At 74.8% G+C, this 40754-nt stretch carries 48 protein-coding genes and 1 tRNA gene (1 of these 49 cut by a window edge); 22 read left to right on the top strand and 27 right to left on the bottom strand.

Annotated features, from left to right (window positions below):
* Positions 1–66: 66 nt before the first annotated feature.
* From VKZ81_RS00985 to VKZ81_RS00965, 5 genes are all read left to right on the top strand, one after another.
* Positions 67–139, top strand: a tRNA-Asn gene (locus VKZ81_RS00985).
* A gap of 80 nt (positions 140–219) precedes the next feature.
* The gene (locus tag VKZ81_RS00980; protein ID WP_324239434.1) at positions 220–516 is read left to right on the top strand and encodes a tyrosine-protein phosphatase; all 297 of its coding nucleotides are present in this window, start codon (positions 220–222) and stop codon (positions 514–516) included.
* Positions 513–995 (top strand): tyrosine-protein phosphatase, encoded by a 483-nt coding sequence (locus VKZ81_RS00975; RefSeq protein ID WP_324239433.1) that lies wholly within the window; start codon positions 513–515, stop codon positions 993–995. Before VKZ81_RS00980 ends, VKZ81_RS00975 begins: the two co-directional genes overlap by 4 nt.
* A gap of 156 nt (positions 996–1151) precedes the next feature.
* On the top strand, positions 1152–2015 hold the full coding sequence (locus VKZ81_RS00970; RefSeq protein WP_324239432.1) for a type II CAAX endopeptidase family protein: 864 nt from the start codon (positions 1152–1154) through the stop codon (positions 2013–2015).
* A gap of 78 nt (positions 2016–2093) precedes the next feature.
* Complete coding sequence (locus VKZ81_RS00965) at positions 2094–3065, top strand: ring-cleaving dioxygenase (RefSeq protein WP_324239431.1); 972 nt, start codon at positions 2094–2096, stop codon at positions 3063–3065.
* 154 nt (positions 3066–3219) lie between these two features.
* On the opposite strand, the gene VKZ81_RS00960 is transcribed toward VKZ81_RS00965, so the two are convergent.
* The gene (locus VKZ81_RS00960) at positions 3220–3867 is read right to left on the bottom strand and encodes a flavin reductase family protein (protein ID WP_324239430.1); all 648 of its coding nucleotides are present in this window, start codon (positions 3865–3867) and stop codon (positions 3220–3222) included.
* Positions 3868–3933: 66 nt separating this feature from the next.
* Between VKZ81_RS00960 and VKZ81_RS00955 the strand changes: the two genes are divergently transcribed.
* The 8 genes from VKZ81_RS00955 to VKZ81_RS00920 all read left to right on the top strand — a co-directional run bounded on the left by VKZ81_RS00955 (position 3934) and on the right by VKZ81_RS00920 (position 11115).
* Positions 3934–4614, top strand: a complete 681-nt coding sequence (locus VKZ81_RS00955; protein WP_324239429.1) for an ArsR/SmtB family transcription factor — start codon at positions 3934–3936, stop codon at positions 4612–4614.
* An 82-nt stretch (positions 4615–4696) separates the two neighbouring features.
* The gene (locus VKZ81_RS00950) at positions 4697–5167 is read left to right on the top strand and encodes an alpha/beta fold hydrolase (protein ID WP_324239428.1); all 471 of its coding nucleotides are present in this window, start codon (positions 4697–4699) and stop codon (positions 5165–5167) included.
* A gap of 337 nt (positions 5168–5504) precedes the next feature.
* Positions 5505–5885, top strand: a complete 381-nt coding sequence (locus tag VKZ81_RS00945) for a DUF6924 domain-containing protein (protein WP_324239427.1) — start codon at positions 5505–5507, stop codon at positions 5883–5885.
* A 30-nt stretch (positions 5886–5915) separates the two neighbouring features.
* A complete protein-coding gene (locus VKZ81_RS00940) occupies positions 5916–6392 on the top strand; it encodes a cupin domain-containing protein (RefSeq protein ID WP_324239426.1) in 477 nt (158 codons plus the stop codon).
* A gap of 63 nt (positions 6393–6455) precedes the next feature.
* Positions 6456–7958 (top strand): carboxylesterase/lipase family protein, encoded by a 1503-nt coding sequence (locus VKZ81_RS00935; protein ID WP_324239425.1) that lies wholly within the window; start codon positions 6456–6458, stop codon positions 7956–7958.
* A 96-nt stretch (positions 7959–8054) separates the two neighbouring features.
* A complete protein-coding gene (locus tag VKZ81_RS00930) occupies positions 8055–9215 on the top strand; it encodes a four-carbon acid sugar kinase family protein (RefSeq protein WP_324239424.1) in 1161 nt (386 codons plus the stop codon).
* Entirely contained in the window at positions 9212–10249 is a 1038-nt protein-coding gene (gene pdxA, locus VKZ81_RS00925; protein WP_324239423.1) for a 4-hydroxythreonine-4-phosphate dehydrogenase PdxA, read from the top strand. The genes VKZ81_RS00930 and pdxA overlap by 4 nt, the downstream gene beginning before the upstream one ends.
* A gap of 17 nt (positions 10250–10266) precedes the next feature.
* On the top strand, positions 10267–11115 hold the full coding sequence (locus VKZ81_RS00920; protein ID WP_324239422.1) for a DeoR/GlpR family DNA-binding transcription regulator: 849 nt from the start codon (positions 10267–10269) through the stop codon (positions 11113–11115).
* Here the strand turns inward: VKZ81_RS00920 and VKZ81_RS00915 are convergent.
* From VKZ81_RS00915 to VKZ81_RS00850, 14 genes are all read right to left on the bottom strand, one after another.
* Entirely contained in the window at positions 11060–11353 is a 294-nt protein-coding gene (locus VKZ81_RS00915; protein ID WP_324239421.1) for a gas vesicle protein K, read from the bottom strand. The genes VKZ81_RS00920 and VKZ81_RS00915 overlap by 56 nt on opposite strands.
* On the bottom strand, positions 11350–11520 hold the full coding sequence (locus VKZ81_RS00910; RefSeq protein ID WP_324239420.1) for a gas vesicle protein: 171 nt from the start codon (positions 11518–11520) through the stop codon (positions 11350–11352). The genes VKZ81_RS00915 and VKZ81_RS00910 overlap by 4 nt, the downstream gene beginning before the upstream one ends.
* Entirely contained in the window at positions 11517–12290 is a 774-nt protein-coding gene (locus VKZ81_RS00905; protein ID WP_324239419.1) for a GvpL/GvpF family gas vesicle protein, read from the bottom strand. The genes VKZ81_RS00910 and VKZ81_RS00905 overlap by 4 nt, the downstream gene beginning before the upstream one ends.
* Positions 12283–12624 (bottom strand): gas vesicle protein, encoded by a 342-nt coding sequence (locus VKZ81_RS00900; RefSeq protein WP_324239418.1) that lies wholly within the window; start codon positions 12622–12624, stop codon positions 12283–12285. Before VKZ81_RS00900 ends, VKZ81_RS00905 begins: the two co-directional genes overlap by 8 nt.
* A complete protein-coding gene (locus VKZ81_RS00895) occupies positions 12621–12989 on the bottom strand; it encodes a gas vesicle protein GvpO (protein WP_324239417.1) in 369 nt (122 codons plus the stop codon). The genes VKZ81_RS00900 and VKZ81_RS00895 overlap by 4 nt, the downstream gene beginning before the upstream one ends.
* Positions 12979–13239: a gas vesicle protein GvpG gene (locus VKZ81_RS00890; protein WP_324239416.1), complete on the bottom strand. Its 261-nt coding sequence runs from the start codon at positions 13237–13239 to the stop codon at positions 12979–12981. The genes VKZ81_RS00895 and VKZ81_RS00890 overlap by 11 nt, the downstream gene beginning before the upstream one ends.
* Position 13240: 1 nt before the next feature.
* Positions 13241–13972 carry a GvpL/GvpF family gas vesicle protein gene (locus tag VKZ81_RS00885; protein WP_324239415.1) on the bottom strand — a complete coding sequence of 244 codons (732 nt, stop codon included), beginning with the start codon at positions 13970–13972 and terminating at the stop codon, positions 13241–13243.
* A complete protein-coding gene (gene gvpJ, locus VKZ81_RS00880; protein WP_324239414.1) occupies positions 13969–14412 on the bottom strand; it encodes a gas vesicle protein GvpJ in 444 nt (147 codons plus the stop codon). Before gvpJ ends, VKZ81_RS00885 begins: the two co-directional genes overlap by 4 nt.
* Before the next feature lie 3 nt (positions 14413–14415).
* A complete protein-coding gene (locus VKZ81_RS00875) occupies positions 14416–15609 on the bottom strand; it encodes an SRPBCC family protein (protein ID WP_324239413.1) in 1194 nt (397 codons plus the stop codon).
* Positions 15602–16159, bottom strand: a complete 558-nt coding sequence (locus tag VKZ81_RS00870) for a hypothetical protein (RefSeq protein ID WP_324239412.1) — start codon at positions 16157–16159, stop codon at positions 15602–15604. Before VKZ81_RS00870 ends, VKZ81_RS00875 begins: the two co-directional genes overlap by 8 nt.
* Positions 16160–16440: 281 nt before the next feature.
* Entirely contained in the window at positions 16441–16800 is a 360-nt protein-coding gene (locus VKZ81_RS00865; protein WP_324239411.1) for a PadR family transcriptional regulator, read from the bottom strand.
* Between the two features lie 98 nt (positions 16801–16898).
* On the bottom strand, positions 16899–17849 hold the full coding sequence (locus VKZ81_RS00860; RefSeq protein ID WP_324239410.1) for a ParA family protein: 951 nt from the start codon (positions 17847–17849) through the stop codon (positions 16899–16901).
* 33 nt (positions 17850–17882) lie between these two features.
* A complete protein-coding gene (locus VKZ81_RS00855; protein WP_324239409.1) occupies positions 17883–18236 on the bottom strand; it encodes a hypothetical protein in 354 nt (117 codons plus the stop codon).
* A 138-nt stretch (positions 18237–18374) separates the two neighbouring features.
* Positions 18375–19184, bottom strand: a complete 810-nt coding sequence (locus VKZ81_RS00850; protein WP_324239408.1) for an MBL fold metallo-hydrolase — start codon at positions 19182–19184, stop codon at positions 18375–18377.
* An 80-nt stretch (positions 19185–19264) separates the two neighbouring features.
* Between VKZ81_RS00850 and VKZ81_RS00845 the strand changes: the two genes are divergently transcribed.
* Positions 19265–20302, top strand: coding sequence for a LacI family DNA-binding transcriptional regulator (locus VKZ81_RS00845; protein ID WP_324239407.1), 1038 nt, complete (start codon positions 19265–19267; stop codon positions 20300–20302).
* Here VKZ81_RS00845 and VKZ81_RS00840 read toward each other — a convergent pair.
* Positions 20293–21096, bottom strand: coding sequence for an alpha/beta fold hydrolase (locus VKZ81_RS00840; protein WP_324239406.1), 804 nt, complete (start codon positions 21094–21096; stop codon positions 20293–20295). The two genes, VKZ81_RS00845 and VKZ81_RS00840, sit on opposite strands and share 10 nt — an antisense overlap.
* Before the next feature lie 57 nt (positions 21097–21153).
* On the opposite strand from VKZ81_RS00840, the gene VKZ81_RS00835 reads away from it, so the two are divergent.
* Positions 21154–21822, top strand: a complete 669-nt coding sequence (locus tag VKZ81_RS00835; protein WP_324239405.1) for a TetR/AcrR family transcriptional regulator — start codon at positions 21154–21156, stop codon at positions 21820–21822.
* Here the strand turns inward: VKZ81_RS00835 and VKZ81_RS00830 are convergent, their stop codons facing one another.
* Both VKZ81_RS00830 and VKZ81_RS00825 read right to left on the bottom strand, forming a co-directional pair.
* Positions 21823–22497: a FadR/GntR family transcriptional regulator gene (locus VKZ81_RS00830; RefSeq protein ID WP_324239404.1), complete on the bottom strand. Its 675-nt coding sequence runs from the start codon at positions 22495–22497 to the stop codon at positions 21823–21825. It lies immediately after the preceding gene.
* Entirely contained in the window at positions 22497–23819 is a 1323-nt protein-coding gene (locus VKZ81_RS00825) for an alpha-L-fucosidase (protein ID WP_324239403.1), read from the bottom strand. Before VKZ81_RS00825 ends, VKZ81_RS00830 begins: the two co-directional genes overlap by 1 nt.
* A 376-nt stretch (positions 23820–24195) precedes the next feature.
* Between VKZ81_RS00825 and VKZ81_RS00820 the strand changes: the two genes are divergently transcribed.
* Positions 24196–24984, top strand: coding sequence for an AraC family transcriptional regulator (locus VKZ81_RS00820; protein WP_324239402.1), 789 nt, complete (start codon positions 24196–24198; stop codon positions 24982–24984).
* Here the strand turns inward: VKZ81_RS00820 and VKZ81_RS00815 are convergent.
* The gene (locus VKZ81_RS00815) at positions 24981–26054 is read right to left on the bottom strand and encodes an IS481 family transposase (protein ID WP_324239401.1); all 1074 of its coding nucleotides are present in this window, start codon (positions 26052–26054) and stop codon (positions 24981–24983) included. The two genes, VKZ81_RS00820 and VKZ81_RS00815, sit on opposite strands and share 4 nt — an antisense overlap.
* A gap of 139 nt (positions 26055–26193) precedes the next feature.
* The gene (locus VKZ81_RS00810) at positions 26194–26700 is read right to left on the bottom strand and encodes a cupin domain-containing protein (RefSeq protein WP_324239400.1); all 507 of its coding nucleotides are present in this window, start codon (positions 26698–26700) and stop codon (positions 26194–26196) included.
* Between the two features lie 506 nt (positions 26701–27206).
* Here VKZ81_RS00810 and VKZ81_RS00805 point away from each other — a divergent pair.
* Positions 27207–27455, top strand: coding sequence for a hypothetical protein (locus tag VKZ81_RS00805; protein WP_324239399.1), 249 nt, complete (start codon positions 27207–27209; stop codon positions 27453–27455).
* Positions 27456–27459: 4 nt separating this feature from the next.
* Here the strand turns inward: VKZ81_RS00805 and VKZ81_RS00800 are convergent, their stop codons facing one another.
* Positions 27460–28035 (bottom strand): TetR/AcrR family transcriptional regulator, encoded by a 576-nt coding sequence (locus VKZ81_RS00800; RefSeq protein ID WP_324239398.1) that lies wholly within the window; start codon positions 28033–28035, stop codon positions 27460–27462.
* Positions 28036–28111: 76 nt separating this feature from the next.
* Here VKZ81_RS00800 and VKZ81_RS00795 point away from each other — a divergent pair, with 76 nt between their 5' ends.
* Complete coding sequence (locus VKZ81_RS00795) at positions 28112–29869, top strand: ABC transporter ATP-binding protein (protein WP_324239397.1); 1758 nt, start codon at positions 28112–28114, stop codon at positions 29867–29869.
* Between the two features lie 12 nt (positions 29870–29881).
* Here VKZ81_RS00795 and VKZ81_RS00790 read toward each other — a convergent pair whose 3' ends face one another.
* Positions 29882–30565 carry a DUF6766 family protein gene (locus tag VKZ81_RS00790; protein ID WP_324239396.1) on the bottom strand — a complete coding sequence of 228 codons (684 nt, stop codon included), beginning with the start codon at positions 30563–30565 and terminating at the stop codon, positions 29882–29884.
* An 85-nt stretch (positions 30566–30650) separates the two neighbouring features.
* Complete coding sequence (locus VKZ81_RS00785) at positions 30651–31025, bottom strand: hypothetical protein (protein WP_324239395.1); 375 nt, start codon at positions 31023–31025, stop codon at positions 30651–30653.
* A gap of 316 nt (positions 31026–31341) precedes the next feature.
* Here VKZ81_RS00785 and VKZ81_RS00780 point away from each other — a divergent pair, with 316 nt between their 5' ends.
* Together VKZ81_RS00780 and VKZ81_RS00775 are read left to right on the top strand one after the other, a co-directional pair.
* Positions 31342–31830 (top strand): hypothetical protein, encoded by a 489-nt coding sequence (locus tag VKZ81_RS00780; protein ID WP_324239394.1) that lies wholly within the window; start codon positions 31342–31344, stop codon positions 31828–31830.
* A gap of 116 nt (positions 31831–31946) precedes the next feature.
* Complete coding sequence (locus VKZ81_RS00775) at positions 31947–32972, top strand: hypothetical protein (RefSeq protein ID WP_324239393.1); 1026 nt, start codon at positions 31947–31949, stop codon at positions 32970–32972.
* Positions 32973–32981: 9 nt separating this feature from the next.
* On the opposite strand, the gene VKZ81_RS00770 is transcribed toward VKZ81_RS00775, so the two are convergent.
* The 4 genes from VKZ81_RS00770 to VKZ81_RS00755 all read right to left on the bottom strand — a co-directional run bounded on the left by VKZ81_RS00770 (position 32982) and on the right by VKZ81_RS00755 (position 37943).
* Positions 32982–33917 carry a LysR family transcriptional regulator gene (locus tag VKZ81_RS00770; protein ID WP_324239392.1) on the bottom strand — a complete coding sequence of 312 codons (936 nt, stop codon included), beginning with the start codon at positions 33915–33917 and terminating at the stop codon, positions 32982–32984.
* Between the two features lie 254 nt (positions 33918–34171).
* Positions 34172–34330 carry a hypothetical protein gene (locus VKZ81_RS00765; RefSeq protein WP_324239391.1) on the bottom strand — a complete coding sequence of 53 codons (159 nt, stop codon included), beginning with the start codon at positions 34328–34330 and terminating at the stop codon, positions 34172–34174.
* Positions 34327–35313, bottom strand: a complete 987-nt coding sequence (ku, locus tag VKZ81_RS00760; protein WP_324239390.1) for a non-homologous end joining protein Ku — start codon at positions 35311–35313, stop codon at positions 34327–34329. Before ku ends, VKZ81_RS00765 begins: the two co-directional genes overlap by 4 nt.
* Before the next feature lie 29 nt (positions 35314–35342).
* Positions 35343–37943, bottom strand: a complete 2601-nt coding sequence (locus VKZ81_RS00755; RefSeq protein WP_324239389.1) for a PEP/pyruvate-binding domain-containing protein — start codon at positions 37941–37943, stop codon at positions 35343–35345.
* A gap of 124 nt (positions 37944–38067) precedes the next feature.
* Here VKZ81_RS00755 and VKZ81_RS00750 point away from each other — a divergent pair, with 124 nt between their 5' ends.
* Both VKZ81_RS00750 and hutH read left to right on the top strand, forming a co-directional pair.
* Positions 38068–40245, top strand: coding sequence for an MMPL family transporter (locus VKZ81_RS00750; protein WP_324239388.1), 2178 nt, complete (start codon positions 38068–38070; stop codon positions 40243–40245).
* 58 nt (positions 40246–40303) lie between these two features.
* On the top strand, positions 40304–40754 hold the beginning of the coding sequence (gene hutH / locus VKZ81_RS00745) for a histidine ammonia-lyase (RefSeq protein WP_324239387.1). Its footprint extends 1097 nt past the window's final position; the window shows 451 of its 1548 coding nt (coding positions 1–451); the start codon lies at positions 40304–40306; its stop codon lies beyond the right edge, outside the window.

The raw sequence follows: 40754 nt of genomic DNA, 5'->3' as shown, positions 1-40754 counted from the left end.
AGCGCGCGGGTGCCGTGCGCTAAGGTTCTTCCTGTCAGCGGGGGTCACGCCCCCGCGCCCATACGGTCCTCCGTAGCTCAATTGGCAGAGCATGCGACTGTTAATCGCAGGGTTGTTGGTTCGAGTCCAACCGGAGGAGCTCCGCCGCGAGTCAGCGGCCTGAACCCACTCGGGGACCGAGCTTCCGACCTCGTCCCGCGCCCGCGCGAGACTTGCCGGGTGGCGCACCGCAGAACGATCACCTGGGAAGGCTTCTTCAACGCCAGGGACCTCGGCGGGTTGCCGACATCCGGTGGCCGGGCGACGCGGTTCGGTGCGTTCGTGAGGTCGGCCGACCTGCGTTTCGTCACCGCTCGGGGCTGGCGCCAGGCCCACGCCGCCGGCATGCGCACGGTCGTCGACCTGCGCAACGACGACGAGATCGCTCCCGGCGAGGCCACGGGGACACCGGAGCGCGGGCCGGGTTCGCAGCGGTTCTGCGCCCCTGCCGGGGGCCCGTCGCGCCACCCGCGATGACCAGGCTGCACGTCCCGCTCGACGACGTCGCCGACACCGCGTTCTGGGCGGAGATCGCGCGCACGCGGGTCGACGGCACGCCGTTGTACATGCGCCCGTTCCTGCAACGCAAGGCGGACCGCTGCGCCGCGGTGATCTCCGCGCTCGCTTCGGCGTCCGGGGGCGTCATCTACCACTGCGGCGCCGGCCGCGATCGGACCGGGCTCATCACCCTCCTGCTGCTCTCGCTCGCAGGGGTCGAGCCGGACGCGATCGCCGACGACTACGAGCTGTCCACGGATGCGCTTCGGCCGCTCTTCGCCGCGATGGGGCAGCAGGACCAGGCTCCGGCGCTGGCAGCGCTTCTCGCCGAACACGGCACGACGGCGCGTGACGCGGTACGCGCCACCCTCGACGGGTTCGACGCCGAGGACTACCTCCTGGCCGCCGGGGTCTCGGCAGCCGAGATCCAGGCGGTCCGCAGCCGGCTGACCGCCTGAGCCACGGGCGGCCGGGGCGATCGTCGGTTCCGGCGTAGCGGCCTGCACCGATCGGACCCGCTTCGCAGAGCCCGGCCGGCCGCTCGCCGGGCCGAGGCGTGGACGCGGCCGCTCCGCCGACCCCATACTGCCGCCCCACGCCCGAGGGGAGCTGCGATGGGCGCCCTGAACCCCGCCGATGCCGCCGGTGCCGACCGGGTGGTCGCCCGCCGCGGCCTGCTGCTGTTCCTTCCGCTCGTGGCCGGGTTGGACCTGCTCTTCGTCGCCGCCCTGATCGGCACCGGCGACGTGCGCTGGATCATCGGGCTGATGTGGTCGGTCGCCGCGGCCTCGGTGATCTGCCGCTTGGTCCTGCGCGAGGGGTTCGGCGACGTCTCGTTCCGGTTCGGCGGCCGTCGATCGCTCGCCTTCGTCGGCGCCGGGCTGCTCTTCCCGCTCGCGGTGGGGTTCGTCGCCTACGGCACGGCGTGGCTGACCGGGCTCGCCGAGTTCACCGCGTCGCCCGGCGAATTCCTCACCGGCCTGCTCGTCGCGGCGACCCTCGGCAGCGCCGCGGCCGTGCTGACGGTGGCGGGGGAGGAGATCGGCTGGCGCGGCTACCTTCTCACCAGGCTCATCGACGCGGGCGTCCCGCGCCCGGTGCTCGTGAGCGGCCTGATCTGGGGCCTGTGGCACCAGCCGCTGATCGTCACCGGCGTCATCTACGGCGACAGCCCGCGGGTGCTCGCCGTCGGCCTGTTCATGGTCTCGGCGACGGCGGCGGGGATCGTCATCGCCCGGTTCCGCCTGGAAACCGGCAGCATCTGGCCGCCGATCGCGCTGCACGCCGCGTACAACAGCGTGATCCAGACCGGGTTCACCCCGGCGACCGGCGGGCCGGACGCCGCGCTGTGGGTCGGTCAGGAGGCCGGGATCCTCGTGGCCCTCACGCTGGTGGTCGCCGCCGCGCTGCTCGGCCGCGGGGCCTGGCGCTGCTACCGCGCGCCGGGCGTCCCGATGGCGGTGCCGACGGCCGCCTGACGGGGACGCGCCCCCGCCCGGCGTGCCGGCGGCGACGATCGGGCGCATCCTGGTCGTGGCACGGCAACGGGAGTTCTGATGAGCGACATCGCACCGCACGGCCTGCACCACGTCACCGCGATCGCGTCGGACCCGCAGCGCAACGTCGACTTCTACACCGAGGTGCTGGGGCTCCGGCTGGTCAAGCAGACGGTCAACTTCGACGCGCCCGACACCTACCACCTCTACTACGGGGACGCGGAGGGCCGGCCGTCGACGCTGCTGACCTTCTTCCCGTGGCGCGGGGTGCCCGCCGGCCGCCCCGGCCCCGGGACGGTGACCGCGACGGCGTTCAGCGTGCCTCCCGACTCGCTGGGCTGGTGGCAGCGGCGCCTCGCCGAGATGGGGGTGCCCACCGGTCGTCCGGTGGACCGCTCGGACGAGGAGGTGCTGGCCCTCCGCGACCCGGACGGGCTGCTGATCGAGCTCGTCGCGAGCCCCGGCGACACCCGCTCCGGCTGGGACGGGGCCGCGCACGTGCCCGCGGAGCACGCCGTGCGCGGGTTGCACGCGGTCACGATCGCGGCGGACGACCTCGAGCCGACCCAGCGGATGCTGGCCGAGCTTTTGAACATGCGGGTCGACGCCGAGGAGGACGGCCGCACGCGGTTCGTGATGGGCGGCGGCGAGGGCGCCGCGGTGGACGTCGCCGCGACGAACGGCCGCCCCGGCCTGGTGGCCGGGGGCACCGTCCACCACGTCGCGCTGCGGGCCCCGGACGGCGAGACCCAGATGCGGTGGCGCCGGCAGCTGGTGGAGGCCGGCGTGCACGTCACCGAGGTGCTGGACCGGAAGTACTTCACGTCGATCTACTTCCGCGAGCCGGGCGGCGCGCTGCTGGAGATCGCCACCGACCGGCCCGGCTTCACCGTCGACGAGCCCCTGCTCGAGCTGGGGCGGTCCCTGAAGCTGCCGCCGTGGCTGGAGCCGGATCGGGAGCAGATCGCCGCGTCGTTGCCGCCGCTGCGGGTTCCGGAGGTCGTCGAGGAGGCCGCCGGCCGGGGCGGCTGACCGACCGGTTCCCGGAGCCGTGGCTGGTGGGCATCGCGGTGTTCCGCGGAAGCCACCGATGCCCGACCCGTTGACCTGCGGGGAGCGGCGAGGCCCCCGCCGCGGCCGCGCCGCCGGGAGGACCCCGCAGGAGCGGGCCCGCCGGCGACGCCGGTCACGTCCGGCCGGACGCGCCCGCGCCCGCCCGCGCCCGCCTCGCCGCCCGCGGCGTCTCGGTGCGGAACGACTCGCCGAGCTCGGCGCCGAGACCGAAGTAGTGGCGGAAGTTGTAGATCAGCGGCGACCACCGTGCCGGGTCGACGTGCGAGGTCCCCGGTACGACGATGCGGCGGTCGGCGTGCACCCGCAGCACCCGCGTGTGCACGACCGCGAAGAAGCCTCCCGCCCCCACCTCGTTGCGGACGACGACCGCCTCGAACTGCAGCGGGCACTCCGCGACCCGCGGCGGCCCGACCCGTTCCGAAGCGACCGGCGTCAACCCGGCGGCGGCGAACTTGTCCCGTTCGAAGCGGAACCGGTCACGTTTCTCCGCGGGTACCGGATCCCGCCCGGTCAGCGGGGCCAACCGCTCGACCGCCTCCCACTGCTCCGGGCCCGGGTAGTTGATCACCACCTCGCGGCGGGCGCGCAGGTTGGCGGCGGTCTGGCCGGACATCGCGATCCCGAGGACCACGACGTCGGACAGCGCCCACGCCGACGACATCGGCGCCAGGTTCGGGGTCCCGTCCTCGTTGAGGGTGCTGAGCAGCGCGACCGGCGTACCGACGTACAGGATCGAGGGTTCGATCGTCACGTGGCTCACGGCGCCGGACGCTAGGTCGCGATCGTTTCGGCCGGTGCCGAACGGTCGGCGGGGCATGATGGCCGGGTGGGTGCCGAAGGGGAGGCGCTGGCCGGCTGGGCGCGGATGCTCGCCGACCCGACCCGCGCCACCGTCTGCCTGGCGCTGCTCGACGGCAGGGTGTGGACCGCCACGGAGCTCGCCCGTGCGGCGAAGGTGTCCCGCCCGACGATCAGCGAGCACCTCAACCTCCTGGTGGACGGCGGGCTGCTGGCCGAGGTGCGGCAGGGCAGGCACCGGTACGTGCGGCTCGCGGGGCAGGAGACGGCCGAGGTGATCGAGCGGCTGGCCGCGCTCGCGCCCCGGCGGACCGAGGTGGCGACCGGCCTGTCCGCCGTCAACCGTCGCAAGGCCTTCGCGCGGGCCCGCACCTGCTACGACCACCTCGCCGGGAGGCTCGGCGTCGCCCTCGCCGACGCGATGACCGAACGCGGCGTCGTCGACTGGTCGGACGGCGGGACGCTCACCCCGCACGGCCGCGCGTGGCTGGACGAGAAGGGGATCGCGGTCGAGGCCAGGCGAGGGCGCCCGGTCGTGCGGCCCTGCCTGGACGTCACCGAGCGGCGGCCGCACCTGGCCGGGGCCCTCGGGGCCGCGCTGTGCCGGCACGCGCTCCGCCACGGCTGGGTCACCCCCATCCCCGGCGGCCGGGCGCTCAAGGTGCACGGCGCGGTCCGCGAGCTCGGCCTGGACCCGCAGCTGCTGTGACCCGACCAGGGGCGACCGGCGCCGGTGCCCGCGGGCCGTCCGACCCCTGGCCGCTCGAAGTGACCGCTGCCACGCTCCGCCGATGGCTGATCTCGTCCTCGTCCCCGGCGCGTTCGTCGGCGGCTGGTACTGGCACGAGCTCGCCCGGCACCTCGAGAAGGACGGCCACCGGGCCCACGTGGTCGAGGAGAAGCCCAGCGCCGGGGCGGCGACCCCGCCCGGCTCGGTGATCTCCGCGCCGACGCCGCGCACGTGCGGCGGTACGTCGAGGCCGGTGGGGGAGCCGGTCGTGCTGGTCGGCCACTCGTACGGCGGGATGGTCATCACGGAGCCGGCCGACCACCCCGCCGTGGCCCACACCGGGTACGTGACCGCGTTCTGGCCGCGCCGTGGGCAGTCGCTGCTCGACCTGCTCGGCGACGCGGGGCTGCCGGACTGGATGGTCTGCACGCCGACGGCACGGCCACCGTCACCGGCGACCTCGAGCTCGCGCGCTGGACCTTCTGCGCCGACGTCGACCTCGAGCCGGCCGCGGTGGAGCTGCGCCGCCTGACCCGCAGGCCCTGTCGGGCTTCGCCACCCCGAGCTCGGCGTCGGATCGCACGCACCCGACGACCTACGTCGTCTGCGACCGCGACAACCGCATCCCGGTCGACGCCCAGGAGGCCGTGGCCGCGGCCGCCGACCACGTCGAGCGGATCCCTCGTCGCACCAGCCGATGGCGTCGATGCCCGCTCGGTTCGCGGAGGTGTTCGCCCGGGTGCGGTGATCCCGCCGGGTGGCCGATCCCGGATCACGGGGGCGGACGGCGACCCAGGACGGTGCACACGATCGACACACCCGCGCTCCACCCCGCGGGGCGGCGCTGCTCGTGCGCACCGACTTCTCCGATGAGCCCTCGTGGCGCGCCCTCCTGGAGGAGATTCGGCACGCCGACGCCCGAGGGGTTCCTGCCGGCCGCGGAGGTCGTCGACGACCCCGCGTGCCGCGGGCTCGACCCCGCCGGCGGGCGCGAGCGGTTCCCGCGCCCGTACGCCGGCCCCGCCCTCTTCTTCGTCGCCGACACCGTCGCGCTGGCCTCGCCGGGCCACCCGATCCTCGTCGTGCCGCTGCCCAGCCCGATCCGCGACGACCGGCGGCGCGAGCCGTTCCGCGTGCTCGCCGCCGGGCTGTGGTCGGTGGAGAACAACCTGTCGGAGGCGAACACGGACCGGCACGAGTTCGCCGATGCCGCCGACGACGACGGGGTGTACCGCGGCTCGCCCGGTTGACGGGCCCGGCCCCGCGTGGATGATCGGACGATGACCGGCGACGAGATCGTGCTCGGCCCGCTGCCCAAGGGCATCACCCTCGCGAAGGAGGGGATGCGCAAGAGGGTGTGGAACGTCCTCGGCCACACCTACTGGATGAAGGCGGCGAGCGAGTCGAGCTTCGCCTTCGAGACCTACGACCCGCCGGGCACCGGGGTGCCGCCCCACGTCCACCCCCTGCAGGACGAGCACATCTACGTGCTGGAGGGTGTGTTCACCCTCTACCTGGACGGCGAGTGGACGACCGCGGGCCCCGGCGACACCGTGCTGATGCCGCGCAACCTCCCGCACGCCTACTACAACCGCAGCGAGGCGCCCACCCGCGGCCTGTTCTGGGTGAGCCCGGCCGGGAAGCTCGCGCAGCTGTTCGACAAGCTGCACAACCTCACCGACCCCGACGAGGTCGTGCGCGTGTCGGCGGAGCACGACGTCGAGTTCCTGCCCGCGGGATCGATCGAGGGCGCCTGAATCCCTTCCGCCCCGCGCACCGACCGTTGACGCGGGCCGCCGCGGGCCGCCAGCGTGTCGACCATGGGTGAACAGACGGTCGTGCGGACGGCTCGCGGCGCGGTGCGGGGACGCACCGAGGGCGGGGTCACGGCGTTCCTCGGCATCCCGTTCGCGGCGCCGCCGCTCGGTGCGCTGCGCTTCCAGGCGCCGCAGCCCGCGGCGCCGTGGGACGGCGTGCGCGAGGCGGACGCGTTCGGCCCACCGCCCCCGCAGGCCCCGCTCGGCCCGCAGCCGCCCGCGCCGGAGCCGGTCCGCCACGACCCCGGCGACTGGCTCACCCTCAACGTGTGGACGCCCGACCCCGGTGCGGCCGGCCTGCCGGTGCTCGTGTGGGTCTACGGCGGGGCCTACCGCATGGGCTCCTCCGCCGAGCCCGGCTACCGCGGGTCCGTGCTGGCGGGCCACGGCGCGGTCGTGGTGACCGCGAACCACCGCGTCGGCGTCGAGGGCTACGCGCAGCTGGACGGTGCGCCGGCCAACCGGGGCCTGCTGGACGTCGTCGCGGTGCTCCGCTGGGTCCGCGAGGAGATCGCCGCGTTCGGCGGCGACCCCGCCAACGTGACCGTGTTCGGCGAGTCGGCCGGCGCGGGCGCCGTCGCCGCGCTGATGGTCATGCCCGCGGCCGAGGGCCTGTTCGACCGGGTGATCGCGCAGAGCGTGCCCGCCACCTGCTTCACGCCGGCGCTCGCCCGCGACGTCAGCGCGGAGATCGTCGCGCCGCTGGGCCTCGCGCCGTCGGCGGCCGCCCTCGCCGACGTGGACCCGCAGCGGCTGGTCGACGCGCTGGGCGAGCTGGACCGGCGGATGCCCGCGATCGAGCGCTGGGGCCTCGTCGCCCACACCCCCACCCCGTTCTCGCCGGTCGTGGACGGCGAGGTGCTGCCGACCGACCCGTGGACCGGGCTGGCCGCGGGCGCCGCGCGGGACGTGCCGTTGGTCGTCGGGCACACACGCGACGAGTGGCGGCTCTTCCTCGTCATGGGCGGGCAGTCCGTCACCGACGAGATGGCGGCCGGCGCGATGCGCGTGTTCGGGCCAGAACCGGACCCCGAGGAACGGATGCGGGCCGCCTTCCCAGGCGCGAGCGCCGAGGAGCTGTTCGTCCTCGCCTGCTCGGACCGGATGTTCCGCATGCCGAGCGTGCACCTCGCCGAGGCGCACACCGCGGGCGGCGGCCGCAGCCACCTCTACGAGCTGACCTGGCCCACCCCTGCCCTCGGCGGCGTGTTCGGCGCCTGCCACGCCCTCGACGTGCCGCTCGTCTTCGGCGTGTCCGACGAGGGCCTGCCGCTGCAGCTCGTGGGTTCCCCGCCGCCGGACGACGCGCGCGAGGTCTCCGCGCAGATGCAGGCCGCGTGGACCGGGTTCGCCCGCGACGGCGACCCGGGCTGGACACCTTACGACGCCCGGCAGCTCACGCGCGTGTTCGACGTGGGCGAGCGGGGCGGCGTGCGGCCCTACCCGGAGGAGGCCTCCTGGAAGCTGTGGGCCGACCGGCCGCCCGAGGTGGTCGACCTGCGCTGACCCGGGCTGTCTGCGCGATCTGCGCAACAGCGCGATCCACTCGCGCGGATCGCGCACGAGGCGCATGATGGACCCGGACCGCCGAAGGGAGGGCCGGTGTCGGGGCCAGCCGAGCTGTTCGTCGTCGCCGACGACCTGTCCGGCGCCGCGGAGACCGCCGCCGTGCTGGCCCGGCCCGGCGTGCCCGCGCGGGTCGTGCTCGCCGGGCGCGGACGCCCGGTGCCCGCGACGGGCGGGCTCACCGTGGTGGACCTCGACAGCCGGCTTGCGCCCGCGGAGGACGCCGCCCGCGCCGTGCGCAACGCCGTCGCCGCCGCGCCCCCGTCGGCCCGGATCGTGAAGAAGATCGATTCGCTGTTGCGCGGCAACCTCGCGGCCGAGATCGGGGTGCTCGCCGCCGACCGCCCCGTGGTGCTCGCCCCCGCGCTGCCGGTGGCCGACCGCGTCGTGCGCGGCGGGGTCGTGCACCTGTCCGGCGTCCCGCTGCACGAGACCGACGCGTGGGCGATCGAGCCGGTGCCCGCCCCGACGAGCGTCGCGGCGGGCCTCGACGGGCTGCGCACCACCGCGCTCGGCCTCGACGCCGTCCGCCGTGACGCCGCGGCGGCGCTGGCGGCCGCCGTCGACCGGGCCCCCGTCGTGATCTGCGACGCGGTCACCGACGCCGACCTGGACGCGATCGCCGCCGCCGCGCTGGACCGCCCCGACGTGGTGCTCGCCGGCTCGGGCGGGTTCGCCGCCGCCATCGGCAGGCGGCTCGCCGGCGCCCCCGCCGACGGCGCACCACCTGACCGCGTCCCGTCGCCCTCGGTGCTCGTCGTGGTCGGGTCGGCGGCGCCGATCGCGGCCCGCCAGGTGGAGCGGCTGCTCGCCGACGGGGCGCGCGAGCTGCGGCTCCCCGTCGCCGGGGTATCCCTCGAGCCCGGCGTCACCGTCCTGCGCCCCGCCCCGGTCGAGCGGGCGGACCCGCGGGCGGTCGTCACCGAGCTCGCTCGCGCCGTCGTCGACCTCGACCCCGGCCCGGCGGCCGCCGACCTCGTCCTCACCGGGGGCGAGACCGCTCGCCGGGTGCTCGACGAGCTGGGGATCGACCAGCTCGAACCGCTCGCCCAGATCGGGCACGGCGCCGTCGAGAGCCGCACCGCGGACGGCCGCCACGTCGTCACCCGCCCCGGCAGCTTCGGCGGGGTCGACTCCCTGCGCGACATCGTCGCGAAGCTGCAGTCCCGCACGCCACACCAGGAAGGCGCACCATGACCGCCGGCCCAGCACCCGCAGCCACGACACCCACCGGCACCCTGCCGATCGTCGCCGTCACCATGGGCGACGGCGCCGGCGTGGGGCCCGAGGTGATCGTCCCCGCCGTCGTGCACCCCGACACCCTCGCCCGCTGCCGCCCCGTCGTGATCGGCGACGCAGGCCGGCTCCGCGCGGCCGCGGGCATCCTCGGCCAGGACGTCGAGATCGTCGCGGTCGACGGGCCCGCACAGGCCGAGTTCGGCGGCAACCGCATCAACGTCATCGACCTGGGGCTGCTGCCGGACGACCTGCCGTGGGGCGCGGTGTCGCCCGTCGCGGGGGAGGCGGCCTACCAGTACATCCGGGTGGCGGCCGAGCTCGCGGTGCAGGGCGCGGTGCAGGCGATCTGCACGGCGCCGCTCAACAAGGAGGCGCTGCACGCCGCGGGCCACCGCTTCCCCGGCCACACCGAGCTGCTCGCGCACCTCACCGGCACCGAGGAGGTGTCGATGATGCTCTCGACGCCCAAGGTGAAGGTCGTGCACGTCACCACGCACATCGGGCTGATCGACGCGGTCGCGAAGATCGAGCCGGGGCTCGTCGAGCGCACGGTGCGGCGCGGGCACGAGGCGCTGGTGCGCTCCGGGATCGCCAACCCGAAGATCGGGGTGTGCGGCATCAACCCGCACGCGGGCGAGAACGGCCTGTTCGGCTACGGCGAGGAGGAGGAGAAGATCGTCCCGGCGCTGCGGGTGCTGCAGGCCGACGGTATCGACGCCCGCGGCCCGCTCCCGGCCGACACGGCGTTCTTCCTCGCCGGCCGCGGCGACTACGACCTGATCGTCGCCATGTACCACGACCAGGGGCACGCGCCGGTGAAGGTGCTGGGCATCGAGGCGGGCGTGAACATCACGGTCGGGCTCCCGGTGATCCGCACGTCGGTCGACCACGGCACCGCGTTCGACATCGCGGGCAAGGGCGTCGCGGACCCCCGCAGCATGGTCGAGGCGCTGCGCCAGGCCGCCGAGCTGGCGTCGCGCCCCGCGGCCTGAGGGCGGGCCTGGGGGCGATGCGGTCGCGCGGGTCGCAGCGGCGGCGCGACGAGATCGTCCGGCTCGCCACCGCGTCCGGGCCGGCCAGCGTCGAGGAGCTGGCGCGGGCGTTCGGGGTCACCGCCTCGACGATCCGCCGCGACCTCGCCGCGCTCACCGCCGAGGGTCGCCTCGCGCGCACCTACGGCGGCGCGATGCCGGTCACCGCGCACCCCGAGCCGCCGTTGCGGGAGCGCACCGGGGAGGCGTTCGCGGCGAAGCGGGCGATCGCCCGGGCTGCCGTGGCCGAGGTCGGGCCGGGGGAGACGGTGCTGCTGGACGCCGGCTCGACGGTCGGCGCGCTCGCGCGCGAGCTGCGGTCGGTGCCGGGGCTCACGGTGATCACCGTCGGGCTGACCGCGCTGCAGGAGCTCTCCGACCCCGCTGAGATCGACGCCCAGGGGATCACCGTGCACTGCCTCGGCGGCACCCTGCGGCCGCTCAGCCAGGGCTTCGTCGGGCCGCTCGCGGAGGCGGCGCTGGAGCGGCTGACGTTCGACCGGGCGTTCCTCGGCGCCGACGGCGTCACGGTCGAGGGCCTCTGCGAGGCCGACCTCGCCCAGACCCGGCTCAAGGAGCTGATGGCGCGGCGCGCCGCGCAGGTCGTCGTGCTCGCCCACGGCGCGAAGCTCGGGCGGCGGCCGTTCCACGCCTGGGCCCGACTCGACCCCGGCTGGCGGCTGATCACCGACGACGGCGCCGACCCGCGGGTGGTCGACCGGTTCCGCGCCGCGGGGATCGACGTCGTCGTGGCCGGAACGGGGCCGGGCGTCACCCGTCGGGCTGCCGGGGCAGCAGGCTCCCCAGCGGCCCGAGGTCGATGTTGAGGTCCTCGGCGCGCAGCCCGAAGTGCTCCCGCAGCTCGGTCATCGCCTCGTCGAGGCGCATGAGCCCGAGTCCGAGCCGCTCGACGGTCTCGTCCGGCAGGTCGCCCGCCTCGACGCGCCGGATCGCCTGGCGCTCCATCAGCTGGCGGACGAGCTCGACGATCGTGAGGACGAGCCGGCCGAGGTCCCGCCCGACCGCGTCCGGGTCGAGTTCGAGCCGCTCCGGGACGCGGGTCACGGTTCCACCAGCGTCGACACCGAGCTGATCAGGGCACGCAGCGAGACGTGCACCAGGTCGACGTCGGCGAGGGAGATCGTGATGTCCCCGCTGATCACGACCCCGCCGGCGAGCAGCCGGTCCAGCAGGTCGACCAGCGCGACCTCGCGGTCCGCGGCGAGCGTCACGAGTCCTCCAGCGCGGCGAACGAGTACGGCGCCCACGGGCCGGTCAGCTCCAGCTGGAGGGGTCCGTCGGCGCGGGTCGCGACGAGCTCCCGCAGCGCGTCGCCGCCCACCTCGTCGACGAGGTACGCCGCGTTGAGCACCATCGGCTCCCGGTGCCCGGACAGCCGCGGGTCCTGCGGCTCGTAGCGGCGGTTCGCGACGGCGAGGTCGGTGAGCTCGCGGTGCAGCGCCTCCGCGGCCGCGGTGGCGGCCTCGAGGCGGGTGCCGGCGCGGTCCCGCTCGGCGCGCCGCCGCAGCAGGTAGGACGTGCCCGGCCGGGCCGACCCGTCGCCGGACCCGGGTGCGGCGCCGGCGTCTGCGGTGTCGTCGGCGGTGGGCGCCGCGAACGCCTTCACCCCCCACTCGACGCGCCCGCGGACGCGGTCCAGCGCGGCGCGGAAGTCGGCGGCGCGCTCGTGCAGCAGCGCGCGAACGCTCTGATCGTCGTGGTAGACGGTCGCGAGGCGCACCGGGGCGACGGGGCCGGACTCCGCGGCCGCGGCGACCACCTCGTGGTGGGCGCGGGCCGCCCGCTCCAACCACTGCAGGTCCTCGAGGCTGCGCTGGAGCGCCTCCTCCCCGAACCGGACGGCGTCGACGGAGCTGACGACGGCCGCGAGGGCGCCCGCGACGACGCGGCGCACCGGGGCGTCGTCGACGCCCCCGGGGGCGGCGGGCTCCGCCGCGTCGGCGTCGGTGACCGCGTAGAGGTAGACGAGCGCGTCAGCCATCGGCCCCGCCCTCGTTCCCGTTGCGGCCGGACTCGAGCGCGGCGATCCGCTGCCGCAGCGCCTTGTTCTCCTCGGCCAGGTCCCGCTGCCCGATGCTCAGGGTCGGGTCGTGCTCCCACCAGTCGATGCCGATCTCACGGGCCTTGTCGACCGACGCGACCAGCAGCCGGATCTTGATCGTCAGCAGCTCGATGTCGAGCAGGTTCACCCGGATGTCGCCCGCGATCACGATCCCCTTGTCGAGGACGCGTTCGAGGATGTCGGCGAGGTTCGTCGACTCCTGCCGGTGTTCCGGCGGGCGGGCGCGGTTGGTGGAGAGTCCACCGGAGGTCATCGGCACTCCCTGTCGAGTTGTCCGCGCGCGTAGCGGCGCTTGCGGCGGTAGGACAGCAGGTTGCCGTCCGCGTCGAGGCGCACCTCGTAGATCGCGAGGACGTCCGTGGTGTCGGGGATGCGGTGGGTCTCGACCACCTCCACGCCGACCTGCCAGTCGCCGTCGTGGCGCTCGATCGAGATCACGCACTCGGGCTGCTTGCCGGTGAAGTCCGCGACGTGCTGCGCGGCCTTGCGCGCGGCCTCGGCGGCGTCCGCCTGCCCGTTGCGCCGGGGCCCGGTGTGCTGGGCCCCGGTCTCCCGCGCGGGGTCGTCGTCCCGGGCGCGCCGCGTGCGGCGCGGGGTCGTCCGTTGCTCATCCGCCACGATCGCCTCCCACCCCGGGCGAGCGCCGCCCGGCCATCAGGCGCTGCAGCAGCTCGTTCTCGAGCTCGGCGGCCTCCTCCTCGGTGAGCTCGCCGCTGCGGCGCCCCTCGTCGACCCGGTCGAGCTCGGCCCGGATGCGCGCGGGGTCGTAGTACTGCTCCTCGGCCTGGTCGCGGATCTGCTCGGCCAGCCACACGACGCCCCGCACGGGCGCGAGCGGCAGGCCGAGCAGACCGGTCAGCAGACCCAACTCATCCCTCCGGGACGAAGTCGTAGGGCGCGAGCGGGCCGAGCAGCCGCAGCCGCACCCGGCCGGCGAGGTCGCGGCCCGTGTCCTCCACGGCGTCCTCGAACTCGCCGATGCGGGCCCGTTCGACGAGGAACGCCGCGTTGACCACGTCGTCCGGCTGGCCGGGCCGGTGGGCCACGACCTCGGCCGCGAACGGCTCCAGCCGCTGCACGAGCCGCTCGCCCTCGTCGTCGCGCCGCTCCTCCAGCGCCGTGACCACGAGCTCGCCCAGCCGGACGCGGTCGTAGTAGGAGGCGTCCTCGGGCAGCTCGCGCACCTTCTCCTGGAGGGCCCGGATCTCCGGGTCCTCCTCCACCAGCTCGGCCAGCACGACGTCCTGCTCGTAGCGGCCCTTGAGCGTGAACTGCACCTTGCCGTCGAGCGCGTCGAGCACGTCGACGAAGTGGTCGTGGTGTGGAGCGATGAGCTCCTCGACCACGCCGTCGGACTCGACGACGGCGGGGAACCGCATCGGGAGGACCGCGGTGGTCGCCGCCACCGCGTCGACCACCGCCTCGTGGGCCAGCAGGTCGTCGCGGGTGCCGATCGGGCGGTCGACGGGTACGTCGCCGACGATCGCGGCGACCTCGCCGTGGGCGATCGTGGAGACCCGGCCCGACGGGCCGAGGCCCTTGAGGTCCTCGGGGAGCCGCGCGTCGGCGCCGACGAGGCCGTAGACGTACGTCGCGCTCATTCCTCGCGCTCCCGCGCACGCTGACGGGCGGGCCGCCTGCGGGGCGCCTCCTCCCGCTCGGGCTCCCGCTCCTCGCGGCCGCCGCCGAGCATGTCGCCGACCTTGTCGACGGCCGCGTCGAGCATCCCGGTGGTCTTGCCGCGCGCACCGCCCTCGGTGACGCCCTCCACGAGCTCGGTCAGGTCCTTGCCGCCCTTGCCCTTGCCGTAGAGGTCGAGCCGGTTGGTCGCCTCGGCGAAGCGCAGGAACGTGTCCACGCTCGCCACGACGATCCGGGCGTCGATGGTGAGGATCTCGATCCCGACCAGGGACACGCGGACGAACACGTCGATGACGAGGCCCTTGTCGAGGATCAGCTCGACGACGTCGGCGAGGCTGCTGGAGCCACCGCCGCCCCGCTCGACGTACCCGCCGCCCTGGCGTTGTGTCGCCACCGTCATGCCTCACCGCTCCCGTCGTGATCGTGAGGCGGACACCGGCTCTCGGTCGGCCGTGTCCGGTTCCTCGTCGGCGAAGTCGCCCTCGTCGGCGTACTCGTCCTCGTCGCCGTAGTCCTCGTCGGCGTACTCGTCCTCGTCGGCCGGCTCCTCTTCCTCTTCGTCGGCCCGGTCCGCGTCGGCCCGGTGCTCGTCAGCCCGGTACTCGTCGTCGGCAGGCTCCTCCTCGTCGGCGTACTCGTCGCCTTCGTCGGCGGAGTCGTGCTCGTCGTAGGGCGGCTCCTCGTAGGGCTCCTCCTCGGCCCGCTCCTCCTCGCCGGGTTCTGCGGACCGGGAGCGCTGCTCCTCCTCGAGGGCCTCCTCGTGGGTCTTGACGACCTCGCTGTCGCGGATCTCGCCGCGCCAGCCCTCCACCTCTTCCTGGTGCAGCAGGACGTTCGACATCGCGTGGCGGCGGAAGTGCTTGAACTCCAGCCGGGCCCGCCTGCCCTGGGCGCGCCAGAGGTTCCCGGTCCGCTCGAAGAGCCCTTGCGGGTGGTACTCGAGGACCAGCAGCACGCGGGTCAGGTTGGGGCCGAGCTCGGTGAAGGTCACCGCGCCGTCGACGTGGCCCTTCTCGCCCTTGGACCGCCAGACGATGTGGGAGTCGGGCACCTGCTCGACGATCGTCGCCTCCCAGGTGCGGTGCGACCAGAAGACCTGGGCCTTCCAGTTGGTCTTCTCGTCCGATTCCTGCTCGACGCTCTCGACCTTCTTCATGAACGTCGGGAAGTCGGCGAACTGGGTCCACAGGTCGTAGGTGGTGCGCAGGGGCAGACCGATGTCCTGGTCCTCGCTGATGACGGTGACCTTGAGCTTCTTCTTGCCGCCCGAGCCACCGCCTCCGCCGACCGCGTCGCCGACCTTCTCCTTGAGCGCGGAGAACCCGCGGCTCAGCACCCCGCCGGGGGAGGAGCCGTCTCCGTCTCCGTCGCCGTCTCCGTCTCCGTCGCCGTCTCCGTTGCGCTGGCGTCCGAAGACCGCGCCCAGTCCTTGCTCGGGGTTCTCGGCGACGCCCGTGAGGCGGTCGGTGAGGCCCTGGATGCGGGACGTCGCGGACTCGGCCGCGTTCTGGACCAGGAGCCCCAGCAGGCGCTGCCCGGCGTCCTTGAGCGCGTCGGTCGGCAGGGCGTCGGTGACGCGGTTCTTCGGGTCAGCCACGGCCGTCGCTCCCCTGGCTGCGCGGCCGGGCGGGCTTGCGGCCCGCGGCCCGGCCCGCCGTCGAGGCACCGCGCTTGGCGGTCGCGGACGCCGACGGCTTCTTGCCGGCCCGGGCTGAGGTGGTGGCCTTGGCCTGCGTGCGGGAACGGCGCCGCGGCGGCGGTGCCTCCTCCTCGGCGGGTTCCTCGTCCGGCTCCGGCGCCGACTCCTCCTGTTCGGCGTCCTCGGTGTACCGCTCGTCCTCCGGCTCCTCGTCGGCCGTGTCGTCGGCGGTGTCGGCCGTGTCGTCGGCGGAGCCGCGGCGCGGCACGGCGCCTGCGAGCGACTCGACGCGCTTGCCGACCCGGTCGGTGAGCGCCTCGACCTGGCGGGTGGCCACCGCGACGGCGGCGCCCTTGCCCGCTTCCACGAGGCGCCCGCGCACCTCGTCGACGAGTCGGGTCAGTTCCGGCGACGACGAGAGCAGCTTGCTCCCCTGGCTGAGCAGCTCACCCGGCCCGCCGAGCCGTCGGCCCGCGGCCATCCCGCCCAGCATCAATGCGAGCTTCATCTTCTTGGTTCGTCCGAGGAAATAGCCTCCGGCAACGCCGAGGGCCACTCGTGCTCCACACTTCACCGGATCTCCCTGTCGGTTCTCGGGCTCTCGACCGTTCCGGCATCGCGAACCACGTCGTTCTCTGCAATGCGCGCCCCCGCCGGCCGCAGCCAGCGACTACCCGCGGAGCTGATCTCGCACTCCCGCGGCGGCGGGATCGGCGGAAATTGAGCCGTTCGGAGCAGGCGGCGCAGCGCTCACCGGCCGAGCCACATGATCGTGAAAGGCTCTCCGCGCTATCCGCGCTCCCGGTCGGACGCGTCCAGCACGCGGCCCAGCGCGAGGCAGAACCTCGCCCAGTCCTCCTGCCGCGCCGCGAGGATCCGGCGCCCGAGCGGGGTCAGGGCGTAGCGGCGGACCCGGTCGTCGGTGGCCTCCACGAGCCGGTTGCGGGTCAGCCGGCGCAGCTCGGGGACGACGACGCGCACGGGCAGCTCGACGAGCCCACCGCTGCGGTCGCGGATGCGGTCGATCAGCTGGTAGCCGGTCGCGGGTCCGTGCGCCGCGGCCGCGAGGAGGAGCAGGTCGACGTGGCGGCGGTCGCGGACCTCCACGGTGCCCGTGCGTGTCGGGCGTGGCGCGGGTCGTGTTTCCACCGGGGGCTCCTCCCGCACCGGGCGCCTGCGGCGGCGCTTCAACGCGGCGGCTGGGGCGCCGAAGACGGACGACAGGCCTGCCGCCGGGTCGCGCGGGGTCATGCCCCGGCCGCGGTGCCGTCGCCGTTGCCTGCGGCCTCCTCGGCCGCCTGCAGCGCGGTGAGCACCTCCACACCCAGCGCGCGGTAGTCACCGGCGACGCTGGCGGCGGTGGGGGAGACCCGCGGCGTGCGCACCCCCGTCCGCAGCGCCTCCCACCACGCCGGCTGGGCCGCGGCCTCGAGCTCGAGCTCGTGGGCGAGCTTGCCGAGCCGGCGCGCGTCCTGGGCCGTGCGTTCGGCGTGCCTGATGGTCGTCCGGAACCGCGGCGAGCTGCCCCCGAACGCCCCGTCGATGGCCGTCATCGCCTCGGCGTGCACGGCGCGCGAGCGGGTGCCGGTCGCGAAGAGGACCACCCCGAGCAGGCCCAGCCGCGGGTTGATCTCCTGGGCGAGGGCGAACCGCTCGGCGACGAGGCTCATGCCCACGAGGCCGCCGACGTCGGACTTCGTCGGCATGAGCACCCAGCGGGCCGCGGCCAGCGCCAGGTCGGACAGGATCGTCGACTCCGGTGGGCAGTCGATGAACACGACCTCGTAGTCGGTCGCGATCGGGGCGAGCACGTCGCCCAGCACCCGGAAGGCGCGCCGGCCGCGGTGCTGCAGCCGGGAGACCATCACCGGCGTCAGGTCCTCGAGCCGGGACCCGCCGCAGACCACGTCCAGCTCGGGGCGCACGCCGACCGCGGGCGAGAGCGGCGTGCCGGCGATGATGCTGCCGAGCAGCCCCGCCCCGTCGTCGTCGGCGGCCGAGTCGCGGTAGCCGAGGTCGTCGGCGAGGTTCGCCTGCCGGTTCAGGTCGACGAGCAGGCACCGGTAGCCCGCGCCCGCGAACTGGCCGCCCAGGTTCGCGGCGATCGACGTCTTGCCGACCCCGCCCTTGTCGTTGACGATCGCGATGACCCGCGCCAGGGCGAAGTCCCGCTCCCGATCCGTCAGGCGCTCGGCCATCGGCACCTCCGCACCGCTCGGTGATCCGCCGGCTCAGCGCGGTGCGCGCCGCGGCCGCCCCTCGGGCGCCCGGCCCCGGCGGCGCGGGCGCAGCAGGTGGCGCAGGTCGTCCTGCGAGGCGGCTCGCTCGTCGTCCTCCTCGTCGTCCTCCTCGTCGGGTTCCTCGTCCTCCTCGTCGTACTCCTCGTCCTCGTCGGAGTCGTCCTCGGGGACCTCGTCGTCCTCGCTCTCGGCGTCGTCCTCGTCCTCGGTCTCGTCGTCGGCGTATTCGTCGGCGTATTCGTCGTCGCCGGTTTCGAGGTCCTCGAGGGTGATGTGGATGTTGAGCCGTTTCGTGCCCAGGAGGATGTACCCGCTGATGTCGACGGCATTGATCGGTTCGCTCACGGCGGGTTGACCCCCTTGCGCGGCCGGAAATCGCGCAGCGCTCGGCCGGAAACAAGATCTCGGCTCGCGTCGCTTTGCGATCACGTGGAGCTGACAGCTCCGCCGGAATACCCCGGCTCGCGCAGAACGAACCCGATCTCAGGTGAGGTGGTCGAAGTCGCCGCGCACCCACCCGATGTAGCGGTCCGCCGACCGGCGCAGGGCCGCCCGGGCGTCGGAGTCGACCGTCTTGCCGAAGTTGTCGTACAGCCGGTCGAACTCGAGCGCCTCGACGGCCTTCGTGATGCGTTCCACCACGGCCGCGGAGAGCGGGATGCGGTTCGGGTAGCTGCGCATGAACGTCATCGTGACCCGGTCCGGGTTGGCCTGGATCGTGTCGCCGCCCAGCAGCACGCCCTTGCCGCCTGCGCCCGCCGACCAGAGCGCGACCGCGCTGCCCGGGAAGTGCCCGCCGAGCTGCAGCAGCCGGACCCCGGGCACGACGTCGAGGCTGCCCGACCAGGTGCGGATCACGGGGTCCGGCCGCGCCACCCACTCCTCGTCCGCCTCGGCCACCAGCACCGGCGCCCCGCCCAGCGCCCGGCTCCACTCCACCTGCACGCCGTACATGTGCGGGTGGCTGGCCACGATCGCGGCCACCTCGCCCAGCTCCCGGATGCGGCGGACGGCGGCGTCGTCGATGTAGCCGACCATGTCCCAGATGACGTTGCCGTCGGGAGTGCGCACCAGGTGCGCCTGCTGGCCGATCCCGACCTTCGGCTCGACGGTGATGCCGAAGAGGTCCGGTTCCAGCTCCCGCACCACGACCTCGTGCCCGGCGGCGGCGAGCTCCTCGAGGGTGGTCCACCGCTGCCCGTCCGCGGGCACCCACTGCCGTTCGTCGGCGCAGATGGCGCAGACGTCGACCTTCTCGGCGTGCTCCACCCCGCACGTGCTGCAGATGTACACCCTGCCCCACTCCCGATCTTGTACTATCGTTTGTACACCCACACCGAACAGCAGTCCGTCCGATGCGTCAAGGGGTGACGGTGCCGGCAGCGCGGGTCACCTTGAGAGACATCGCCCGGGACGCGGGCGTCTCGGTGACCACCGCCTCGCGCGCGCTGCACGGGGTGACCGGGGGTGCCCGGGCCCCGTCGGCCGCCACGGCGGCGAGGGTGCGGGCGTCGGCGGCGCGGCTCGGGTACTCGCGCGACCAGCTGGCCACCGGCCTGCGGACCCGGCGCAGCCGCCTGCTCGGGATGCTCGTGCCGCGGCTCACCGACCCCGTGCTCGCCACGATCTACGAGGGCGTGGAGGCGGCCGCCCGCGACGCCGGCTACCGGACGGTGGTCGCGAACACCTTCGACGACCCGGACGAGCAGCGGGCGCGCGCCGCGGTGATGCTCGACCACCGGGTCGACGGCCTGATCATCGGCGACGGCTCCGACCGCGGCGACCTGCTCGCCGACCTCGACCGCCGCGGGGTCCCGTTCGTGCTGGTCAGCAGGCGGGTCGACGGCCACCCGGCGGTGATCGGCGACGACGTCACCGGCGGTCGCCTCGTCGCCGAGCACCTGCTCGAGCGGGGCCACGAGCGGGTGGCCGTGCTCGCGGGCGAGCCGTACGCGAGCACCGGCCGGGACCGGGCGGCGGGCTTCCTCGAGCGCTGGTCGGCCGCGGGTCGGACGGTGCCGGCCGAGCGGGTCGTGCACGGGCCGTTCGACGTCGCGGGCGGGCGGTGGGCGATGCAGCGCGTGCTGGAGGCCGGGCCGCCGCCGACCGCGGTGTTCGCGGTCAACGACTTCACCGCGATCGGGGCGATGGGCGCGCTGCGCGACGCCGGGCTGCGCGTGGGGCGCGACGTGGCGCTCGTCGGCTACAACGACGTGTCCATCTCGGCGGAGCTGCCGGTCCCGCTGAGCACGGTCGCCGCCCCGAACGACGAGATGGGGCGCCGGGCGGTGGAGCTGCTCGTCGAGATCCTCGACGGCGGGCGGCCCGACCCGGTCCTGCTGTCACCTCGGCTACGCGTCCGGGCGTCGAGCGCGTTCGGCGTCCCGTCGTCCCCGGACCGCTACCGCTGATCACCCCGCTCCCACAGCTGCCCGAGCGCCGCGTTGACGGCCTCGGGCTGCTGGACCTGCGGGTAGAAGCCGGGCACGGTCAGCAGGCGCCCGCCGAGCCGGTCGGCGACCACCTCGGCGGTGATCATCAGTGGGACGCCGGCCAGGCGCCGGTACTCCTCCGGGGCGCCCGCCCAGTCACCGCGCACGACGAGCACCGGGAAGCCGGCCTCGGCCAGCGGGTCGAGCGGGACCTCGGCGTCCCAGCACGGCCGCTCGTGCATGGTGGTGCGCGCCGCCCGCAGGCGGGCGGGCGTCGGCTCCGGCGCGGGCATCCCGACCGACTCCGTCGACAGCCGCAGGTACTGCTCGGGTGTCAGGTCGACGGGCAACGCTGCCGACGCGGCGCGGTTGCGGGCGAGGACCTCGGCGACCACCGGGTGCGACTCGGCGGCGCGCAGCGAGCCGGGCTGGATGAGGCAGAGCGAGCGGACGAGGTCGGGGCGCGCCGCGGCGGCGAGCATGGCGGCGACGGCGCCGTAGGAGTGCCCGACCAGGTGGGCGCCGTCCCCGAGCAGGGTCACCACGTCCTCGGCGTCGACGGCGTAGTCGCTGCGGTACGGGCCCGGCGGCAGGTCGGGGCTCGCGCCGTAGCCCCTGCGGTCCATCAGCACCAGCCTGCGGTGCGCGGCGAGCGGGCGTTGGGCGCCGAACCCGTAGGCATCGTCGTCGCCCCAGCTGAGCACCCCGTGCACGAAGACGGCGGGCGGCCGGTCGGTCGCCTCGCCCAGGACGGTCGCGGCAACGGTGTTCACGAGGCCATTAAACACCGTTCAGCGGTCCTGTACAGCGTTCAACGCTAGGGTGTGATCATGCCCTCGGTCTGGCTCGACCCGCCCGCGGCGCCGAGCCCCGGCCTCAGCCGCGAGGCCCTCGTGCGTTCCGCGGTCGCGCTGCTGGACGCCGACGGTCTCGAGCGCGTGTCGATGCGCCGCGTCGCGGCGGACCTCGGCGTCACGGCGGGCGCCCTCTACTGGTACGTCACCACGAAGGACGAGCTGCTCGAGCTGGCGCTCGACGACGTGCTGGGGGAGGCGCTCGGGCCGCCGGTGGAGGGCGGGTGGCGCGACGCGCTCGCCGCGCACGCGGCGCGGCTGCGCGAGGTCCTCCTGCGCCACCCGTGGGCGCTGCCGCTCATGGGACGGCTGCCCAACATCGGCCCGAACGCGCTCGCGCTGGCCGACGCGGCCCTCGACGTCGCCGCCCGCGCCGGCTTCCCCGACCCGCCCGCCGTCGTCGCCGCGCTGCACGACCAGGTGGTCGGGGCGGTGCTCGCCGAGACCGGGCTCCGGCACGCCCGCGCGGCGGCGCAGGACGCCGACCGGCTCGCGCAATACCTGGCCGCGGCCACCGAGCGGCACCCGGCCGTCGCGGCAGCCGTGCGGGAGGGCACGGCGGGCGACGCCGCCGCCCGGTCCGACGAGCGCTTCGCGTTCTCGCTGGGCTGCCTGCTCGACGGCCTGGAGGCGCGGCGGGGGTAGTCAGCCGATCGCCCGCCGCAGCCAGCGGGCCACCCCGTCGATGTGCACCGTCGCGTGGGCGGCCACGAGCGCGGCGTCGCGGCGCTCCAGCGCGTCGACGATCATCCGGTGCTCGGTGAGGCTGCGCTCCGTCGCGCCCTCCTCGGACAGGCCGCGCCAGATCCGCGCGCGCAGGGTGCTGCTGGAGAGCGTGTCGAGCAGGCTCGTGAGGTAGGCGTTGCCGGCCAGCGAGGCGATGCGGCGGTGGAACACCTGGTCGTGCGCCACCAGCTCGTCCGTCGTGGGGGAGTCGCCCAGCGCGGCGAGCAGCCCCCGCAGCTCCTCGACGTCGGCCGCCTCGACCCGCGCGGCGGCCTTCGCGGCCGCGGCGGGCTCCAGGATGCGGCGCACCTCGAACAGCTCCAGCAGCGACGCGTCCTGGTGGATGTCCACCACGAACGACATGGCGTCGAGCAGCGTGTCCGGGGTCAGGCTGGTGACGTAGGTGCCGTCGCCGCGGCGGACGTCGAGCACCCGGATGATCTCCAGCGCCTTCACGGCCTCGCGCAGCGAGCTGCGCGACAGCCCGAGCGCCTCGGACAGCTCCTTCTCCGGCGGCAACCGGTCGCCGGGCCCCAGCTGCCCGGAGCGGATCATCTCCTTGATCTTGCCGATCGCGTCGTCGGTGACCGCCATCAGCGCACGTCGAACCCGACCGCGACCGGCATCCCCGACGGTCCGGGCAGCTCCACCGCGACGCCGGCCGGATCGACGTGCGCCGCGACCGGAGCGCCGTCGGCGAGGGCGGCCGAGCCGAGCTCCAGCCGGTCGGCCCGGGCCGGCAGCACGACCCGCCCGTGGGCGTCGACGACCGCCCACGCGCGGTCCGAGGTGCGGGTCCAGCGCACCCACGGCTCGTCGGAGGCGGTCGCGACGGCGCCGTCGAGCGGGCGGGAGCCGTGCACGACACCGCTGTGCGCCGCCATCCAGGCCGCCAGCTCCTCCAGGGGGCGCCGCTGCCCGTCCGGGATCGCGCCGCTCGCCGTCGGGCCGACGTTGAGCAGCAGGTTCCCGCCCCGGGAGACCACGTCCACGAGGTGGCGCACCAGGCGCGGCCCGTCCATCAGGTGCCGGGAGTCCTCCACCTGGTTGTAGCCGAAGGACAGCCCGATGCCGCGGTTGTTCTCCCACGCCGGCGCGGTCTCGGCGGCGAGCGCGTGCTGGTACTCGCTGGTGCGGAAGTCCCAGTGGGTGTCGCCCCAGCGATCGTTCACGACGCCGTCCGGCACCGTCTCGTAGAAGTACCGGAACAGCTCGGCGAGCCCGAGCGCGCCGTCGTGCTTGCCGGCCTCGGGCCACTCGATGTCGTTCCACAGCACGTCCGGGCGGTACCGGTCGATCAGGTCGCGGACGTGCAGGTAGGCGTACGCGGCGTAGGCCGCGTCGTTGGGGCGCAGCGCGCGCACGCCGGCGAACGTGTCGATCGCCGGCAGGTGCGGGGTGACGCTCCAGTCGAGCCCGCCGGAGTAGTACACGCCGAACCGCAGCCCGGCCTCCCGCGCGGCTCGCGCCAGCTCGCCGACCAGGTCGCGCCGCGGCCCCCGGTGCACGGTGTTGCGGGTCGCGGTGCCCGGCGCGTCCCACAGCGCGATGCCGTCGTGGTGCTTCGTGGTCGGCACGACGTAGCGCGCCCCGGCCCGGGCGAACAGGTCGCACCAGGCGCCCGGGTCGAACTCCTCGGCGCGCCACGCGTCGAGGAAGTCGTCGTAGGGGGCGTCGCCGTAGGTCTCCAGGTGGTGCTTGCGCGCCGGGCTGTCGTCGATCCGGATGGTGTTCCAGTACCACTCGGCGTAGGCGTTGTGCCGGAACCACGTGTGCTCGTCGACGGTGCCCAGCTCGCCGGTCGGCTCCGCCCACGCGGGCACCGAGTAGGCGCCCCAGTGGACGAAGATCCCGAACTTGGCGTCGGCGAACCAGGTGGGGAGCGGGCGTTGGAAGCGGCTCCAGTCGACGGTCAACGGTCCTCCCGAGATGTCACCGGCCACCGAGGCCGGACAGTGCGAGGCCGCGGACGAGGTGGCCGTCCTGGGTGCTCCTCGGCGTCGAGTGAGACATCCGATGTCTTGTCACCTTTGCGGCTTGATCACGGGTGAGTCAAGGGGGATGCCGAGAAAAGATCTGATGTCAGCCGAGCCTTCGGAGAGGAACCCGCTCGTGGTCCGTCTGGGGTGGCGGCAGCTGCGAGGGCTGGAACCGGGCCACCTGCACGGATGTCAGCAGGTGCTCGCGGTGCACGGTCCTCCTCGGCGTCGAGTGGTCTTCGCGCACCGAGGTTAGGGGTGACCCCCGGGTGTGCGCGTGGGTCTGGCTCCCCACTGGTGGTAATTTCTCACCATGGACGTGGAGCGCGTCGCGCTGCACCTCGCGCGTCCGCCGTTCGTGGCCAACGTCGGTGTCGGGGTGCACGGCGTGCGCAGCCCGCACGACGTGTACCGGCTACCGGACCTGTGGCAGCTGCACCTGTACGGCTACTCCGCCGAGGTCACCATCGGCGGGCGTACCTACGCCGTCGCGCCGGGCTGGGTGAGCTTCGTGCCCGCGGGCGTCGAGGTCCGCTTCGACTACACCGGCCGCTCCGAGCACCTGTTCGCCCACTTCCGGCCGGAGCCGGCGGGGGAGCCGTCGGTGGTGCCCGTGGTGCGGGACGCGGGCGCGGCCTCGGCGGGGCTGTCCGACCTGCTGCGGGCGGCGATCTCCGCCTCCCCCGGTGGGTCGGCGCGCGTGGCGGCCGAGGTGTGGGCCGCGCTCTGGCGGATCGCCCAGCTGCCCGAGCCCGCCGGGGTCGGCACCCGGCACGCGGCCGTCGCGACGGCGATCGACCACATCGAGGCCAACCTCGCGCGCCCGCTCTCCGTCCCCGACGTCGCCCGCGTGGCCGGCGTCTCGCACAACCACCTCACGCGGCTCTTCCGCGCCGAGACCGGGCTGCCGGTGGTCGGCTGGATCCGGCGGCGGCGGATGGCCCGGGCCCAGCACCTGCTCACCGCCACGACGATGTCGATCCCGGCGGTGGCCGCCTCCGTCGGCATCCACGACCTGCAGGCGTTCAACAAGGCCTGCCGCCGGGAGCTGGGCGCCTCGCCGCGCGCGATCAGGGCGGGCGCGACCCGGGCGAGCGCCTAGCTGTCCCCGCTGCAGAGGTTGTTGACGCGGTGGGCGGGTGGGTGGCCGCCGAGCGCGGTGTGGGGCCTGTGGTGGTTATAGCCGTGGAGCCAGGCCGGGAGGGCGGCGACGCGGTCGGCGCTGGAGTCGTAGGCGGTGGCGTAGGCCCACTCGACGGCCAGGGTGCGGTTGAACCGTTCGGCCTTGCCGTTGGTCCACGGGCAGCGGGGTTTGATCGGTTTGTGGGTTGCGCCGATATCGGCCAGGGTCGCGGCGAATAGCCGGCTGCGGGCGTAGGCGAAGGCGTTGTCGGTCATGACCTGCTCGATGTGGATGCCGTAGCCGGCGTAGAACGCGGCCGCCCGGCGTAGGAACCCGGCGCAGGCGGCGGCGTTTTCCCCGCCCTGGTCGCTGGTGATGACCTCGACGTAGGCCAGCCGCGAGTGGTCGTCCACCGCGACGTGGACGTAGTCGTAGCCCACCCGCGGTCCGGACCGGGACGCCCTCGCTTGCGCGCTGTCGCGGCCATGGGCCCACCAGCCACCGCCCGGGCGGATGTGGCCCAGCTTCTTCACATCGATGTGGATCAGCTCGCCGGGCCGCTCGCGTTCGTAGCGTCGCCACCGGTTTGGGCCGGGCGCGCTGGTGGCCGAATCAGCAGCGCACCGTGTTGGATGCTGTGGTTGGCGCTGTGGTTGGCGGAGTTGTTCGCCGGTGGGCGGGTCCAGGTCCCGCAACCGGTTGATCCCGAGCCGGACCAGGACTCGATGCACCCCGGACGCCGAGACCTGGATGCCCTCGCGGCGCAGCTCGTAGGCGATCCGGTCCGGGCCCAGGTTGCGGTCGCGGCGCAGTCGTTCGATCCGCTTTTCGACCGTGGCCGACAGCCTGCGAGGGCTGCGGCTGGGCCGGCTCGAGCGGTCGGCGAGCCCGGCCTCGCCTTCGGCCAGCCAGCGCCGATGCCACTTCCACAAACACTGCCGTGAGATCCCGGCCTCGGCCGCCACATGGGCCTTGGGTCGGCCTCGATCCACCCGCTCACACAGGCGTCGTCTGCCCTCCACGGTCAGCGGGGCGTTACGGTGCGGCACGAGGACCTCCAGACGTCGGTGTGGTCGCCTTCAGCAGCTCCACACCTCGCCTGGAGGTCCTCCCTAAAGCAAGATCATCCCATCTCGCGTGTCCCCGACCATCACGTCACCAACCTCCATGGGTGGGACACCTAGCGCGTCAGAACCCGGCGGGGCGCGCGTGGATGGCGTCGGTGGGGGCCGCCACGTCCCCGGGCCGGGTGCCGGGCGGGCCGAGGACGGTGTCGCCGAGCTCGGTCGTGACCCGCATGAACCTCTCGAAGTCCAGCTCGGTGCCGGGGCCGGCGAGCCGGGCGGGGGTGGCGGTCCGCTCGATCAGCTCGGCGAACGCGGCGGGGGAGCTGATGTTCAGCGTGTCGGCGCCGTCCGGGCCTGCCTGCAGCATGTGCGGGACGTTGCAGGGGATCGTGTAGTACTCGCCCGGCCCGAGGACGACCTCCTCCTCGCCCGCCCAGATCGACAGCTGCCCGCCGATCACGAACAGCCGTTCCTCGTAGCGGGAGTGCGCGTGCAGCGCCGTCGCCATGCCGGGGGCGGCGATCCCGCGGACGACGTCGTGGCGGCCCGCGGTTTCGGCGCCCCGGGTCAGGACGGTGATGCGCATGTGCTGGTCCAGCACGTAGGACCGGTCGTCGAGGTCGTTCATGGGCCGATCGTGGCGCCGGTGCGGGCCGTCCGGGGGTGCGTGCGGCCATCCGTGCACGCAACGGCAATCGCGGTGCGCGCTGACGACATGCCTGTCCCTTCCGGCCGGCGGCCTGCCCGCCCGGCGCGCGCGGCGCCAGCAGCAGGCGGCGCTGCGTCCTGCCCGGGGCCGCGACGCCCGCACCAGGGCGCGACTCGCCCGCACCAGAGCGCGACTCGCGTGCACCGGGCCGCGACTCGCGCGCACGGGGCCGCGACTCGCCCGCACCCAGGGCGCGACTCGCCCGCACCGAGGGCGCGACTCGCGCGCACCCGGGGCGCGACTCGCCGGGGTGGGGGGTGCCGCCGACCGGGTGAAACGCCCCGTCGGGGCGCTGCGGGTCGTAATGGGGCCCCCTGATCGGGCGATGGACGGTTGAGGGGGACGGATCACGGGAGTGGGGCCCGGGACCACGTCCCGCGCCGGCCGCGACCGTCGCCGCCGGCCCATCGGGGGAAGGACGACTCATGACCGCTGGCGGTCCCCAGGGCTTCGGGCTCGCCGGGCTCCTGCGGCCGCACACGCTGGCGTGGGGGGCGCTGTGGTTCGCGGTGGTCGTCCTGTTCACCGCGGGTGTCGGCGTCATCCAGGCGGCCGGGGCCGCGGGGGAGATGCCCCCGCTCACCTCGGACGTCGAGCAGGTCATCCGCCCGGTCGACCCACCGAGCTCGGCGCCGGAACCGCCCCGGTTCGTCGACGTCGCCCGCCCGGGCTGAGATCTCAGCGGCCGACGGCCTTGCGCAGCGTGCGCAGGCACAGGGCGAGCGCGTCGTGCTCGGGCACGTCGTCGTCGCGGGCGTGCATCCACGCGGCGTAGAGCAGCGCCCACAGCACGTTCTGCACCCATTCCGGGGTCAGGTCGGGGTCGATCGCGCCCTCGGCCTGCCCGCGCTTCACCAGCCGCAGCAGCGTTCGGTCGGTCTCGCTCTCCTGGCTCCAGGCCGCATCGGTGAACAGGTGCGGCTCGTTGACGGTGAGCAGGATGCCGTCGCCGAGGTCGAAGTAGGCCTGACAGAGCCGCTCCAGCGCGGCCATGGCGGGCCCCGTGTCCGGCCGGGCGCGCTCGGTGGCGGCGGCGATCTTCTCCAGCAGGTCGTTCGTGATCCCGGTGAGCAGGTCGGCGCGCTCGGGGAAGTAGCGGTGCATCGTGGTGCGCCCGACCCCCGCGGCCGCCGCCACCTCGGCCAGCGACGCGTTCGGCTGCTGGGACAACACCCGCACGGCCGCGTCGAGGATGGCGCGCCGCGTGCGGGCGCGCGTGCCGCTCTCCGGGGCGGCTCCGGGCTCGTCGACCACGGGTGGAAGAGTAGCAACTTGCACCGGATTGGAACTGGTTTGACGAGAACGGAACACTGATGCTCCACTATTGAGCGTGAGTACTCCTGCCGTCGCCTCGGGGTTCGGCGTTCTCCGGTCTTTCGCCCGGCCCCACCTGCGCACCCTGCTGCTCGGCCTGGCGCTGGCCGTCGCCGGCTCCGCCACCGGCCTGGCGATCCCGCTCGCCACCAAGCGGGTGCTCGACTCGCTCGGGGCGTCCGGGTCGATCGCCGGCCCGATCGGCCTGCTGTTGGGGCTGTTCGTCGTCGGGGCGATCATCTCGGCGCTGCAGTGGACCCTGCTGGGCACGCTGGGCGAGCGGGTCGTGCTGGAGGCGAGGGAGTCGATGGTGCGCCGGTTCCTGCGCGCCACGGTGCCGGGGCTGACCCGCAGGTCGGCCGGCGAGCTGGTCACCCGGGTCACCTCCGACACCGTCCTGCTGCGCGAGGCGATCTCGGCCAGTCTGGTGGGGCTCGCCAACGGGGTCGTGATGCTCGTCGGCACGCTCGTGCTGATGGCGGTGCTCGACCTGGTGCTGCTCGCCACGACGCTCGCCGCGGTCCTCGCGGTCATCGCGCTGTTCGCGGTGCTCATGCCGGGGATCGCGCGGGCGCAGGAGCGGGTGCAGGAGCACGTGGGGCGGCTCGGCGCCGTGCTGGAGCCCGCACTGCGGGCGATCCGCACGGTGAAGGCGAGCCGGGCCGAGGGGCGGCTCGCCGACGGGATCGTCGGTCACGCGAAAGAGGCGATGCGCCACGGCGTGCGCGGCGTGCGCCGGGAGGCCGTGGCCTGGACGATCGCCTGGTCGGGCATCCAGCTCGCGATCATCGTGGTGCTCGGCGTCGGCGCGTGGCGGGTGGGGCTCGGCCTGCTCGAGGTCTCGACGCTCGTCGCGTTCCTGCTCTACGCGTTCGGCCTGATGGAGCCGATCATGGACCTCAGCGAGAACCTCACGGGGCTGCAGGCCGGGATCGCCGCGAGCAGGCGGATCCGGCAGGTCCAGCACCTCGAGCTCGAGCCGCAGGACGCCGCGGCGCCGTCCGACGGGTCCCCGTCCGCCGGGTCGCACCCCGCGCTGGAGCTGCGCGGGGTCACCGCGGCCTACGGGCCGGGGCTCGCGCCCGCGGTGCGCGGGGTCGACCTGGTGGTGCCCGTCCGCGGGCACACCGCGATCGTCGGCCCCTCGGGCGCGGGGAAGACCACGCTGTTCGCCCTGCTGCTGCGCTTCCTCGAGCCGCAGGCCGGGCAGATCCTGCTGGCCGGGCGCCCGTACGCCGAGCTGGCGCCGTCCGAGGTGCGGGCCCGGCTCGCCTACGTCGAGCAGGAGACGCCGCTCCTGCCCGGCACCGTCGCCGACAACCTCCGCTTCACCCACCCCGACGCCACCGACGACGAGCTGTGGGCCGCGCTGGAGCGGGTGCGGCTGCGGGAGGCGGTGGAGTCCCTCGACGGCGGGCTCGACGCCGTCCTGACCCCGTCGTCGCTGTCCGGCGGGGAGCGCCAGCGCATCGCGCTCGCCCGCGCCCTCGTGCGCACCCCGGAGGTGCTCCTGCTCGACGAGGCCACCGCCCAGGTCGACGGGCTCACCGAGGCCGCGGTGCACGACGCGATCCGCGAGCAGGCCCGCCTCGGCGCGGTGGTCACCATCGCGCACCGCCTGTCCACCGTGGTCGACGCCGACACGATCGTCGTGGTGGAGGACGGCCGCATCCGGGCCCGCGGTACCCACCACGAGCTCATGGCGTCCGACGAGCTGTACCGCGGGCTCGTCGCCGCGCTGCGCGTCGACCGCCCGCTCGCGCCCGCCGGGTGAGCCGGGCGGCGGTCACCCGGTCTCGCCGGTGTCGCCGTGCGCGGCGCCGACCGGCTTCGACTCCGGCGAGCCCCGCTGGCGCAGGTAGATGCCGAACACGGCCATGCAGCCCACGGCGAGCATCTCCGACTGCCAGTTCTGCAGGGTCCGGTTCCAGAAGTCGGGCTCGCCGAGGTAGGCCACCCACGTGACCGGGTCCTGCCGGTTGCCCAGCTGCTCGGCGTTGTAGGCCGCCCAGCCGGCCACCGACTGCGCGAACCACGACAGCGCGAACACCGCGCCCATCACGATGCCGAGGGAGCGGGAGAACAGCACGCCCCGCCAGCCCCGGTGGCGTGCCCAGGCCGGCGAGTCCGCCTCGGCGTGCTCTCCGACCTCCTGCTCCTCGTCGGTCTCCGTGCCCGCCTCGTCGACCGGCTTCGACTCGGGTGAGCCGCGCTGCACGAGCCAGACGGTGAAGAAGATGTAGAGGAAGAACTGCAGGTACTCCGACTGCCAGTTCTCCACGACGTCCACCGCGAACGTCGAGGTCGTGACGAACTGCAGCAGCGAGACCGGTTCGGCGCCCGCGGCGACCTGCTGGTCGTTGTACTGCGCCTGCCCCGCGACCGCCTGGCCCGCGAGCGCGAGCAGGAACAGGCCGCCGAAGACGAGTCCGATGCCGTTGTCGCGCAGGGCCCTGCGCACGCCGCTCATCGCCCCATCAGCCCGATCAGCGTGAAGTACGCCAGCCCGACCGCGAGCACGACCAGGTAGGCGACGAACAAGGCGCGGGACACGCTCACGGCCCCTCCACGCGGCACGAGTACGGCAGGTCCCCGTTGGGGGTGCAGCCGGCGGCGGCGACCTTCCACCCGCCGCCGATGCGGGTGAGGAACAGCGTGTCGCCGGACAGCCGGACCTGGGCGTTGTCGCCCCACACCGACGTCTCCGACACCCGCCCGCCGTCGGGGGGCGCGGTGCCGATCGCGGTGGTGCACGGCCCCGCCCGTTCCACCGCGGCCCGCGTGGCCGGCGCGAGCAGCGCGCAGCGCGCGCCGGGGTCACCCGTGGCGAAGGCCGTGGCGACCCGCTCGACGTCGGGGCGGTGGGTCGCGGCGCACCCCGCGAGCATCGCGACCGCAGCGCCCAGCGCGAACGCCCGAGCCACGTTCATGATCCGAGCTACCCGGGCGGGCCTGCGGCGAAACCGCGCCGCTCACCGGATCGGATGCCCTGTGGTGCACGTGAGGGTGAACCGCGCCGCGACGGGCTGCCTCCCACCCGCCCGCACGTGATCCGATCCGGAGCGGGCAGACGATCGTGGACGGGGGGTGACCTGCGGTGTTGGCGGCGGATCGCGCAGCGGTGCCGGCGTTCGGCAGGCGCTGCGCACCCCACGGGGACCGGATCTGCACCGGATCGAGCGAGGTGCCCTTCAGGCCCGACGGGTACTGGTCGTTGACCAGGGTTGGAGGTGAACGAGGGTGTCCATGGGGGTGTCGAGCCGCGCCGCAGGCAAGATCGATGCGGGCGGGGTCGCCGGCATGACGTGGCAGCGCGCCCGGACCCGCTCCGAGGAACGCGCGGCGCGGCAGCTGGAGGCGGCCGAGCGCGAGGCCGAGGCCGCCGCGGCCCGCTACCGCGCCCTGAAGGAGGCCGCGAGCACGCCGGTGCCCGCCGACGCGGTGTGGCGGCCGTTGCCCACCTGGCAGCAGATGCTGCTGCTCGTCGTCGGCGGCGGCATCCTCACCGGCCTGGCGATCATGTGGCTGCTCGCCACCGCCTTCCTCGGTCCCCTCTCCCTGCTCGCCCTCCCCGCGGCCGCCGGCATCGCCGCGGGGCTCATCGCGTGGCGGCGGCGCCACCCCCGCTCCGCGGCCCCGCTGCGCCGCCCGCTCGTGGCGGACCTGGTGCGCGCCGCCCAGGAGATGCACGAGGCCGAGGCGAGGCTCGAACGGCTGCGCCAGGAGTGTCGGTGACCGGTGGCACTGGACGGCCGCCGGACACGATGAGTTAGATTCACCCCGCACGAATGCACCATTCGGGCCCTGGCCGTAACCCGGTCAGGTGTCTTCGCTCCCCAGGAGTGCGCGAGGTGGACACGCACGGTAACAGCTCGGCGACGCCGGGCCCCTCGCGGGTGCCCCGTGGGCGCCGCGGAGGCGTCAGCGTCGAGGCGCTGCTTTCTCGCGAGTCGAACGCCATCGCCGCCCGGCCTGCGGGTTCGCACCGGCGCGGCGCCCGGGGCGTCTCGCCCGCCCCGCTGCTCGCCGCCACGGCCGTGGCCGGCGCGGCCGCGGCCAGCGTGTCGTCCGTGGTCGTGCTGTCCACCGGCAACGCCCCCGTCGACCTCGTGCGCGGTGACGTGCGCGCCGCGGGCAACGTCACCGACGGCCCGCGCCTGTTCTCGGCCGGGGGCGAGAACCGGTCGGGCACCGACTACGACATCGCGACCGGCAGCAGCATCGCCGCGCTCGCCCAGCTCGCCGCGAACGCCCCCACCGTGCTCGCCACGGCGGCGCTCCCGCAGCTGCTCCCGGGCGCCCCGCAGGAAGCGCTCGCGGCCGGCCCGGTCGCCCCGTCCCCGGTCGCACCGCCCGCGCCCGTGCTCGGCGACCCCACGCTCACCCCGACCGCGCCGCCCACCACGAGCGAGGCCCACACGTCGTCCGGGTCCGACCGCTCCGACCGGGGTCACTCCGGCGGCCACCACTCCGGCGGCCACCACTCCGGCGGCGACCGCGACGACCACGACCCGAGCCCGTCGAAGCCGCCGACCTCGCGGCCCACGCCGAGCCCGTCACCCAGCCCGGACCCCACTCCCTCGCCGAGCCCCGACCCGACGCCGTCACCGGATCCGGACCCGACCCCGTCGCCGGACCCCGAGCCGACGCCCGACCCCGAGCCGAGCGACCCGCCGGACGACGGTGGCTCCGACGGTGGGGGCTCCGACGAGGGCGGTTCCGACGGTGGCTCTGACGACGGTGGCTCCGACGACGGTGGCTCCGACGGTTCGGACGACGGCGGTTCGGACGGCGGTTCGGGCGGTGGTTCCGACGGTGGCGACTCCGGCGGTGGCTCCGGTGGGGGCGACTCCGGCGGCTCCGGCGGCGGGGACTGACCCGGCCTCCTAGCTCGCCGGACGGATCCGCGGCGCGGTGGCCGTCGCGGCCGCCGCGATCAGCGCCTCCAGCCCCGCCGCGATGTGCGGTTGCGCGCGGCTGCCGCGGCGGGTGCAGGTCAGGATCCGCCGCTTCGGCGCGCCGGGCCCCGCGAGCGGAACCGCCACCACGGGAAGCTCGGACGGCACCCGCACCAGCCGCGGCTTGAGGCACACCCCCAACCCGCTGGCCACGATCGCGGCCACCCCGGCCCAGTCCATCGCCTCGTGGGCCACCTTCGGGGTGAACCCCGCCGCCGAGCAGGCCGCCGCGGTGATCTCCTGGTGGTCGCACGTGCCCGGCGCCGGGAGGACCCACGGCTCGTGCGCGGCCTCCTCGAGCGCCACCGGGCGGGCGCCCACGAGCGGGTGGTCGCGGCGCACGAGCAGGTCGAGCGGCTCGTCGAGCAGCGTCTCCTGCTCGAACCGCGGGTCGTCCAGCGGCGGGCCGCCCTGGTTGGGCAGCGTCACCGCGATGTCGATCTCGCCCGCGAGCAGCCTGCCGAACGCCGCGGCCGTCTCCACCTCCATGATCCGGACCGACAGCTCCGGCTCCCGGGTGCGCAGGTGCTCCGCGGCGGGGACGACCAGCGTCCGCAGGCTCGTGGTGAACCCGGCCAGCCGCAGCAGGTCGGGGGAGCGGCCTGCCCCGGCCTGCAGCTCGCCGCGCGCCGCCTCCCAGCGCGCGGCGATCTCGTCGGCGTGGCGCAGCAGCCGCAGCGCGGCCGGGGTGAGCCGGACGCGGCGCCCGTCGGGCTCGAGCAGCGGCACGTCGAGCTCGTGGGAGAGCTGGCGCAGCTGCTGGGACACCGCCGACGGGGTGAGGTGCAGCGACCGCGCCGCCGCCGTCACCGTGCCCAGCTGGTGCACCACACGAAGGACGTGCAGGCGACGCAGGTCGAACATGCAGCCAGATTGTACGTTCGGGTGAACGAACGTGAAATGGACCTGACAGGTTTTGTGGCCGAGGCTGGGTGCATGCGATGCACCGACCCCGACCGCTGCCCGTACTGCGGGTGGCCGACCGCCGAGCCGTTCCAGGTGGTGTCGCGCCACGTCACGTCCGAAGGCACGCTCATCTGGAGCCGGTGCGCATGCGGCCGGCTCCAGGCGCACCGCAGCGGCACGCTCGTGGCGCGCGCGAACCGGACCGCCCGTGGTTAGCGGGAGAGCCCCGAGTGGTCCTCGACGACCAGCTCGTGCCGCTCGTGCCCGGTGTCGACGCAGGCGGGATCGGTGCACTCGACGGTCCCGTCGGCGTGCCGGACGAACGCGCCGTGGCAGTGGTCGAGGTCGCGGGCGCAGTCGAGGCAGCTCACGACGCCTTCCGGGACCCTTCCGAGGACGCCTCCGCGACCGCCTTCTCCAGCTTCGCCCGGCTCATCGAGGAGCGGCCCTTGATGTCGAGCTCGCGGGCCATCTTCGCGAGGTCGGCCTTGCTCAGCTCGGACAGGTCGGGCGAGCCGTTCCGCTTCTTCTGCGCGTCCTTCTGCGAGCTCTTCTGCGAGCCCTTCTGGGACTTCCCACCGCCCTTGGCGTCGGCGACGCTGCGCTCCAGCGCCGCGATCAGGTCCGACATCGCCGTCGGTTCGGGCGGCTCGGCCTCGGTCACGACCTCGCGGCCCTTGCGCTTGTCCTCGCTCAGCTTCTCGACGCGCTCGGTGTAGGTGTCGCGGAAGTCCTCCGGCTTCCACTCCCCGCTCATCGCCTCGATGAGCCCGGTCGCCATGTCCAGCTCCTTGCCCTTCGGCTTGACGCCGCCCGGCAGGTCGAGGGAGGAGCGGTCGCGGATCTCGTCGGCGAAGAACAGCGTCTCCAGCGCGAGCACGTCGCCGTCGGCGCGCAGCGCCGTGAGGTACTCCTTGCCGCGCATCACGAACGTCGCGATGCCCGCCCGGTTCGTGCGGGTCATGGCCTCGCGGAGCAGGGCGTACGGACGCGCGTACCGCTCGTCGGTCGGGGCGAGCCAGTAGGTCTTCTGGAAGAAGATCGGGTCGATCTCGTCGAGGTCGACGAACGTCTCGATGTCGAGGGTGCGCGACCGGCCCGGGGCGATGTCGGCCAACTCGTCCTGCTCGACGAGCACGATCTCGCCGTCGCCGACCTCGCGGCCCTTCACGATGTCGGAGTAGTCCACCTCCTCGCCCGTCCGCTCGTTGATCCGCTGGTAGCGGATGCGGTCGGAGGTGTCCCGCTCGAACTGGTGGAAGTGGATCGTGTGGTCGGAGGTGGCGCTGAACAGCCCGACGGGTATGGAGACCAACCCGAAGCTGATGGCCCCGGTCCAGATCGCGCGTGCCATGCGCCGGGGTACCCGGTATCGAAGATCTTCTAGCCGGTCGGCAGCCGGACGAACCCCGCTGCGCCGTCCACCGTGATCTCGTCGCCGGTGGCGATGCGGCTCGTCGCGTCCGCCACCCCGACCACGGCGGGGATGCCGTACTCCCGGGCCACGACCGCGCCGTGGGAGTTGGGGCCGCCCATCTCCATGACGAGGCCGCCCGCGGTGAGGAAGAGCGGCGTCCACCCCGGGTCGGTGGACGGTGCGACGAGGATCTCGCCCGGTTCGAGGTGGGCGCCCGCCGGGTCGAGCACGACGCGGGCCCGCGCGGTGACCGTGCCCGCCGACGCCGCCGTCCCGACCAGCGCCCCTGCCACGTCCTGCGGGGCGGCGACCGCCTCGGGCTCCGTGCCGTCCGACAGCAGCACCCGCGGCACGTGGCGGCGGCGCAGCTCGCGGTCGTGGTCCGCGCGGCGGGCGGCGACGGTCTCCCGCAGGTCGGCGCCGGCCAGCGCGGCGCGCGCCTCGGCCAGGTCGAGGAAGAACACGTCGTCGGCGGATGCGAGCAGGCCGCGACGGGCGAGCTCCTCGCCGACGCCGGCCAGCAGCGCCCTCGCGTGGGAGAGGATCCGGACGAGCTGGTCCTTGTGCTCCTCGCGCAGCCCGGCGAGGCCGCGGGCCCGCCCGAGGGCGAACCGCACGGCGGGGGCGCGCAGGCGGGACCGCGCCCGCACCCGGTCGACCACGGCGGTGACGGCCGCCTCGGCCGCCTCGGCGCCCCGGGCGAACACGGCGTCGGGGGCGAGCCGCGGGTCGTCGAGGCGCAGGTAGTTGGCCAGGGCGCCGAGCACGTGGGCCGGGTCGTCCGACCAGCGGGGGACGCCGAGGTCGATCTCGGCGACCGCCCGGTGGCCGTGGCGCAGGAGGAACGCGGCCAGGCCGCTCTCCAGCGCGGGCGGCAGCGTGCCGTCGCGGTAGCGGCGGGCGAGCTCGGCGGGCGGGGTGTCGCGCAGGGCCGCCGCGGACGCCGGGTCGCCGCGCAGCTTGCGCGCGAGCGCCCACAGCCGCAGGTCCATCTCGGTGGTGCTGTTGTGCGGCAGCGACCGCAGCACCTCGTGGACCGCGGACTCGTCCAGGTCGCGGCCCGCGAGCGCGCGCGCCGCGCCGAGGGCGAGGAAGCCTGCACCCGCCGCGGGCACGATCCGGGGCATCACGGGGAAGGCCGCGCGCAGCACGTGGATCGCGTGGTCGAGCCGCTCCTCGGCGGTGAGCTCGGCGGGGGCGCGGGTCAGCTCCCGCACCCGGTCGCCCATCCGCTCGACGTGCCGCCGCGCGGCCGCGGGCCGCACCAGCGCGAGCAGCACCAAGGGCGGCACCCGGAAGCGCAGCAGGACCCGGGCGAGCCTGCGCAGGAACGGCCACCACGACGTGCTCGTCGGCGCGAGCCGCGGGTCGTCGCACAGGCGGCGCAGCACGACGGCCGAGCGCGACTCCATGAGGTCGAGGACCCGGGGGAGGAGCGCCCGCCCCGGCGCGCTGCGCAGGGCCGGCGTGATGTCGATGAACAGCCGCCCGCCTGCGGTGCGCACCGCGGGCGGCCCCGTGACGGGGTCGGCGACGGGCACCCCGAACGCGAGCTCGGACGCCGTCGAGGTGATCACCCGGATCCCCGACACGCCCATCGGCGTGAGCGGCCGGGTGAGGCCCTGCGCGAGGCTCGCGCAGAACAGCACGCGCAGCCCCTCGCCCGCAGGCGTGGGCAGCGGGTGGAGGGTCGTGATGGGCCGGGCCTGGGTGAGCCACGGCTCGCCGTCGGCGTCGATGGCCCACTCGACGTCCTGGGGCGCGCCGAAGTGGGCCTCGACCCGGCGCCCGATGGCCGCGAGGGCGGTGGCCTGCTCCTCGGTGAGGCACGGCTCCTCCGCGGCGGCGACCGGCACGTGTTCGACGCCGCCGCCGGGCAGCGGGCGCACCTGCACCGCCTTGTCGCCGGGGGTGACGTGGACGCCCTCGGCGTCGACGACGACGTGGTCGGGGTTCACCGCGCCCGAGACGACCGCCTCGCCCAGCCCGGGGGCGGCGTCGATCACCGTGCGGCCGCGGGTGCCGGTCACCGGGTCGGCGGTGAACAGCACGCCCGCCACCCGGGCCTCGACCATCCGCTGCACGACCACCGCGATCTCCACGGCCCGGTGGTCGATGCCCTGCGTCTCGCGATAGCTCACGGCGCGGTCGGTCCACAGCGACGCCCAGCACCGGCGCACCGCGTCGAGCACGGCGTCGGCCCCGACCACGTTGAGGAACGTGTCCTGCTGGCCGGCGAAGCTCGCCCACGGCAGGTCCTCCGCGGTGGCCGACGAGCGCACCGCGACCGGGACGCCGTCGCCGAGCGCGGTGTAGGCGACCCGCACGGCCCGGTCGACCTCGGGCGGCGGCTCGGCGTTCGCGAGCACCTCGCGCGCGCGGGCCGGGTCGGGCACCTCGAGCGCCGCCGCCACCCGCCGGTACGCGGCGGTGGTGACGACGAACCCCGGCGGCACCGGGAAACCGGCGGCGATCAGCTCCCCGAGGTTCGCGGCCTTGCCGCCCACCCGGGGCAGCGCCTGCGCGTCGAGGGCCTTGAGGTCGACGACCACATCTTCGCCGGTCATGGACCTCACGCTAGACCGGCTGCCGGCAAAACTCAACAAGCGATGAATATCGTGTGGACAATGCGAGCAATGACTCGTAATCTGCAAACACGAGAGTTCGCTCGTATTTCGTGGAGGTCGCTCGATGCCCGGTCGTCTCGTCACCGCGGCACCGCGGCGGGTGCTGGTCCTGTCGGGGCTGGTGCTCGCGCTGCTCGCGGTGCTCGCCGCGGGCGCGGTGGAGGCCCTGTCGCTGAACCGCTTCGAGGCGCCGGGCTCGGAGTCGCTCGCCGCGCGCGCCGCGCTGGCCGAGCGGTTCTCCACCGGCAGCCCCAACGTCGCCGTGCTGGTCACCGCCCGCCACGGCGACGTCGACGACCCGGAGGTGGCCGCGGCGGGGGCGGCGCTCACGCAGCGGGTCGCGGCGCAGCCCGGCGTCGGTGACGCCTGGTCGTACTGGACGCGGGGCACCCCCGAGACCCTCGCCTCGGCCGACCGCACCCACGCGCTGGTGCTCGCCTGGGTGCCCGGCGACGCCGACCACGTGCGCACCGGCGTGCTCCCGGCGCTGGAAGCCGCGATCGCCCCGTTCGACGGCGGCGCCGTCGACCTGCAGCTCGGCGGCGCGGACGAGGTCTTCCGCGTGGTCGCCGAGCAGGCGCGCACCGACTTCGTCCGGGCCGAGCTCGTCGTGCTGCCGCTGGTCGGGCTGCTGCTGTGGCTGGTCTACCGGCGGCTCGTGCCTGCGCTGCTCACGCTCGCCACCGGCGTGGTCGCGGTGGTCGCCGCCCTGGGCATCCTGCGGGTGGTGGCGCTGGTCACCGAGGTCTCGACGTTCGCGGCGAACATCGCGCTGGTGCTGGGCATCGGCCTCGGCGTCGACTACGGCCTCTTCGTCACCTACCGCTTCCGCGAGGAGCTGGCCGCGGGCCGCGGTGTCGACGCCGCGGTGCGCGCCGCGGTCGCGCACGCCGGGCGCACCGTCGCGTTCAGCGGGGCGACCGTCGCCGCCTCCCTCGCCGTGCTGCTGGTGTTCCCGTTCCCGTTCCTCGCCTCGTTCGCCTACGCGGGCGTGGCCGTGGTCGCCGCCGCGGTGTTCGCCGCCGTCGTCGTGCTCCCGGCGACGCTGCGGCTCGCCGGCCACCGGGTGCAGCGCCGCGCCGCACCGCCCGGCACCGACGGCTTCTGGTACCGCACCGCGCAGCGCGTGATGCACCGTCCCGTCGCCGCGGGCGGGGCCGGGCTCGCGGTGCTCGTCCTGCTCGGGGCCCCGGCCGCCGCCGTCGCGTTCGGCCCGCCCGACGACCGCCTGCTGCCGCCGTCGCAGCCGGTACGCGCGATGTACGACACGATCCGCGCCGGCTTCGCCACCGAGGAGGCCGACGCGATCCACGTCGTCGCGCCGGACCTCGCGCCCGGGGACGTCGCCGGGTACGCGGCCGCGCTGTCACGGATCGACGGCGTGCTGCGCGTCGACTCCGCGGCGGGCTCGTTCGAGGCCGGCGCGCGCACCGGCGAGGCCGGGGCCGCGCGGTTCACCGGGCCCGGCGGCGGCACCTGGCTGTCCGTCCTCCCCACCGGGGAACGGCTCGCCACCGACCCGACCGGCCTCGTCGCCGCCGTCCGGGCGCTGCCGGCGCCGTCGCCGGTGCTGGTCGGCGGCTACCCGGCCGAGGTCGCGGACTACCGCGCGGGCGTCGTCGAGCGGCTTCCGCTCGTCGCCGCGCTCGTCGTGCTCGTGACGTTCGTCGTGCTGTTCCTCATGACCGGGTCGGTGCTGGCGCCGGTGAAGGCCTCGGTGCTGAACCTGCTGTCGCTCACCGTGATGTTCGGCGTGCTCGTGTGGGGCTTCCAGGAGGGCGGCCTGTCGTGGCTGCTCGGGTTCACCCCGACCGGGGTGATCGAGCCGAGCATCCCGATCCTGATGTTCTGCGTCGGCTACGGGCTGTCGATGGACTACGAGGTCTTCCTGCTCGCCCGCATCAAGGCCGACTTCGACCGCACCGGCGACGTCGTCGGCTCGGTGCCGCGCGGCATCGCCCGGTCCGCGCCGCTGGTCACGGCCGCCGCGTTGATCCTCGCCGCGTCCTTCGCGGTGTACGCCACCAGCGAGGTGGTGTTCCTGCAACAGCTCGGGATCGGGATGGCGCTCGCCGTGCTCGTCGACGCCACGGTGATCCGCGGGGTGCTCGTCCCGGCCGCGATGCGGCTCGCGGGCGCGGCGAACTGGTGGGCGCCCGCCCCGCTGCGCCGCCTGCACGAGCGCATCGGACTGCGGGAGGACGCACCGGGCTTCCAGGCAGCGGGAATTCGCGGAGCGTGATCGCGCCACCCACGGCTGGCCGCTGGTCGCACTTCCGGGATGGGTGTCAGATTGTGGGATGCCCCCTTGTGCTCCCCTCGTCATCGGCACGGAACCGCTCACCCCGCGAGACGTCGTCGCCGTCGCGCGCGACGGCCTGCCGGTCACGTTGTCGGCGGAGGCACTCGGTGAGATCGCTGCGAGCCGCAAGGTCGTCGAGGCGCTCGCGGGCGACGACGAGCCGCACTACGGGGTCTCCACCGGGTTCGGTGCGCTCGCCGTCCGCCACATCCCGGTCGAGCGGCGGATCCAGCTGCAGCGCAGCCTCGTGCGCTCCCACGCCGCGGGCAGCGGGCCCGAGGTCGAGCGCGAGGTGGTGCGGGCGCTCATGCTGCTGCGGCTCGCGACGCTCGCCACCGGCCGCACCGGGGTGCGCCCCGAGACCGCGATCGCGTACGCCGACATGATCTCCGCGGGCATCACCCCCGTGGTGCGCGAGCACGGCTCGCTGGGCTGCTCGGGCGACCTCG

Origin of the sequence: Pseudonocardia sp. (assembly GCF_035305885.1) — a bacterium.
Classification (GTDB): Bacteria; Actinomycetota; Actinomycetes; order Mycobacteriales; family Pseudonocardiaceae; genus Pseudonocardia.
The sequence above is the reverse complement of the archived record's forward strand: the minus strand, read 5'-3'. Positions and strand labels throughout refer to the sequence as shown.

Excerpts from the sequence above, each read along its gene's own strand:
- VKZ81_RS00805 (WP_324239399.1), top strand. The coding sequence starts at position 27,207 with ATGACCGCTGGCGGTCCCCAGGGCTTCGGGCTCGCCGGGCTCCTGCGG.
- VKZ81_RS00900 (WP_324239418.1), bottom strand. The coding sequence starts at position 12,624 with ATGACCTCCGGTGGACTCTCCACCAACCGCGCCCGCCCGCCGGAACAC.
- VKZ81_RS00965 (WP_324239431.1), top strand. The coding sequence starts at position 2,094 with ATGAGCGACATCGCACCGCACGGCCTGCACCACGTCACCGCGATCGCG.
- VKZ81_RS00835 (WP_324239405.1), top strand. The coding sequence starts at position 21,154 with ATGCCCTCGGTCTGGCTCGACCCGCCCGCGGCGCCGAGCCCCGGCCTC.
- VKZ81_RS00940 (WP_324239426.1), top strand. The coding sequence starts at position 5,916 with ATGACCGGCGACGAGATCGTGCTCGGCCCGCTGCCCAAGGGCATCACC.
- VKZ81_RS00885 (WP_324239415.1), bottom strand. The coding sequence starts at position 13,972 with ATGAGCGCGACGTACGTCTACGGCCTCGTCGGCGCCGACGCGCGGCTC.
- pdxA (WP_324239423.1), top strand. The coding sequence starts at position 9,212 with ATGACCGCCGGCCCAGCACCCGCAGCCACGACACCCACCGGCACCCTG.
- VKZ81_RS00860 (WP_324239410.1), bottom strand. The coding sequence starts at position 17,849 with ATGGCCGAGCGCCTGACGGATCGGGAGCGGGACTTCGCCCTGGCGCGG.
- ku (WP_324239390.1), bottom strand. The coding sequence starts at position 35,313 with ATGGCACGCGCGATCTGGACCGGGGCCATCAGCTTCGGGTTGGTCTCC.
- VKZ81_RS00790 (WP_324239396.1), bottom strand. The coding sequence starts at position 30,565 with ATGAGCGGCGTGCGCAGGGCCCTGCGCGACAACGGCATCGGACTCGTC.
- VKZ81_RS00750 (WP_324239388.1), top strand. The coding sequence starts at position 38,068 with ATGCCCGGTCGTCTCGTCACCGCGGCACCGCGGCGGGTGCTGGTCCTG.
- VKZ81_RS00830 (WP_324239404.1), bottom strand. The coding sequence starts at position 22,497 with ATGGCGGTCACCGACGACGCGATCGGCAAGATCAAGGAGATGATCCGC.
- VKZ81_RS00970 (WP_324239432.1), top strand. The coding sequence starts at position 1,152 with ATGGGCGCCCTGAACCCCGCCGATGCCGCCGGTGCCGACCGGGTGGTC.
- VKZ81_RS00780 (WP_324239394.1), top strand. The coding sequence starts at position 31,342 with ATGGGGGTGTCGAGCCGCGCCGCAGGCAAGATCGATGCGGGCGGGGTC.
- VKZ81_RS00785 (WP_324239395.1), bottom strand. The coding sequence starts at position 31,025 with ATGAACGTGGCTCGGGCGTTCGCGCTGGGCGCTGCGGTCGCGATGCTC.
- VKZ81_RS00945 (WP_324239427.1), top strand. The coding sequence starts at position 5,505 with ATGAGCCCTCGTGGCGCGCCCTCCTGGAGGAGATTCGGCACGCCGACG.
- VKZ81_RS00975 (WP_324239433.1), top strand. The coding sequence starts at position 513 with ATGACCAGGCTGCACGTCCCGCTCGACGACGTCGCCGACACCGCGTTC.
- VKZ81_RS00920 (WP_324239422.1), top strand. The coding sequence starts at position 10,267 with ATGCGGTCGCGCGGGTCGCAGCGGCGGCGCGACGAGATCGTCCGGCTC.
- VKZ81_RS00870 (WP_324239412.1), bottom strand. The coding sequence starts at position 16,159 with ATGAAGCTCGCATTGATGCTGGGCGGGATGGCCGCGGGCCGACGGCTC.
- VKZ81_RS00770 (WP_324239392.1), bottom strand. The coding sequence starts at position 33,917 with ATGTTCGACCTGCGTCGCCTGCACGTCCTTCGTGTGGTGCACCAGCTG.
- VKZ81_RS00905 (WP_324239419.1), bottom strand. The coding sequence starts at position 12,290 with ATGGCTGACGCGCTCGTCTACCTCTACGCGGTCACCGACGCCGACGCG.
- VKZ81_RS00935 (WP_324239425.1), top strand. The coding sequence starts at position 6,456 with ATGGGTGAACAGACGGTCGTGCGGACGGCTCGCGGCGCGGTGCGGGGA.
- VKZ81_RS00810 (WP_324239400.1), bottom strand. The coding sequence starts at position 26,700 with ATGAACGACCTCGACGACCGGTCCTACGTGCTGGACCAGCACATGCGC.
- VKZ81_RS00755 (WP_324239389.1), bottom strand. The coding sequence starts at position 37,943 with ATGACCGGCGAAGATGTGGTCGTCGACCTCAAGGCCCTCGACGCGCAG.
- VKZ81_RS00820 (WP_324239402.1), top strand. The coding sequence starts at position 24,196 with ATGGACGTGGAGCGCGTCGCGCTGCACCTCGCGCGTCCGCCGTTCGTG.
- gvpJ (WP_324239414.1), bottom strand. The coding sequence starts at position 14,412 with ATGACGGTGGCGACACAACGCCAGGGCGGCGGGTACGTCGAGCGGGGC.
- VKZ81_RS00950 (WP_324239428.1), top strand. The coding sequence starts at position 4,697 with ATGGCTGATCTCGTCCTCGTCCCCGGCGCGTTCGTCGGCGGCTGGTAC.